Annotated in this window: 55 protein-coding genes (1 of these 55 only partly in view); 24 read left to right on the top strand and 31 right to left on the bottom strand. The window is 48.4% G+C overall.

The annotated features are described in order from the left end of the window. A protein-coding gene (locus ACN0VA_RS04565; RefSeq protein ID WP_417820001.1) for a LysE family translocator crosses the window boundary here: on the top strand, window positions 1–222 show its end. Its footprint begins 396 nt before the window's first position; the window shows 222 of its 618 coding nt (coding positions 397–618); its start codon lies off the left edge, out of view; the stop codon is at window positions 220–222. 5 nt (window positions 223–227) lie between these two features. Beyond that, on the top strand, window positions 228–944 hold the full coding sequence (locus tag ACN0VA_RS04560) for a glycerophosphodiester phosphodiesterase family protein (RefSeq protein ID WP_417820000.1): 717 nt from the start codon (window positions 228–230) through the stop codon (window positions 942–944). Here ACN0VA_RS04560 and ACN0VA_RS04555 read toward each other — a convergent pair. The 10 genes from ACN0VA_RS04555 to ACN0VA_RS04510 form a co-directional block, all read right to left on the bottom strand. Further along, a complete protein-coding gene (locus ACN0VA_RS04555; RefSeq protein ID WP_417819999.1) occupies window positions 917–1417 on the bottom strand; it encodes a DUF6653 family protein in 501 nt (166 codons plus the stop codon). The two genes, ACN0VA_RS04560 and ACN0VA_RS04555, sit on opposite strands and share 28 nt — an antisense overlap. Before the next feature lie 18 nt (window positions 1418–1435). Beyond that, on the bottom strand, window positions 1436–1792 hold the full coding sequence (locus ACN0VA_RS04550; protein WP_417819998.1) for an MmcQ/YjbR family DNA-binding protein: 357 nt from the start codon (window positions 1790–1792) through the stop codon (window positions 1436–1438). A gap of 3 nt (window positions 1793–1795) precedes the next feature. Then, on the bottom strand, window positions 1796–2560 hold the full coding sequence (rlmJ, locus tag ACN0VA_RS04545; protein ID WP_417819997.1) for a 23S rRNA (adenine(2030)-N(6))-methyltransferase RlmJ: 765 nt from the start codon (window positions 2558–2560) through the stop codon (window positions 1796–1798). Continuing rightward, the gene (locus ACN0VA_RS04540; protein ID WP_417819996.1) at window positions 2560–2787 is read right to left on the bottom strand and encodes a hypothetical protein; all 228 of its coding nucleotides are present in this window, start codon (window positions 2785–2787) and stop codon (window positions 2560–2562) included. The genes rlmJ and ACN0VA_RS04540 overlap by 1 nt, the downstream gene beginning before the upstream one ends. Window positions 2788–2906: 119 nt before the next feature. Further along, entirely contained in the window at window positions 2907–3311 is a 405-nt protein-coding gene (gene atpC / locus ACN0VA_RS04535) for an ATP synthase F1 subunit epsilon (RefSeq protein WP_417819995.1), read from the bottom strand. A 33-nt stretch (window positions 3312–3344) separates the two neighbouring features. Then, a complete protein-coding gene (atpD, locus tag ACN0VA_RS04530; protein ID WP_417819994.1) occupies window positions 3345–4772 on the bottom strand; it encodes a F0F1 ATP synthase subunit beta in 1428 nt (475 codons plus the stop codon). A 40-nt stretch (window positions 4773–4812) separates the two neighbouring features. Then, window positions 4813–5706: a F0F1 ATP synthase subunit gamma gene (locus ACN0VA_RS04525; protein WP_417819993.1), complete on the bottom strand. Its 894-nt coding sequence runs from the start codon at window positions 5704–5706 to the stop codon at window positions 4813–4815. Window positions 5707–5740: 34 nt separating this feature from the next. Beyond that, window positions 5741–7273 (bottom strand): F0F1 ATP synthase subunit alpha, encoded by a 1533-nt coding sequence (atpA, locus tag ACN0VA_RS04520; RefSeq protein WP_417819992.1) that lies wholly within the window; start codon window positions 7271–7273, stop codon window positions 5741–5743. Beyond that, window positions 7273–7833, bottom strand: coding sequence for a F0F1 ATP synthase subunit delta (locus ACN0VA_RS04515; RefSeq protein WP_417819991.1), 561 nt, complete (start codon window positions 7831–7833; stop codon window positions 7273–7275). The genes atpA and ACN0VA_RS04515 overlap by 1 nt, the downstream gene beginning before the upstream one ends. A 288-nt stretch (window positions 7834–8121) precedes the next feature. After that, entirely contained in the window at window positions 8122–10335 is a 2214-nt protein-coding gene (locus ACN0VA_RS04510; protein ID WP_417819990.1) for a primosomal protein N', read from the bottom strand. Window positions 10336–10496: 161 nt separating this feature from the next. Between ACN0VA_RS04510 and fsa the strand changes: the two genes are divergently transcribed. The 3 genes from fsa (at window position 10497) to ACN0VA_RS04495 (ending at window position 12956) form a co-directional block, all read left to right on the top strand. Then, window positions 10497–11153, top strand: a complete 657-nt coding sequence (gene fsa, locus ACN0VA_RS04505; RefSeq protein ID WP_417819989.1) for a fructose-6-phosphate aldolase — start codon at window positions 10497–10499, stop codon at window positions 11151–11153. A gap of 125 nt (window positions 11154–11278) precedes the next feature. Continuing rightward, window positions 11279–11977, top strand: a complete 699-nt coding sequence (locus ACN0VA_RS04500) for a DUF484 family protein (RefSeq protein WP_417819988.1) — start codon at window positions 11279–11281, stop codon at window positions 11975–11977. Between the two features lies 1 nt (window position 11978). Next, a complete protein-coding gene (locus ACN0VA_RS04495; RefSeq protein ID WP_417819987.1) occupies window positions 11979–12956 on the top strand; it encodes a tyrosine recombinase XerC in 978 nt (325 codons plus the stop codon). Here the strand turns inward: ACN0VA_RS04495 and ACN0VA_RS04490 are convergent. The 4 genes from ACN0VA_RS04490 to ACN0VA_RS04475 are packed head-to-tail and all read right to left on the bottom strand — an operon-like array spanning window position 12953 to window position 16487. After that, complete coding sequence (locus tag ACN0VA_RS04490) at window positions 12953–13120, bottom strand: hypothetical protein (RefSeq protein ID WP_417819986.1); 168 nt, start codon at window positions 13118–13120, stop codon at window positions 12953–12955. The genes ACN0VA_RS04495 and ACN0VA_RS04490 overlap by 4 nt on opposite strands. Before the next feature lie 11 nt (window positions 13121–13131). After that, the gene (locus ACN0VA_RS04485; protein ID WP_417819985.1) at window positions 13132–13923 is read right to left on the bottom strand and encodes a metallophosphoesterase; all 792 of its coding nucleotides are present in this window, start codon (window positions 13921–13923) and stop codon (window positions 13132–13134) included. Between the two features lie 12 nt (window positions 13924–13935). Then, the gene (locus ACN0VA_RS04480) at window positions 13936–16077 is read right to left on the bottom strand and encodes an exonuclease domain-containing protein (protein ID WP_417819984.1); all 2142 of its coding nucleotides are present in this window, start codon (window positions 16075–16077) and stop codon (window positions 13936–13938) included. A 38-nt stretch (window positions 16078–16115) separates the two neighbouring features. Continuing rightward, window positions 16116–16487, bottom strand: coding sequence for a response regulator transcription factor (locus ACN0VA_RS04475; protein WP_188666436.1), 372 nt, complete (start codon window positions 16485–16487; stop codon window positions 16116–16118). 156 nt (window positions 16488–16643) lie between these two features. Here ACN0VA_RS04475 and ettA point away from each other — a divergent pair, with 156 nt between their 5' ends. Continuing rightward, the gene (gene ettA, locus ACN0VA_RS04470) at window positions 16644–18323 is read left to right on the top strand and encodes an energy-dependent translational throttle protein EttA (protein WP_417819983.1); all 1680 of its coding nucleotides are present in this window, start codon (window positions 16644–16646) and stop codon (window positions 18321–18323) included. A 69-nt stretch (window positions 18324–18392) separates the two neighbouring features. Here the strand turns inward: ettA and ACN0VA_RS04465 are convergent, their stop codons facing one another. The 4 genes from ACN0VA_RS04465 to ACN0VA_RS04450 form a co-directional block, all read right to left on the bottom strand. Next, window positions 18393–19322, bottom strand: coding sequence for an NADP-dependent oxidoreductase (locus ACN0VA_RS04465; RefSeq protein ID WP_417819982.1), 930 nt, complete (start codon window positions 19320–19322; stop codon window positions 18393–18395). A 250-nt stretch (window positions 19323–19572) separates the two neighbouring features. Further along, the gene (locus tag ACN0VA_RS04460) at window positions 19573–20292 is read right to left on the bottom strand and encodes a hypothetical protein (RefSeq protein ID WP_417819981.1); all 720 of its coding nucleotides are present in this window, start codon (window positions 20290–20292) and stop codon (window positions 19573–19575) included. Window positions 20293–20703: 411 nt separating this feature from the next. Beyond that, window positions 20704–21210 (bottom strand): DUF4405 domain-containing protein, encoded by a 507-nt coding sequence (locus ACN0VA_RS04455; protein WP_417819980.1) that lies wholly within the window; start codon window positions 21208–21210, stop codon window positions 20704–20706. A gap of 113 nt (window positions 21211–21323) precedes the next feature. Continuing rightward, on the bottom strand, window positions 21324–22214 hold the full coding sequence (locus ACN0VA_RS04450) for a LysR family transcriptional regulator (RefSeq protein ID WP_417819979.1): 891 nt from the start codon (window positions 22212–22214) through the stop codon (window positions 21324–21326). A gap of 93 nt (window positions 22215–22307) precedes the next feature. Here ACN0VA_RS04450 and ACN0VA_RS04445 point away from each other — a divergent pair, with 93 nt between their 5' ends. Further along, window positions 22308–22931, top strand: a complete 624-nt coding sequence (locus tag ACN0VA_RS04445; protein ID WP_417819978.1) for a class I SAM-dependent methyltransferase — start codon at window positions 22308–22310, stop codon at window positions 22929–22931. Between the two features lie 5 nt (window positions 22932–22936). Here the strand turns inward: ACN0VA_RS04445 and ACN0VA_RS04440 are convergent, their stop codons facing one another. Next, a complete protein-coding gene (locus ACN0VA_RS04440; protein ID WP_417819977.1) occupies window positions 22937–23611 on the bottom strand; it encodes a LysE family translocator in 675 nt (224 codons plus the stop codon). A gap of 124 nt (window positions 23612–23735) precedes the next feature. On the opposite strand from ACN0VA_RS04440, the gene ACN0VA_RS04435 reads away from it, so the two are divergent. After that, on the top strand, window positions 23736–24464 hold the full coding sequence (locus ACN0VA_RS04435; protein ID WP_417819976.1) for a ZIP family metal transporter: 729 nt from the start codon (window positions 23736–23738) through the stop codon (window positions 24462–24464). Between the two features lie 42 nt (window positions 24465–24506). Here the strand turns inward: ACN0VA_RS04435 and ACN0VA_RS04430 are convergent, their stop codons facing one another. Further along, window positions 24507–25010, bottom strand: coding sequence for a peroxiredoxin (locus ACN0VA_RS04430; RefSeq protein ID WP_417819975.1), 504 nt, complete (start codon window positions 25008–25010; stop codon window positions 24507–24509). Between the two features lie 98 nt (window positions 25011–25108). Continuing rightward, on the bottom strand, window positions 25109–25636 hold the full coding sequence (locus ACN0VA_RS04425; protein ID WP_417819974.1) for a cell wall hydrolase: 528 nt from the start codon (window positions 25634–25636) through the stop codon (window positions 25109–25111). Between the two features lie 381 nt (window positions 25637–26017). Here ACN0VA_RS04425 and ACN0VA_RS04420 point away from each other — a divergent pair, with 381 nt between their 5' ends. Then, window positions 26018–26674, top strand: coding sequence for an RluA family pseudouridine synthase (locus tag ACN0VA_RS04420; protein WP_417819973.1), 657 nt, complete (start codon window positions 26018–26020; stop codon window positions 26672–26674). Between the two features lie 17 nt (window positions 26675–26691). Here ACN0VA_RS04420 and ACN0VA_RS04415 read toward each other — a convergent pair whose 3' ends face one another. Then, complete coding sequence (locus tag ACN0VA_RS04415; protein WP_417819972.1) at window positions 26692–27342, bottom strand: MlaC/ttg2D family ABC transporter substrate-binding protein; 651 nt, start codon at window positions 27340–27342, stop codon at window positions 26692–26694. 12 nt (window positions 27343–27354) lie between these two features. Continuing rightward, a complete protein-coding gene (locus ACN0VA_RS04410) occupies window positions 27355–28161 on the bottom strand; it encodes a VacJ family lipoprotein (protein ID WP_417819971.1) in 807 nt (268 codons plus the stop codon). Between the two features lie 305 nt (window positions 28162–28466). Between ACN0VA_RS04410 and ACN0VA_RS04405 the strand changes: the two genes are divergently transcribed. From ACN0VA_RS04405 to metH, 4 genes are read left to right on the top strand one after another with little or no spacing between them, the layout of a single operon-like run. Next, window positions 28467–29393, top strand: coding sequence for an ArsR/SmtB family transcription factor (locus ACN0VA_RS04405; protein ID WP_417819970.1), 927 nt, complete (start codon window positions 28467–28469; stop codon window positions 29391–29393). A 34-nt stretch (window positions 29394–29427) separates the two neighbouring features. Next, window positions 29428–30345 (top strand): methylenetetrahydrofolate reductase, encoded by a 918-nt coding sequence (gene metF, locus ACN0VA_RS04400; protein WP_417819969.1) that lies wholly within the window; start codon window positions 29428–29430, stop codon window positions 30343–30345. Further along, a complete protein-coding gene (locus tag ACN0VA_RS04395; RefSeq protein ID WP_417819968.1) occupies window positions 30345–31412 on the top strand; it encodes a homocysteine S-methyltransferase family protein in 1068 nt (355 codons plus the stop codon). Before metF ends, ACN0VA_RS04395 begins: the two co-directional genes overlap by 1 nt. 36 nt (window positions 31413–31448) lie before the next feature. Beyond that, entirely contained in the window at window positions 31449–34085 is a 2637-nt protein-coding gene (gene metH / locus ACN0VA_RS04390) for a methionine synthase (RefSeq protein WP_417819967.1), read from the top strand. 104 nt (window positions 34086–34189) lie between these two features. On the opposite strand, the gene ACN0VA_RS04385 is transcribed toward metH, so the two are convergent. Further along, complete coding sequence (locus tag ACN0VA_RS04385) at window positions 34190–35770, bottom strand: hypothetical protein (protein ID WP_417819966.1); 1581 nt, start codon at window positions 35768–35770, stop codon at window positions 34190–34192. A gap of 100 nt (window positions 35771–35870) precedes the next feature. Here ACN0VA_RS04385 and ACN0VA_RS04380 point away from each other — a divergent pair, with 100 nt between their 5' ends. The 8 genes from ACN0VA_RS04380 (at window position 35871) to ACN0VA_RS04345 (ending at window position 45323) form a co-directional block, all read left to right on the top strand. Beyond that, complete coding sequence (locus ACN0VA_RS04380; protein WP_417819965.1) at window positions 35871–36347, top strand: thioesterase family protein; 477 nt, start codon at window positions 35871–35873, stop codon at window positions 36345–36347. Window positions 36348–36438: 91 nt separating this feature from the next. Continuing rightward, window positions 36439–37485, top strand: coding sequence for a GGDEF domain-containing protein (locus ACN0VA_RS04375; RefSeq protein ID WP_417819964.1), 1047 nt, complete (start codon window positions 36439–36441; stop codon window positions 37483–37485). A 111-nt stretch (window positions 37486–37596) separates the two neighbouring features. Next, window positions 37597–37908, top strand: coding sequence for an STAS domain-containing protein (locus ACN0VA_RS04370; protein ID WP_417819963.1), 312 nt, complete (start codon window positions 37597–37599; stop codon window positions 37906–37908). A gap of 98 nt (window positions 37909–38006) precedes the next feature. Continuing rightward, window positions 38007–39143, top strand: coding sequence for an ABC transporter substrate-binding protein (locus ACN0VA_RS04365; RefSeq protein WP_417819962.1), 1137 nt, complete (start codon window positions 38007–38009; stop codon window positions 39141–39143). Window positions 39144–39201: 58 nt separating this feature from the next. Beyond that, window positions 39202–40977 (top strand): chloride channel protein, encoded by a 1776-nt coding sequence (locus ACN0VA_RS04360; protein ID WP_417819961.1) that lies wholly within the window; start codon window positions 39202–39204, stop codon window positions 40975–40977. A 64-nt stretch (window positions 40978–41041) separates the two neighbouring features. After that, entirely contained in the window at window positions 41042–43345 is a 2304-nt protein-coding gene (locus ACN0VA_RS04355) for an ATP-dependent helicase (RefSeq protein WP_417819960.1), read from the top strand. Then, window positions 43345–44358, top strand: a complete 1014-nt coding sequence (locus ACN0VA_RS04350) for a lipid A deacylase LpxR family protein (RefSeq protein WP_417819959.1) — start codon at window positions 43345–43347, stop codon at window positions 44356–44358. Before ACN0VA_RS04355 ends, ACN0VA_RS04350 begins: the two co-directional genes overlap by 1 nt. A gap of 89 nt (window positions 44359–44447) precedes the next feature. Continuing rightward, window positions 44448–45323: a 50S ribosomal protein L11 methyltransferase gene (locus ACN0VA_RS04345; RefSeq protein WP_417819958.1), complete on the top strand. Its 876-nt coding sequence runs from the start codon at window positions 44448–44450 to the stop codon at window positions 45321–45323. Here ACN0VA_RS04345 and ACN0VA_RS04340 read toward each other — a convergent pair whose 3' ends face one another. Next, window positions 45324–47390 carry a HAMP domain-containing methyl-accepting chemotaxis protein gene (locus ACN0VA_RS04340; RefSeq protein ID WP_417819957.1) on the bottom strand — a complete coding sequence of 689 codons (2067 nt, stop codon included), beginning with the start codon at window positions 47388–47390 and terminating at the stop codon, window positions 45324–45326. It lies immediately after the preceding gene. Window positions 47391–47638: 248 nt separating this feature from the next. On the opposite strand from ACN0VA_RS04340, the gene ACN0VA_RS04335 reads away from it, so the two are divergent. Both ACN0VA_RS04335 and ACN0VA_RS04330 read left to right on the top strand, forming a co-directional pair. Further along, entirely contained in the window at window positions 47639–49336 is a 1698-nt protein-coding gene (locus tag ACN0VA_RS04335) for a hypothetical protein (protein ID WP_417819956.1), read from the top strand. A gap of 214 nt (window positions 49337–49550) precedes the next feature. Further along, window positions 49551–50480, top strand: coding sequence for an exopolyphosphatase (locus ACN0VA_RS04330; RefSeq protein ID WP_417819955.1), 930 nt, complete (start codon window positions 49551–49553; stop codon window positions 50478–50480). Window positions 50481–50551: 71 nt separating this feature from the next. On the opposite strand, the gene ACN0VA_RS04325 is transcribed toward ACN0VA_RS04330, so the two are convergent. From ACN0VA_RS04325 to ACN0VA_RS04315, 3 genes are read right to left on the bottom strand one after another with little or no spacing between them, the layout of a single operon-like run. After that, entirely contained in the window at window positions 50552–51028 is a 477-nt protein-coding gene (locus ACN0VA_RS04325; RefSeq protein WP_417819954.1) for a hemerythrin domain-containing protein, read from the bottom strand. Next, complete coding sequence (locus tag ACN0VA_RS04320; RefSeq protein ID WP_417819953.1) at window positions 51025–52284, bottom strand: hypothetical protein; 1260 nt, start codon at window positions 52282–52284, stop codon at window positions 51025–51027. The genes ACN0VA_RS04325 and ACN0VA_RS04320 overlap by 4 nt, the downstream gene beginning before the upstream one ends. Beyond that, window positions 52281–52604, bottom strand: coding sequence for a DUF2249 domain-containing protein (locus tag ACN0VA_RS04315; RefSeq protein ID WP_417819952.1), 324 nt, complete (start codon window positions 52602–52604; stop codon window positions 52281–52283). The genes ACN0VA_RS04320 and ACN0VA_RS04315 overlap by 4 nt, the downstream gene beginning before the upstream one ends. A 260-nt stretch (window positions 52605–52864) precedes the next feature. On the opposite strand from ACN0VA_RS04315, the gene ACN0VA_RS04310 reads away from it, so the two are divergent. After that, window positions 52865–53827, top strand: a complete 963-nt coding sequence (locus ACN0VA_RS04310; protein WP_417819951.1) for a diguanylate cyclase domain-containing protein — start codon at window positions 52865–52867, stop codon at window positions 53825–53827. On the opposite strand, the gene ACN0VA_RS04305 is transcribed toward ACN0VA_RS04310, so the two are convergent. The 3 genes from ACN0VA_RS04305 to ACN0VA_RS04295 form a co-directional block, all read right to left on the bottom strand. After that, window positions 53824–54654: a lysophospholipid acyltransferase family protein gene (locus ACN0VA_RS04305; RefSeq protein ID WP_417819950.1), complete on the bottom strand. Its 831-nt coding sequence runs from the start codon at window positions 54652–54654 to the stop codon at window positions 53824–53826. The two genes, ACN0VA_RS04310 and ACN0VA_RS04305, sit on opposite strands and share 4 nt — an antisense overlap. Then, window positions 54651–55454 (bottom strand): GNAT family N-acetyltransferase, encoded by an 804-nt coding sequence (locus tag ACN0VA_RS04300; protein ID WP_417819949.1) that lies wholly within the window; start codon window positions 55452–55454, stop codon window positions 54651–54653. Before ACN0VA_RS04300 ends, ACN0VA_RS04305 begins: the two co-directional genes overlap by 4 nt. Before the next feature lie 123 nt (window positions 55455–55577). Further along, window positions 55578–57542, bottom strand: a complete 1965-nt coding sequence (locus ACN0VA_RS04295; RefSeq protein WP_417819948.1) for an alkaline phosphatase family protein — start codon at window positions 57540–57542, stop codon at window positions 55578–55580. Window positions 57543–57671 lie beyond the last annotated feature (129 nt).

Raw genomic sequence — 57671 nt, 5'->3', positions numbered from 1 at the left:
TTTTTACCGACTTTTATTGATATGGAAGCCTTGAGTCTGCAAGAAGCCATGTGGGCGGCTGTCCTCGTTCCTGCGACATTTGCCAGTATCAATTTCTGTTGGGCATTAAGCGCATCCAAGGCGCGCCGTGTTTTTAAATCCGCAACCCCTATGCGTTTGTTGAATTTTATGTCCGGTGGCCTTTTGGTCGGGGCCGGTGTTGTCATGTTAAGTGAAGACTAAACACCATGCAGATGGCAAACGTGATTGGTCACCGCGGATGTGCGGCACATGCACCGGAAAATTCACTGGCAGGCATTCGTGATGCCGCGCGGGTGGGGTGTCGTTGGATTGAAGCGGATGCAACCTTGTTGGCGGATGGGACGGTTGTTCTTTTCCATGATGACAGTCTGGACCGTTGTACAAATGCATCCGGCTTTATTCGCGAGCAGGATTGGGAACAAGCGATCCAGTTGGATGTGGGGCAATGGTTTGGCGATGGTCGTTTTGTTGGGGAACGGATGCCGCTTCTGCGTGATGCGTTGGCTTGTTGTCGGGCGTTGAAGTTAGGCTTCAATATCGAATTGAAGACCCATCGCGGCGAAGGGGAACAATTGGGCCAAGCGGTTGGCGAGATTGTGGGTGAAGAGACGTGCGACATCCTTGTTTCCAGTTTTGATCAGGCGGCCTTGCTTGGTTTCCGACAGAGAAATCCACATTGCCCGTTGGCGATCATATATGACGAACTTCCACAGGATTGGGAACAACAGGCAAATGACTTGAATGTTGTTTCCATTCATCTGTGGGAACGCACTTTGACAAAAGAAGCCATTGAGGCTGTCAAGCAGTCAGGACGTGACCTGTACGTGTTTACCGTTAATGACCGCCGGGTCGCAAAACGGTTGTGGGCAATGGGGGTTGATGGTGTGTTTAGCGATTATCCGGATACGGTTTTGTCATCTTGATTTTGTAAGGTCATATCTTGGTACAGCCAGACCATACGATCAAAAAACCATGTTTTCGCGCCCATTGTTAGGCCAATGCCACATAGCGTAATCCAGAAGTGAAAGAGCCAGAGGCCTACCCCTGTTAAACAGAACCCAATAGCGGATAAGGATGTTAATAAATGTGCCGCGTACACATGGTGGTGGGGGATGGGATATGTTTTTCGTTTGAGGAAGATTTGTTCGCCAAACACGCCTTTAGAGGCCCAGTTGTTTATGTCTTTTGGTGCGTTGAATAAACGTGGGTTTAACCAAATCCAAAAGATACATAAGATAAAGGGAATAAGGGCGTACCAGCCTATCCAAATCCGACTCCAAATGGAGAGTGCGAGTAAAGGCAGTGTGGTGAAACGGGAATAAACACTTATCGGGTTGGCGTGTTTTGCCCAAGTTTCGGTATCCATATGCATTAAGTTTTCGGCAATTTTATACATAGGCGTTGCCTCTCGTGATCATAATCCCAATTCGTGTCGCAGGGACTTGGTCAGTTTTTCTGCAATAATTGCATAGGCATCGGTGATATGCTGTATGAGATACTCATCTGTCATGGCGTTTGGGGATTGAATTTGAATCCATTTGGCGCGGGCAAGATAAGGGGCGGGAACAATGCCGTCTTTCTGGGTCAAAACCTCATAGGCAAAATCATTGACCTTAAAACTGATCTTTTGAAATTCCCCTTCACCGACACGCGGGGCAATGGCAAATATTTTGCCGCCGATTTTCCAAACATCAGCACCGCCCCATTGAATAACATGGGTTGCCCCCTTTAGGGCGGCGCAGTGTTGATTGAATTGTTCTCGAGTGATCATGTGTTAAAACAGTAAGCTTTTCATCTCTGTTGCGGCTTCTATAAAGGCGCTGTCAAAGGGTGCTGGCGGGTTTATCAGCGCAAGGCCCGTGCCGTACATACCGCGTTCTTTACGTGGACCAACGAGTTCATAAAAGGTTGCGTCTTTCAAACCTTTTTTCAGTTCTTCATGGCGATCTTCCGGCAGAAGAGGATACCAAACCATTTTCACGCCACCCGGCCAGCGTTTATGGGCCTGATTAACCAAACGGGCGATGCTAGCGTATTCTTCTTTAACTTCGTAAGAGGGATCAACCAATAACAGACCGTCTGCATTGCGTGGGGGGAGATAGTCGATTAAACGATCCATTGCATTGCTATGGATCAGGCGTTGGCGTTTATCACTGGACAGATTTTCTTTGAGAATTTCAAATTCGCCGGGGTGGAGTTCAAAGAACAAGCCACGATGATTGGCCGCCATCATCTGTGCGGTTAAGGCAGGGGAGCCAGGATAAATGTTTTCGTCAAAGGTTGCCACTTGGGCAACATAATCCTTCAAGGCCTGAGAATGGAGGTCTTGTCCTTTTAGACGGGCAATGCCGTCTTTCCATTCACCTGTCTTTTCGGATTGTTCCGAGGTCAGGTTATAGAGGCCACGCCCACTGTGACTATCAATAAAGGTCACGAGTTTTGGAAGTGTGCCTAAATATTTAAGCAACAGTACGAGGGCCGTATGTTTATGGACATCGGCGATATTGCCGGCATGATAGCCGTGCTGGTAGCTGAGCATTATTTAAGAGCTTCGACTTCTGCGGCCAGTTTCTGCAGGTGATTGAGACGCCCGAGACTTTCGCAATTTAGCTCTTTGCGTACGGCCTCTAACTCGTCCAGATGTTTGTTCACACTGCGTAAACGATTACTGGCGGCGGATTTCTTGCCATTTTCCAGATCGTCTTTGGCCTGATTGATTTTAGCGCGGAATTCCACGAACGTAGGGTAGGTAATTGTTTGTGACATAAAACCCTCCTTCCTTTTACATCATTAAAAATGATGGCAAGTTAGAAAGAGCCTGTCAAAGAAAAAGGGCGCATGGCAAAACCATACGCCCTGTTTTCATGTTTCTTGAGAGTGCTTAATTAAGCACCACAAGCTGCGAGCATTGCTTCAGCAGCGCGTAATTCACGCTCCGCATCTTTTTTGGCAATGTCGTTGTCTGCGGCTTGCAAGGCATCGTTTGCCTTTTGCAAGCGGGCTTCAGCGTGATCACGGTTGAGTTCATCAAGCACAATCGCTTCTTCAGCCAAAACAGCACAGCGTGTTCCAGAAACTTCAGCAAAACCGCCTTCGACAAAAATACGTTTTGCAATTTTGTCGTTTTCATAGATGTCGATGATGCCGGGACGAACCGTCGTCAGCATCGGGGTGTGTCCGGGCAGAACACCGAAGTCACCTTCGCCGCCCGGAACCACAACCATTTCTACATCTTCAGACAGAAGCAGCTTGGCCGGGGAAACGAGTTCGAACTGGACAGTGTCAGTCATTGTATTGTCTCCTGGCTAGTGGTTTCTGAATGATTACGCAGCTTCTGCAGCCATTTTCTTGGCTTTCTCGAGGGCTTCCTCGATACCGCCAACCATGTAGAATGCAGCTTCCGGCAGGTGGTCGTATTCACCGGCCACGATGCCTTCAAACGCTTTCACTGTGTCGTCAAGTTTAACGTATTTACCCGGTGAACCTGTGAACACTTCCGCGACGTGGAAGGGTTGAGACAGGAAGCGCTGGATTTTACGTGCACGTGCAACCAACATTTTATCTTCTTCAGACAATTCGTCCATACCAAGGATGGCGATGATGTCTTGCAAAGATTTGTATGTTTGCAGTACGCGCTGAACTTCACGAGCCACTTTATAGTGAACGTCACCAACGACGCGCGGCTCAAGTACACGAGATGTGGAATCGAGCGGATCCACAGCCGGGTAAATGCCGAGCTCGGCGATTGAACGGTTCAAAACGGTTGTTGCATCCAAGTGAGCAAATGATGTAGCCGGCGCCGGGTCAGTCAAGTCATCGGCAGGTACGTAAATTGCTTGTACAGATGTAATGGAACCTTTTTTCGTGGACGTAATACGTTCCTGAAGGTTACCCATCTCGGTTGCAAGTGTCGGCTGATAACCTACCGCTGACGGGATACGACCCAACAGGGCGGACACTTCTGAACCAGCTTGTGTGAAACGGAAGATGTTATCAACGAAGAACAGAACGTCTTGGCCTTCTTCGTCACGGAAGTATTCCGCCAAAGTCAGACCTGTCAGGGCAACACGAGCACGTGCACCCGGTGGTTCGTTCATCTGACCGTAAACCAGTGCCGCTTTAGACTCGTCAGAGTCCAGCTTGATAACACCGGATTCAATCATTTCGTGGTAAAGGTCGTTCCCTTCACGTGTACGTTCACCAACACCGGCGAATACGGAGAAACCACCGTGGCCTTTTGCGATGTTGTTGATCAATTCCATGATAAGAACGGTTTTACCTACACCGGCACCACCGAACAGACCAATTTTACCACCCTTCGCATACGGTGCGAGAAGGTCGATAACTTTGATGCCTGTTTCCAGAACTTCAGTCTCGGTAGACTGTTCTGAGAATGTCGGCGCTTCACGGTGGATCGGCAGTGTGCCTTTGGATGTTTTCAGATCGCCGCGTTCATCGATGGCTTCACCGATAACGTTGATGATACGACCCAGTGTTTCCGGCCCAACAGGAACGGAAATCGGCGCACCTGTATCGATAACTTCCTGACCGCGAACCAAGCCGTCGGTCGTATCCATCGCGATACAACGAACTGTGTTTTCACCCAAGTGCTGGGAAACTTCCAGCACCAAACGTTTGCCCTGGTTTTGAAGTTCCAGAGCGGACATGATTTCCGGCAAAGTTTCGCCGAACTGAACGTCGACAACGGCGCCCAGTACCTGTGTAACTTTACCTACATTTTTTTTGCTCATCGCAAAAAGCTCCTACTTCGCAAATATTTGCGTCTAACGGTTACAGCGCTTCTGCGCCGGAAATGATTTCGATCAGCTCACTTGTAATAGCGGCTTGACGTGCACGGTTGTAAGTCAGGGTCAGATTATCGATCATATCCCCGGCGTTACGTGTTGCGTTGTCCATGGCTGCCATACGGGCACCTTGTTCGGAAGCAAAGCTTTCCAACATGGCGCGGAAAATCTGTACCGAAAGGTTACGCGGCAGAAGTTCTTCCAGAATGTCTTCTTCAGAAGGTTCGTATTCATACAAAGCCTTCAGTTCGTCATCCTGTTCTTCCTCGTTGGTTTCAACTTCATCCAACTGGAAAGGAATAACCTGCAGCGGCGTGACTTCTTGTGTGATGGCGGATACAAACTTGTTGTATACGACCGTACAAACATCGATTTCACCTTCTTCAAACATCGTACGGATGCGAAGTGCGATGGCATCGGCGTCTGAATATTGCGCACCGTTCTTTGTCAGATCTTCCATCGTTTCAAGGATTGTGTCCCCGAACTGACGGCGAACCTGATCACGACCTTTGCGCCCCAGACACAAGACTTTTACAGATTTGCCAGCTTGTTTAAGCTGGGCAATCTTATTCCGGGCAAAACGGCCAATGTTTGCGTTGAAACCACCGCACAGACCACGGTCAGAAGACACCAGCACGATGAGGTGCTTTTCGTCCTTGCCGTTACCTGCAAGCAGTTCCGGAGCGCCTTGGACACCGTCGAAGCTCTTTGCAAGAGCTCCGACCATAGCTTCCATACGCTCGGCATAGGGGCGGGCGGATTCTGCAGACATTTGTGCCTTACGCAGTTTCGCAGCCGCCACCATCTTCATGGCCGAAGTGATCTTCTGTGTCGATTTGACACTGTCGATCCTGATCTTTAGGTCCTTGAGGTTGGGCATATGCCTAATTCCTCTTCTTCAACGATGAAAACGATTAAGCGAAAGACTTAGTGAAGTCGTCTAGGTACTTCTTCAGTTTTTCGGTGGTCTCATCGCTGAGGGCCTTCTCACTACGGATTGTTGTGAGGATATCAGCACCGTTTGCGCGAACGTCGTTCAACATGGCAGCTTCGTAACGGTTAACGTCCGTTGCTTTGATGCCATCCAGATAGCCGTTCACACCAGCGAAGATGGATACAACTTGCTCTTCAACCGGAAGCGGAGAGAATTGCGGTTGTTTCAGCAATTCTGTCAGGCGTTCACCACGAGCCAGCAGTTTTTGCGTAGACGCATCCAAATCAGATGCGAACTGAGCAAAGGCTGCCATTTCACGATACTGAGCCAATTCCAGTTTAACGGAACCCGCAACCTGTTTCATGGCTTTGATCTGTGCAGAAGACCCTACACGAGATACAGAAAGACCAACGTTAACAGCCGGACGGATACCTTTATAGAACAGTTCTGTTTCCAAGAAGATCTGACCGTCTGTAATGGAAATTACGTTTGTCGGAATAAACGCGGAAACGTCACCACCTTGTGTTTCAATAACCGGCAAAGCGGTCAAAGAACCAGCGCCCATCGCGTCAGACATTTTACAAGCACGTTCCAGCAGACGGGAGTGCAAGTAGAATACGTCACCCGGATAAGCTTCACGGCCCGGCGGGCGACGAAGCAGCAGGGACATTTGACGATAAGCAACGGCCTGTTTGGACAAGTCATCGTAGCCGATCAGTGCATGCATACCGTTGTCACGGAAGTACTCACCCATCGCAGCGCCACAGTAAGGTGCCAAGAACTGCATCGGAGCCGGTTCAGAAGCTGTCGCAGCAACGATGATGGAATATTCCAGCGCGCCGTTTTCTTCGAGAACTTTAACCAACTGTGCAACAGTAGAACGTTTCTGACCAACCGCAACATAGACGCAGTACAGCTTTTCGCTTTCGTCTTTGGCGTTGTCGTTTACGTTTTTCTGGTTCAACATGGTGTCCAGAATGATGGCTGTTTTACCAGTCTGACGGTCACCAATGACCAATTCACGCTGACCACGACCAACCGGGATCAAGCTGTCAACAGCTTTCAAACCAGTTTGTACGGGTTCGTGTACAGACTTACGCGGGATGATGCCCGGCGCTTTTACTTCCATCAACTGATTGGTAACGTCTTTCAACGGGCCTTTGCCGTCGATCGGGTTGCCCAGACCGTCAACAACACGACCCAAAAGGCCACGACCAACCGGCACTTCAACGATGGCGCCAGTACGTTTAACTGTATCGCCTTCTTTGATAGCGCGGTCATCACCGAAAATAACGATACCGACGTTGTCGGTTTCCAAGTTCAGTGCCATACCTTTCAAGCCACCTGGGAATTCAACCATTTCCCCGGCTTGAACGTTATCCAAACCATGTACGCGGGCGATACCGTCACCCACAGACAAGACTTGACCAACCTCAGCTACGTCAGCCTCGGTTCCGAAATTAGCGATCTGTTCTTTGAGGATCGCAGAAATTTCCGCGGCGCGGATTTCCATCACCCAACCCCTTTCATGGCGAGTTGAAGATGCTGCAACTTGGTGCGCAAGGAACTATCTACCATGCGCGAGCCGACCTTGACGATTAAACCGCCAAGGAGTGCAGAGTCCACCTTCTGTTCAACAGCGACATCACTGCCAATTGCTTCTTTAAGAGAAGCGGTCAACGAATCAACTTGCTTTTGCGTTAGCTTTTTAGCGGAAGTAACCTGTGCGGAAACTTCGCCTTTATGCGCGGCAAGAAGCGATTGGAACGCAAGGATCATGCCTTCCAGTTCAAAGAGGCGACGATTTTGTGCCACCACCCCGATAAATCGTTTCGTGAGATCTGAAATTTGTGCCTTGTCCATGACAGCAGTCATGGCGCGGCCTTGTTCTTCGCGTGCAATCACGGGACTTAGAACAAGTTTGGTTAGATCTTCACTTTCGCTCAGCATTACGCTGAGGTCAGAAAGATCCTGAGCCACTTGATCGACCGCACCGTTATCAACCGCTAACTCAAATAGAGCATTGGCATAACGACCGGCAAGTCCGCTTGCACCTTGTGCTTTAGAAGCCACCTGGGACAGCCCTCGACATCTGGTCCACCCGAAGGGACATGGTACCCACGTCCCCCAACGACAAAATCACCCTGTTCGCGCAGCACACAGCTTTGCGACAGAGTGGCGATGTCATAACACACCGTTGATGGTAGATGCAAGCGGGCATCTCGCACTTGCCCAAATTATTCGAAACATGCGGAAAATAAGGCTGATTCGCGGGTGTGGTCATACCAAAATCGTTAAGAAATTGACTTCTGAAGCAAGAGAATCGGGCATCCATTTCGAATTCTTCAGGTTGAAAGATTCTTACAAAAAACTGTAAGGATCAATATCGACCTGTACGCGAACAGCATTGGTAATGTTCGTTCGCCCCAGCCAATCTTTCACGATCGCCTGAATGGGGATGTTTTTATCTGTTTTCAGAAGCAGGCGACGGCGATGGCGCCCCCGGATCATGGATAAGGGGGCCGGTGCGGGGCCAAGCGCGAGAAGGCCGGGGCCATGCGGAGCGTTACGTCCCAGTGCATTGGCCACATCATCGACCAGAACTTCATCTTCGCCGGACACAATCAGGGCACACAGTCGCCCAAAGGGCGGCATGCCTGCCCCGCGTCGGGCTTCGGCTTCGGTTTGTAGAAAGCGATCACGCAAACCGGACTTCAGGGCCTTCATCACCGGATGATCAGGCATGAAGGTCTGCAACATGACAGTTCCCGGTTTATCACCGCGTCCGGCACGCCCGGCAACCTGATATAAAAGTTGATATGTACGTTCGCTGGCGCGCAGGTCACCGCCGGATAATCCTAAATCCGCATCGACCACACCGACAAGGGTGAGCATGGGAAAATGATAGCCTTTGGCGACCATTTGGGTCCCGATCAGCAAATCGACATCGTGGTTTTCAATTTTTGCGACCAGTTCAGCGGCTTGCGCGGGGGAAGTCACCGTGTCACTGGCGGCAACAATGGTGCGCAGTTCAGGGAAGGTTTCTTCGACTTCTTCGGCGAGACGTTCCACGCCGGGACCGCAGGCTGCGAAATTGTTTTCGCTTTCACAAGATGGACAGGTGCGCGGGGGGCGGGTGAAATATCCACAATGGTGGCATTGCAACTTTCCGGCCTTGCGATGTTCGACCAGCCAGCTTGTGCAATTGGGGCATTGCAAGCGATGTCCGCAGGACCGGCACAGGGTCAAAGGCGCATAGCCCCGCCTGTTGAGATACAACATCACCTGTTCGCCGCGTGCCACCGTTTCTTTAATCGCGGTGATTAAACTGGGGGAAAGCCATTTCTGGCGTTCGGGTTTATCCAGTCGTAAATCTACCGTGATGACGCAAGGCAGCGGGACATCGGCATGGCGTGCGGGCATATGCAAATTATCATAGCGCCCTTCCCAGCTGTTGACCGCTGTTTCCAGTGAGGGGGTGGCAGAGGCCAAGACAACGGGTAAATGCCCCATCTGCGCACGCACAACCGCCATGTCGCGTCCATTATAAATAACGCCTTCTTCCTGTTTGAAAGAGGCATCATGTTCTTCATCGACAACAATAAGGCCGAGATCACGAAAAGGCAGGAATAAAGCAGAGCGGGCACCGATCACGACTTTCGCCTGTCCGCGTACAACCGCGCGCCATGTTTGTTTGCGCCGGGCTTGCCCGATATCGGAATGCCAAACCGCGGGTTCTGTCCCGAAACGTGTTTTAAAACGATTAAGCCATTGTGAGGACAGGGCGATTTCAGGCAAAAGAACAAGCACTTGCTTATTACAAGAAAGCGCCTTGGCGACCGCTTCGAAATAGACTTCGGTTTTCCCCGAACCGGGGACCCCATCCAGCAAGGTGACGCTGAAGCCGTTTTTTGTGCCGGCATTTTGTGTTTTTGCCACCAGATCGTTGGCGGCTTTTTCCTGTTGTTCGGCCAGTTTATAACCGTCGCGTTGCCAATCCGGTTCCCCAAAAGGCGAAGGATCATGGATTTGAACCGGCTCTAAAAGACCCAGATCAACCAATCCTTTGACAACACTGGTTCCGACACCGGCTTCGCGGGCGATGTCGCTGGCAGCCATCGGGATCATGCCTTCCATAAAATCCAGTACGCTTTGACGGGCCTTGGTGATTTTTAAGTTATCCGGGAGTGGGGAAGACTTCTTTATATAAGCGACTTTTGGCGCCGGGTCTTTCAACGCACCGGGAACCGACATGACCATTTTCAGGATCGAACCAGCCGGCTGTAAAGTATAGCGCGCCACCCAATCGACAAATTTACGCGAAGCTTCCGGGATCGGTGGTTGGTTTAAGACGTCCTGAACACATTTCAGTTTTTCAAAGGGAAGATCATTTTCTGGTGGATCTATGGCCCAGACAACACCGATACGTTCGCGCGACCCAAGCGGCACGACGACAAAATCGCCTTCATTCACCGTCATGGCAGGCGGTAGGGCATAATCGTACACCCCGCTCAAGGGCAGGGGAAGCAGGACGCTGATGCGTCTTTCCTGATCGGCAAATAAGGACACGCCCACTTGATTTTGTCCGCGAAAGGGACACTCCTCTTTTTATGTTTCTCAGCACAAGGTTTGAAACTTTATATCATTCTGTGTTTTTATGTCATAAAGTCTTTACCAAATCCGCCTAAAACGGAACAACAGATAGTGTCTTATATTGTTAAGCAAGGAAGAGCCAGATGAAGTTTTTTGTCGATACCGCCGATGTAACGGAAATTAAAGAGCTTGCCGATGTCGGTCTGTTGGATGGCGTGACCACCAATCCCTCGCTGATTGCCAAATCGGGCCGCAAGTTTCTGGATGTGGTGGGTGAGATTTGTGACATTGTAGATGGCCCTGTCAGTGCTGAAGTGACCGCACCGGATTTTGATACCATGATGAAAGAAGCGGCTGTCTTGCGCAAAATTGCCGATAATGTGGCGATTAAGGTCCCGATGACCCGTGACGGGATTAAAACCTGTAAACATTTGGCAGATGACGGTTGTAAGGTAAACGTGACGCTGGTCTTTTCTGCGGCACAAGCCTTGCTGGCGGCCAAGGCCGGGGCGGCGTTCGTTTCTCCGTTTATCGGACGCTTGGATGATTTGGGTCAGGACGGTATGAGCCTGATTGAAGATATTGTTGAGATTTACGCCAATTACCCGGATTTCCAAACCGAAGTTCTGGCGGCTTCTATTCGTGGACCGCTACATGTGGTACAGGCCGCACAAGCTGGTGCTGACGTTGCAACGGTTCCTGCAAAAGCCCTGTGGCAATTGTTCAATCATCCGCTGACAGACAAGGGTTTGGAAGCATTCGAAGCTGATTGGGCCAAGACAGGCCAAAGTATTCTGTAAAATCAGGGTGTTGTTTTTTTTCTTCACGGCCTATCTTTCTATCAGTATAGGCCGTGAAGAAGTGATTCAAATTTACCTTTCTATGCTTTACACTGATAGCGACACATTTTGCGAAGGCTGGTCCCATGACGACAAACAGCAGGGATAAACATGTTTGCAATGATTTGGGCGATAACGATATCATTGCCTATCTCAAGAAACATCCCGATTTTTTTGTGCAAAACCCCAACATTCTTGAAGTGATGGAGCTTCCTGCGCGTTACAGCGGGGAACAAATTGTCGATTTGCAGCATGAAGCCTTAAAACGTTTGCGCGCCAAGCAAGATGTGCTGGTTGATAATTCGCGCACCAACATGTCGATCCAAACGGCCACCCATGAAGCCGTTCTGGCAATGATGGAAGCCCGTTCGCTGGATGAGTTTATCGGTATTGTACAAGATGAATTGCCGGTCTTGCTGGATATTGATATGGCGGCGGTTGCGTTGGAAGGCGCCGTGGAGGCAATCGATATGTCTGCCGATGGCATGCCGGTTTTACTGCCTAGCGGGGAAGTTCAAAACAGGCTGGGCGATAGTGATGTACGATTGATTGCCAGTGTTGAAGGCGGTGATCATTTGTTTGGTGCAGCGCGTGATCTTGTGCGATCCGTTGCTTTGGCACGTCTTTATCCCAGTGAAGTCATGCCAACAGGCCTTTTGATTTTAGGCGCCCGCGATGAGAATATGTTTCATCCCCATCAGGGAACCGAGTTGATTACTTTTATGGCGCGGGTTGCCGAAATTCTGGTGGAAAAATGGCTCGAACAAGGCGAATTGGACGACTGATTTGGCAACAAATGCAGACAGCCTGAACCGGATACAGTTTGACTGTGAGCCAGCCTTGAAAGAGGCAATTGCCGTCTGGCGACGTTGGCTGGAAAGTGAACGTCGTGCCTCCAAGCACACGCTGGATGCTTATTTGCGCGATTTGTCTGCTTTTTTTATCTTTTCGCAAAATCTGCTGGGGTATCCGGCGGGGTTGGAAGATTTACGCAGTTTCAGTGCCGCTGATTTTCGCGGGTTTTTGGCAGACCGGACTGAGGCCGGAATTGCGCGCAGTTCCATCAATCGGCAAATGTCGACGCTGCGTAATTTCTTTAAGTTTTTAAATCAGCAAGGCATTTTGGAAAATCCGGCATTGGCGGCGGTTCGAACGCCCAAACAAAAACAGGCGGTTCCCAAGGCCTTATCCCAACAAGAAGCCGTTGTGTCGTTGGATGCGATTGCACAATTGAGCCAAGGCGATTGGCATGACAAACGCGGCCTGTCGTGGGTTGCAAAACGTGATGCGGCGGTTCTAACCCTGCTTTATGGCTGCGGCTTGCGCATTGGGGAGGCATTGAGCTTGAAACGCAAAGAAGCCCCCAACACAGATGTCATGCGCATTACCGGGAAGGGCAACAAGGAACGTATGGTCCCGGTTCTGCCGCTGGTGATCGCGGCGGTCAATGCCTATCTGGAAGATTGCCCGTTTGATTTAAAACAAAACGGACCTTTGTTTGTCGGGGCACGGGGCAAGGCGCTGGACCCCGGTGTCATACAACGCCAAATTCGAAAATTGCGCCCGCTGTTAAACTTGCCAGAAACGGCGACACCCCATGCTTTGCGCCACAGTTTTGCAACGCATTTGTTGGCAGGCGGCGGGGATTTGCGCACCATACAGGAATTACTGGGACATGCTTCACTGTCCACAACGCAACGTTATACGGCCGTGGATGAAGTCAAGTTGAATACGGAATATAAAAAAGCTCATCCTCGCGCTTAAGGCTTATCCTTGTTGGTCGCATCCCCGAAGAAAAATTGCTTGCCGAAAATCAGCATGATAAAGACCGCGCCGAGTTCTGCAGCGAAGGCCAGCATAAGGTCTTGCGTAAAAAAGAAGGTGGCGAGGAAGACAATCGCCATAAGAATCCAGGCAAGATATCTCATTTTAAATTTCCTTATTGATCGGTTGTGACCTGAAAGACGGTCATTTCTGAATTGAAAAAAAGTGCACCGGATAAAACACCATAAAGGCAAGCCCCTGTATCCAGTCCAATGCGATGGGGTTCGAGAACAGGGCCGGGCAGCACGGTATGTCCATGCACAATAAAGGTGCCATCCTCAAAAGGGCCTGTATGTTCCAAAAAATCATCGCGTATCCATGCCCAGTGTTTCGGATGTGTGGATAATTTTGTTGCATTGAAATTATTTTCTATGGAAATGGCCGGGTCGATCCCGGCATGGACACATAGAATATTTCCGCTTTTATAATGACTGACAAAGTTATTGAGCTGTTCAATACGTTGTGCCCCCAAGGCTTTGACCAAGGCTTTACGATGTTCATAAATCGGGGTTTGCGCAATCGGAGGGATTTTAATATTCAGGTTTTCCAATGTGGAAAGACCGCCGTTTCCCCGCCATAAAGCCCACTGCATACGATAATTGGCCATATCGGCGTTTAGCACCCGTAACAAAAGCTGCTCGTGATTGCCCATAAGGGAGATGATGTTCCAATCGTTGATCCCTTCGCGGATCAAGTCGAGAACTTCGATCGCAGCATCCCCGCGATCAATAATATCGCCAAGCAAAACCAAATCGACCCGTTTGCAGGCGGGCGGGATCACTTTTTCGATGGTTGGCAGGATGCGCACCAATAGATCGAAACGTCCATGAATATCCCCGATGGCCACAAGGGCGACATCTTTTTCCGCAATGGCGGGAACCGGACAGGCGTTGCGAATGATTTCCAAGGGGAAGGCTCCTTAGAATTGAGCTTGTTGAGCGCGCACTTCAACGATTTTATGACTGGCGCGAAGCGCATCATTAAGCGTGATAATTCCGCGTGCCTTTAACATCGGGATCATGCGCAGGAAAATCCCGGCGGTGACAAGGGTATCGCCAATGGCGGTATGGCGTCCTTCGATTTCAATCCCAAAACGATGGGCGATGTCGTCAAGGGAATGTTCCGTCTTATGGTCATGCAGCAACACTGAAAGCAACAAGGTATCCAGAACAGGATGATCAAAATTCAATCGGCATTCATCCTGTTTAAGATGTAGAAATTTCATATCAAAAGCCGCGTTGTGGGCAACCAAAACCGTCTCTTTTGCAAATTCAAAAAATTGCGGCAGGACGATTTGTGCAGGTGGTTTATCTTTAACCATATCGTCTGTAATGCCGTGGAATTTGATGGATGATTTGGGAATTTTGCGATTGGGGTTAACCAGACGGGCAAAAGATTCCCCGGTTAAAATTCGCCCATTGAGGATACGTACGCCTGCCAATGCGATAATTTCGTCACCACCGGACGGTTTAAGCCCCGTCGTTTCTGTGTCAAAAACGACATAAGAGAGATCACTTAAAGGGCGTTCTCCCCATTCTCCAAGTGGTTTATCGGATGGATTGAGCAGCGAGAAATCATAAAATTCCGGTCGGGCGGGCAAATCTTCGCTGGTCTTATCCGCCATAGGGCGTTGCGCCGCCATCATGGGCAGGCGCAACCGGGACCAACCGTCTTCCATTCTTTCGCTCCACATCTCGCAACGATGGTGTTCCAGAATGTCGCGCAGGCTCATACCGCCGATGGATTCCTGCAAGTTGATGTCCAGCCAGCTATCAATCTCGGCTGAGGATAGCTCTTTGCCTGACCAGATCACATCGATATGAATGCGCCCGTCGCGTTGCACCGATTGCAGGTCAAAATCCTGTGCCCCGGTGAGTTTGTGGATGTTGTGAACGATCTGATCCAGTGCCAGCACAAGGGAATGGCTATCCCCGCGCAGCCAGCAGGGAATGCCGGTCATCATTGCAGTGATGTTTTTTTCATCTTTCAGGCGCAAGGAGACAAGGCTGAGTAAATTTGCAGAATAAATGTCGGCCATCGGCCAATGCCCAGTGGCGAGACCGTGATAATCACTTGCCAGATGATCGATCCGTTCGGACAGTTTCTGACTTTCTTCCAGCAGGACATTTTGGAAACGTGCGCGCATTGATTGCGGCATTTCGTCGTTTTTTGTCACCATTTCCGCAGCGGCCCGCAGGTTGGCAATGGGTTGACGCAGGCCTTCGGTGGCTTCGCGCAACAGATGGTCCCGTTTCCCCAATGCCCCCAATTCTTCGGTAATGTCGTGAAAGGTCAGGACATAGCTGACAGGTATGTTTTCTTCATCACCTAACAACAGGGTCATGCGGGCTTCCAGCGTAAATCGCCCGTCGCGTGTTGCACAGACGAAAGAAGTGCTTAAACCTTCCGGGTGTTTTTCGTGGCGATGTTCTGCCAAACGATTGCGCAGACGTCGAAGCGAATGCAGTAAGGGCGGGTTGTCGATGACGCTGAATAAAGAACGCCCCAATCCGATATCCCCGCTGACATGCAATAGGGAAAGGGCGCGTTGATTATAAAGCAAGACCTGATTGTTGAGGTTGCAAATAATAACCCCTTCGTACAAATCCTTTAAAACGGCTTCCAGTGTTTTCTTTTGGTCAACGGTTTGGGCGGTCGCCTCCTTGATCGCTTGATCGACTTCAAGACGTTGACGGCGGTACTGGCGGGCAAGATCGCGCACCGTTTCCGGCAAATGGTCTAGATAACGCCCCGATGAAACTTCGACGCGATGGTTTTTATTGCTGTGTAGGATGGTTTGAATGTCGCGGATAAGCCCCTGAATGGGGGATGCAACGTTCAGGTCGAACAGGGCCCCGATGGCGATGATGGATAAACCGATGCCAATCGTTGCCCCCAGTCCGAACAGCAGCAGGCTGTCGGCTGGGTCGTTATGGGTCTGGATATGGTCAAAGGCAAAATAAAAACTGGCAACGATTATGGACAGGCAGAAGAATCCCAAAAGGGCGAAAAACAGCAACGTGCGGACACGTAAGCTTAATTTTGAAATGCGCCTGAGCATGGATCCCCTCCTTTGCCACGACCACAACAGCGCCTGTTTTACGCGTCGCCTAACAGTTCCTTGACCCGTTTGGTCAATTCGCTGGTGGAAAACGGCTTGGTCACATAATCGGTTGCCCCAAGGGCGAGGCCTTTTTCTTTTTCCACTTCCCGTCCCTTTGCGGTCAGCATGATAATGGGGATGGCGGCCCATTCTTCGGATCGGCGCAAGGTTTGACACACATCATAACCGTCGCGTCCAGGGATCATGAGGTCCAGTAAGATCAGGTCCGGTGTTTTTTCAACAACGGCTTCCAGTGCTTCGTTTCCATCGCGTGCGATACGGACTTCGTATCCGGCTTGGGTCATAAGAAATTCAAGTGACAAAACAATATTGGGTTCGTCATCCACGACAAGGACCGATTTGGTCATTTTAACTCCCTGAATATAGACTGTTTCTTTTTTTAGAGGTCTTATAATCCTTTTTTCTGCATAATAACACGTTTTTATAGGCATGACATAGCCTCGCAGTCCTGCTAAAAGACTATCCAAATCATCTTTCATTTTACATTTGGATATTAAGGTACGATGGCATCTTATCAGTACGTATATGTTATGAAGGGCCTTTCCAAGGTCTATCCGGGCGGCAAAAAAGTTGTAGAGGATGTATTCCTTTCCTTCCTGCCGGGTGCAAAAATCGGTGTTCTGGGTCACAACGGCACAGGTAAATCGACCCTGATGCGCATTATGGCGGGTCTCGACACGGAATATAACGGCGAAGCATGGGCCGCCGATGGGGCAAAAGTCGGCTATCTGCCGCAGGAACCACAACTGGACCCGACCAAGACCGTCGCGGAAAACGTCATGGAGGCCTTGGGTCAAACCAAGCGCGATCTGGATCGTTTCAACGAAATCAGCGCCAAGTTCATGGAACCCATGACCGATGACGAGATGAACGAACTGCTGGCGGAACAAGGCGAATTGCAGGAACGCATTGATGCCTCAAACGGTTGGGAAATCGAACGCACCATCGAAATTGCGATGGACGCGCTGCGTTGCCCGCCGGGTGACTGGTCCGTTGATAAACTGTCCGGTGGTGAAAAACGCCGTGTGGCTTTGTGTAAACTGCTGCTGGAAAAACCCGATCTGCTGCTGCTTGACGAACCGACAAACCATTTGGATGCAGAATCGGTTGCCTGGTTGGAACGTTTCCTTGAAACCTACGAAGGCACTGTCGTCGCTGTTACCCATGACCGTTACTTCCTGGATAATGTCGCAGGCTGGATTCTGGAACTGGACCGGGGCCGCGCTATTCCTTACGAGGGTAACTATACCCAATGGCTGGAACAGAAGAAAAAACGTCTGGAACAGGAATCCAAAGAAGAAGCGGCACGCCAAAAGACTTTGGATCACGAGATGGAGTGGATCAAACAATCCCCGAAAGCCCGTCAGGCCAAATCCAAAGCCCGTATCAAATCTTACGAAGAGCTGCTTAACAAAGATATCAAAGAGCAGATCAATAACGCACAAATCGTCATTCCGGCTGGTCCGCGTCTGGGTGATGTCGTTATTAAAGCCGAAGGTGTCGCCAAGGGCTTTGACGATAAACTGCTTTATGAAAACCTCGAGTTTAACCTGCCTGCCGGTGGGATTGTCGGGATTATCGGGCCGAACGGTGCGGGTAAAACCACGTTGTTCCGTATGATCACGGGTCAGGAAACACCGGACGCGGGGACATTTACGGTTGGGCAAACGGTCAAGCTTGGTTATATCGATCAAAGTCGCGACAGTCTGGCAGATGACAAAACGGTCTGGGAAGAAATTTCAGACGGTCTGGATGTGATTGAACTGGGCAAAGGTTCCATGCAAAGCCGGGCTTATGTCTCACGCTTTAACTTTAAAGGCGGGGATCAACAGAAAAAAGTCGGTCAGCTTTCCGGTGGGGAACGTAACCGCGTCCATTTGGCGAAAATGCTGAAAGAAGAAGCCAACGTTCTGCTGCTTGACGAACCGACAAACGATCTGGATGTCGATACCTTGCGCGCATTGGAAGATGCTCTTGAAAACTTCGCTGGTTGTGCCGTGGTAATCTCGCACGATCGCTGGTTCCTTGATCGTATCGCCACCCATATCCTTGCGTTTGAAGGCAACTCCGAAGTCGTCTGGTTTGAAGGCAACTACGAAGACTACGAAGCCGATCGCAAGCGCCGCCTCGGCGCTGATGCCGATCAACCGCACCGCTTGAAATTCAAGCCGCTGACGCGTTGATTTTGTACGCCTAAAAAAAGGGGGGAAGCCTTTAAGCTTCCCCCTTTTTTATATATATGGGAATAAGTGTTAGTCGACTTGTATGATGATCTTTCCACGGACACGTCCGGACTGACTGAGCGCAAAAGCTTGATCAACCTGATCGAGAGGAAAGATTTTCTCAATGTGGTTGTGGATTTTTTCTTCGTCGATCCACTGGGCAATTTGGGTTAATTGCGCGGCATCGGGTTCGATAAAAAGAAACTCACCCTTGACGTTGTATTCCTTTGCCTTGTCTGGAGATGGCGGAGAGACGACAGAAACAAGAACACCGCCTTCTTTCATGGTTTGCCATGATTTATCTTGTGTTTCGCCGCCGACCGTATCGAAAACGACGTCGACATCGCTTACAATTTCTTCAAAATTTTCATTGCGATAATCGATGAATGTATCGACACCAAGTTCAAGCAAGAAGGCTTTGTTTTTCTCCGAAGCGGTTCCAATGACGTGGGCACCGACTATTTTTGCCATTTGAACGGCAAGGCTACCGACACCGCCCGCTGCGGCATGGATTAAAACCTTTTGTCCGGCTTTCAGATTTGAGATTTGGAATAAGGCTTGATAGGCCGTCAATCCGGCCAATGGGATACCGGCAGCGTGCAAATGGTCCATTTTGCGTGGCTTTTTCGCAAGTTCACGGCCTTTAATGGCGACAAATTCAGCAAAGGTTCCGTTGCGGGCAATATTGGGGCGTGAGTAGACTTCATCCCCGATTTGAAAATCGCTGACCTCCGGGCCTACGGCTTCGACAACACCGGACACATCCCAACCTAATGTCAAAGGTAACTGATGAGGGAGAATGGTTTGGAGATAACCCGCCTGTATTTTCCAATCGACAGGATTGACACTGGCAGCTTTTACCTTGACCAAAACATCATCCGGTGCAATTTTCGGTGTGGGTATATCTTCGTATTTTAAAGTATTTTCACTGCCATATGCATGAATACGAACGGCTTTCATCTCTCTCTTCCTTTATTATATCTATAGGTCTTACATTGCTTACCTATTTGTGCGGGGATGCAGGATTGTCAAGTTGAAAGCCGTCCAGAAACGGCGCTAGAAATTTAAGCAACTGATGCGTGACTTAAAAACTTTTGACGCAAAAAGGCGGCTCTCAAAGCCGCCTTTTTGTGTTTGAGAAGGCTTAGAGCCCGGTCGTGCAGCCTTAACTTAGTGCATTCGAGACTGCCCCGGAATTTGTAGGCTTTCTCTAGGCGGTTGTCTCCACCATGTTGCCCATTTCCTCTCCCCATAGTTTGGCGATGGAACCTTTAAGGTCATCGTTATTGTTTATGAGGTCTGCAATATCCTGTTCACGATTTTTCAGGCTGGGGTCTTGACGGGCTTTCATGATATCGTTGAAGGCAACTTCAAAGGTGCCGTTGTTATTGGTGATGTTCAGTTGCTGGATCATGTTTAGATGCATGCCGTTTTCCTGCATCAGACTTTGCAGTTTGTCTTCAACAGCTTCAACTTCCAGTGTTTCTTCATAATCGTTAATAGCTCTGGTGAGGTACTTTTCAAGGTCTGCATAACCATTCCCCCCTTGCGTTTGATAATCTTCACCAAACGTGCGTACACTGAATTGACTTTGGTTCGAATAGTTCATACTCAGCCCAATAAAATTAACGTCACTATCGTTAACTTTTGGTGCTGTATAGGGTTGTGAAGAGTGGTTGGTTGTTTCTGTCGACTGGGGTTTTAGATAATTCGATAGGCTTTCTTTAATAAAGTCCGGCATATCGCCAGCTTTAATTCGTATAAGATTGGCATCATTCGCCAAGTTACGTGTCATCAGCTTTTTGGTGCCAGCCTGCTCTTCAAGGTCTTCAAAACGGCTTTGTGCCTGACCAAGAGTAACATTTGCATTGCGCACATCATTTAGGAGTGCACGATATTGCGCCAGAGTGCTATTGTTCTGGATTTCCATGGGATAGCCTCTTTTTCTTAAAGGTATGTTAATACTTCTTTAAGAGAAAGCAAAATCGAGGCCAGTTTGCGTAGGTTTGGTTTCTGCACGTTTAAGTGATGAATGGAAATGTTACAGGATTTTAGGCGGTAATATTTGCCCAGATTGTAGACCATAATTTACCCATTTATATAGGTACTGATGTCATTTAACCATAGCGAGAAAATTTTCGATTGGGGGGGGGTAACCTCGAAATTATATTACATGATGGCATAAGAAGTTTGTGTCACCTATGGAGCATTAAATACAAGCCGCTGACGCGTTAACACCCGATAAACTCGTCCCTCGCGAAAGCAAGGAACCAGCCTTGGACCAAAAAAATATCCCGGATAAGAATTGCGCTTATCCGGGATGTTCTTTTGGTGCTTTTTCTTACTTCTGAGCAGGCAATAAATCAGCGACCAAAGAGGGGCCTAAGGGTTTGCCGGAGGATTGGGCGATGTCGCGCAAGGTCTGTGTGGAACTGGTGATTTTATAGCCTTTGGCGCTAAGTTGTTGGCTCAGTGCTTCGGGGGTGAGTTTAAACAAGGGCGCGACTTGGGCCACGGTCCCGTTTTGCAAGGCACCGACGGCAGCACGCATCGGGTTTTTGCCGCCACCGCTGCTTGTCAGAGCCGGATAGGCGAAGGCGAGGCTGGCGACAAGAGAAAGAAGCAACGGGATATAGATGGTTTTTCTTTTGAAATACCCCATGAAACCGGGCCAGTTGCGCCAGATATGAAACCCAACCGGGATCAATAACACCATAGAAAGCCATTCGTGCATGGCATGAAAGGCGCTTGAATATAAATGGAAAAACAGGAAAACACCTGAAATCGTAGAAACAAGGAAAAGGCCAACCGTTAGGGTGGTCCCATGTGTTTTAAGAAATTTGATCATTTTTCCTACCCCAATAAGGAAAGCGTTTGAATGAAAACAGTCTAATCTGTTGATGTTACCCCTTTATTTCAGAAAACAGCCTTGCTTGTAACGCAATGTAACGAGGCCTTTTTTTAAGAGGTACGAAAGCTTTCTGCGACACTTTCAAACACGGCCCTGATCCGGCGGTTTGTTTTAAGTTCGCGATGTGTGACCAGCCAGACAGGAACGGGAACGCCGGGCAGTTCTGGCAATATTCGGTGAATGCCGGGGGTGCGTGCGGCGACTTCCTGTACCATGATGCCGATCCCTAATCCCTGTTTGACCATTTCCCAGGCGACCAGACCGTTTTCCGATCTTATGGGGAAGTTTCGTTCACTTACCGGGCAGCCAATGGAATGAAAATAATCCAGCAGGCGGTTGGTTTGGTCAAAACCGATCAGCGCGGCTTCTTTTAAATCATCAGGACTTTGCGGGCAGGGAAAATTTTCAAGGTAACGATCACTGACGTACAGATATCCGCTGGTTTCATACAACAACTGGGCATACAGGTCTGGCTGTGTGGGACGGGCATGGCGAATGGCGATATCGGCCTCGCGTCGTTTTAAATCGCTTAAGGCGTTGGAGGCGACAATATCCAGTTGAATACCGGGATAACGTTGGCGGATTTTTGCCAGAAGATCAGGCAGAAAATAAACGGCCCAAACGTTGGTTGCCGACAAACAGACCCGTCCTTCGATGCTTTGTGATTGCCCCGATGCGGTCAACGATATTTGGGCGGCGGCCTCCCCCATTGCCTGTACATGTTGTAACAGGTCAACCCCGGTCTGGGTCAGTTCCAATGTGCGGCCCATGCGTTCAAATAACGTGATGCCAAGGTGGTCTTCCAATGCGGTGACTTGGCGTCCAACTGTGGGCTGGGTCACGCCCAAGGCTTTGCTGGCAGCGGTGAAGGAGCCTTCCTGCGCGGCAACGAGAAAGGCGCGAATTTGGTTCCAGTCAAAGGTAATTGATTTCCATTCCATGCATATATGCATACTATAACTAAATATTTATGCAATTCACATTTGTTTGAGATCGCGTAAGCTGCGACGAAATATTTAATTGAGGTCGAAGATATGACAAAACAAAGCCACTTTTGGGACCGTGTTGCGCATAAATATGCCAAACGCAAAGTGACCAATGAAGATGCCTATCAAAAAAAGTTGCAGCAGACACGGGGGTATCTGAACAAGGATGTCGAGATGCTGGAGCTCGCCTGTGGAACAGGGACAACGGCGATTCATCTGGCCCCCGATGTTTGTCATATTCGGGCGGTGGATATTTCTTTAAATATGTTGGAAATCGCACGGGAAAAAGCTGAAAAGGCAGGTGTTGATAATATCAGCTTTGACTGTAGTGATTTGGATGAAATGGCGGTGGAGAACCAGACGTATGATGTCATCCTTGCCCATAATATTTTGCATTTGCTGGAGGAAAAAGCCGTCGCCATTCACCGTATTTTCAAGATGTTGAAACCGGGGGGCATTTTTATCAGCTCCACCGCCTGTTTGGGGCAAGGCTTTCTGTGGTTGAAAGTCATTGTCGGGGTGGGAAGCTTTTTTGGTTTTCTGCCCGCTGTAAAGTTTTTTCGTGTCGATGAGTTGAAAAAGGATTTTACGGACGCCGGTTTTCAAATTGAAGAGGACTGGCAACCTAGCAAATCACAAGCCTTGTTTATCATTGCACGAAAGCCGCAATAGGGAGGTTAGCCGCAATTTGCGCTGACGGCACACTCCAGTTCATCCAGTGCGCTTTGCCCGATCTTGAAACCGGCAAAACCGAAGAAGGCAGCCATCGCGCGTTCAATCCATATTTTAGACTTTATGTAGGCGGAAACCATCCGTTTGTTGGAAAATAAGAATGCATACCCTGTGAAGACAAAGATGCCCATTACACTGCAAAGAAGTACGATTTGAGAGGCAAAACCAGCCTCGGCCTGAGGTGGCATACCCAACGTAATAATCGCCCCCCAAACCAGTACGGCCTTGGGGTTGGTCAGGTGAAGGGCGAGACCTTGTAAAAAGAAGGCAGACAAGGAACGGTCTTGTTGGTGACTTGGTTTGATCTCAAGCGTGCTCTTGTTGAACGAGGCGCGTAACGCTTTGTAAGATAGCCAAAAAAGATAAAGTCCCCCGGCAATTTTCAACAGGATGAAAATTTGTGCATAGGTTGTCATCAGGCCACCCAGGCCAAAAGCAGCAAATATTCCCCAAATGAAAGACCCCACTGTTATACCACAGGCGAGAGCCAAGCCTTTTTGGCGACCATCGCGCATGGAAGTCAGCATAATGGATAAGGTCGCAGGCCCTGGGCTTGCCGACCCGATCAGATAGGTTGACAGCGCAAGGTATAGGTAGGGAAGGTAAGGGCTGCTAAACATGTTTTGTTCCAACAATCTCATTTGAAACTAAAAGCTAGCACAGCCAACGAATGAGACCAAGTCTGTCTTCTCATTAAACGAAAATCCCTTTATACTCAGTTGATTATAATGCGAGGAGCAAGATATGGCATTTCTGGATCAATATCCGGCTTGGGTTACGGCTCTTCTTTTCTCGACTTTGGCTGGTGCGACGATTCCGCTTGGGGCTTATTTGGCGAAGGTTGAACACATCAGCCCCAACTGGCTGGAAAAAGAATTTCGCCACTTTGTTATTGCGTTTGGCGGCGGGGCTTTATTTGCTGCGGTATCGTTGGTGCTGGTGCCGGAAGGTACCAAAGGATTGGATGTTTTTTGGGGCATTGGCTTGTTTCTGGCGGGTGGGTTTTTCTTTTATTTTCTCGATCGCCTTATTCAGACACATGGGGGAAGCTATTCGCAATTAATCGCGATGGTATCCGATTTTATGCCCGAGGCAATGGCCTTGGGGGCCATGCTGAATGATCAGAATGATGCGGCCTTGTTACTGACATTACTGATTGCCTTACAGAACTTACCCGAAGGCTTTAACGCCTATCGCGAAATCTTATGTAGAGGATCTCATAAATCAAAACGTATTTTGTTTTGGTTCTGTGCCCTTGTTGTGGTGGGACCGATTTCAGCCTTTTTAGGGGCGGAATTTCTGAGTGGAAAAGCCATTTTTATTGATGCGGTGATGATGTTCGCATCAGGGGGTATCCTTTATCTTGTGTTTCAAGATATCGCCCCGCAGGCTCATTTGAAGAAAAGCTGGATGCCGCCTTTGGGGGCGGTTTGTGGATATGCCCTTGGACTGTTGGGTCATATGGTCTTGTAAGAAAAAGGCGACCCCGAAAGGTCGCCTGCTTTGCATACCGTCTTAGCCGAGTTGGCTGAGAAGCGTATCCCCGCCGGAGACTTCAAACTTGCCGGGGCCTTCAATATTCAATTGGGTGACGATACCGTCTTCGACCAGAAGAGAGAACCGTTGTAAACGAACGCCCATGTTGCGCTCGGTAAGGTCCAGTTCAAGGCCAAGCGCTTTGGCCCATTTGGCACTGCCATCGCCGAGGAAACGAATTTTACCAATTGCATTTTGATCTTTGCCCCATGCGGCCATAACGAAACCGTCATTGGTTGCGACGCACCAGACCTCATCGACGCCTTTGGCTTTTAACGCATCAAGGTTATTAAGATAACTGGGGACGTGCTCGGCGGAACAGGTTGGTGTATAGGCACCGGGAACGGCAAAGATGGCAATTTTTTTGCCAGCGGTTGCAGCTTGTACATCAACGTCATTGGGGCCAAGGGGACAGGCATCACCAAATTCGGTTGATTCCGCGAGTGTTCCTGCCGGGATAGGGTCGCCAACTTTAATTGTCATAGGGAAATGTCTCCTGCAAAATGAATGTCGAGGGTATCTGTGGGATATAGCCCTGAATGGGATCCGTGCAATAGGGCGACATTCATTTTGCCGAAACTTTAATTGAGCGAGGCGACCTGCTGGGCTTCTTCATTATAAAAGATGTGACGACCGAATTTGGCGCTGCGATTTAACTTATCGGCCCAAACGGGTTTCACATAATCAGCGTGATACCAAAGGGCATTATGAGTCGGATCACTGTAGATACCCGCAAGATACAGGCGGGCCAATTGTTGGGCACTGCGCCATGCGACTTCTTCATGTGGTGTGTCGCGCTTGCCATCACACCACCATGAAAACTGGCAACGGTGAAGACGGTAGCTGCGTCGTTGCTGGACGACATCGCAAATGGTATCGGGAAATTTCGAATGAGCCACCCGGTTCATCGTGACACCGGCAACGGCCAACTGGCCTTCCAGTGGTTCGGAACGCGCTTCCCAATAGATGTTGAGCGCGAGACAACGCATCTCTTCTTTTTCCACCAAGAGACGGTGAGAGGTAATGCTGTTGTATTGACGGGCAAACTCGGCCGCCGAAGGGGGCGTATAGGCCGTGTTTTCCACTTTTTTGAGGGTATGTTCCTGCAATGGTATAAAACCGGTTGCACCAAAAAAGAGGGCTAAGCTGACAAAACTTATAGTTATCAATCGCCTCAAAGATTTGGGCAAATACGAATTGTGCGTACGCATGTTTCAATCCAATAAAGTTCAAAACGGGTCCGACAATTCGGCGGCTATATCTTGGATAACCGCTTCTCGTTAAGTCTTCGGGTTGTTCCCAGACAACCAGTGGGGGGTCGGACTTAAACATCACTTTGTCCCTGCAAAGTGCGCCCCCGATATATGAATAACTGCATATGAAGTCAAGCCGGTTGTGCGTTGCAAAAATAACACAGTTTAATGTAATGTATTTAAATGACTTTTTTACGGTTACTTGACTTGTCAATATGAAAGTTGCCATAAGGCGTTATGACAAACGTGTTTGAATATGTGCCACCACAAGGTGAGATTCCAATACTATATGTGGATGAACACATCGTGGTCTTAAATAAACCTAGTGGTTTGCTGTCTGTGCCGGGGCGTGATCCGGCACATCGGGACAGTTTGCAAACCCGTGTGCAGGAACGTTTTGCACAAGCCACGACGGTGCATCGTTTGGATATGGATACCTCCGGGATTGTGATTATGGCGCTGCACAAAGAAGCGCACCGTCACCTTTCCCGCCAGTTTGAAAATAAGGACTGTACCAAGACATATGTTTGTCTGGTGGATGGCTTGGTGGAAGCAGATTATGGTCGCGTGGATTTACCTTTGCGGTGTGATTGGCCGAACCGACCTTTGCAGATTGTTGACCATGAATTGGGGAAGAAAGCCCTGACCCATTGGAAGGTGTTGGAACGTTTGGTGGATCGAACGCGTTTGGAACTACACCCGGTGACCGGGCGCTCTCATCAACTGCGCGTTCATTGCCTGTCGATAGGACATCCGATTCTCGGGGATCGTTTTTATGCAGATAAACAGGTGATCGCCAAAGAAAAACGCCTGTGTTTGCATGCACAGGCGCTTAAAATATTTCATCCGGTTTCGCAAGATGAGCTGTTTTTTGAGTGTCCGTCAGAATTTTAGACTTTTAAAACAGGGTGTTATTGAGTGTCTTGCGCTACGTTGCTGACCAGTTGAGAGGTTTTATTACGCAAGGCATCGATCAATCCATTAACCTCACCGCCATTGCGTTTGATGACAGATGCAAATTCAGAACGTTGTGCTTGGCTCATACTGACACCTGCAATGAGGACATCAACGACCTTAAGCGCACCGTCTTTATTTTGCTTCACCCGCCAATCCACAAGGATCGGTTCTGATGTTTGCGGGCGCTGGATTTCAGAACGTACAATGGCATCTTTGTCATTACGTGTGACGGACTGGACGACCTTTAATGTAATTTCGTCACCTGCGTAATCTTTAAATCGGCTGGAATATGTCACGATAATGAAGTCCTCAAAGAGTTTGAGGTATTCTTCTTTCTCTTCAGGTTTTGCTTTGCGCCAGTAGCGCCCCAAAACCCATTTGCCAATGGCACGGACATCAAAACCATCATTCAGGATGGTGCGAAATTCCTGTTGTAAGATTGTCTCATCCTGAGAAGATCGTACAGAGGTTACTGCTTTGTCGGCCATGGTTTGAATGAAACCTTCAGCCTCTTTTCCAAAGTCTTTGGCGCTGGCGTAAGTTGAAGAAAAAACAATTACACCAGCGACGAACAGCGCAGAAAATGCACGGCGGGTCAGTAACATATCAATTATCCCTTAGCGAGCTTCGGTAAGTTCTTCGTCACCCGGTGCCGGAGCATTGAAATCGAATGAAAGACTCGGTGCAGGAGTTGCTTTCGGGTCTTCATTATTCAGGATCTCGGCATTTCGGCGCTGCAGATAGAAGCTACGCATAGCGCTGTATGGGTCCAATGAATTTCGTTTGATATCTTCAATTGCATCATAATAGTGCGCGCGCGTATCGACAGCACCAAGCACGGCACGTGTAATCGGAATGCCATCACGGTCTGTATTTTGTGCCCACATATTCACCGGGTCGGTAAAGTAATCGACAACACGACCAACGACATCACGCGGGTTTGATGGACCAAAAACAGGCAAGACAATGTAAGGACCGCCTTCAAAGCCCCAAGTGCCAAGGGTCTGCCCAAAATCTTCGCTGTGTTTTTTGTAACCCATATCAGTGGCGGGATCACCAAAACCCAGAACGCCAACAGTTGAGTTAATGGCAAAGCGGCTGACCGTTGTACCCGCACGATCTGTCTCACCTTGCAAAAGGTCGTTTAACAGGATGACAGGCGTGCTGAGGTTGGCAAGCATGTTATGGATGCCTTCCTGAATAGGAGGCGGCAGCATTGCACGATAAAGAGTTGCTGCAGGACGCAGGAACCAAACATCAAGAAGCTCATTAAAACTGTAGACAACGCGGTTGACCCCTTCGATCGGGTCATTTGCTTCATCTACAGGTTGAGGGTTGGCGGCGCAACCGGACAACAGGACGACGACGGCGGCGATTCCACTAAGTTTTTTTATTAGACTTTTCTGCGTCACTGGCTTGGTCATGTAAAACACCGGTTTTCTTTTACTATCCCCTAAATATTGAATATCAAGCATTTACCTGAAAGGAGACTTGCTTATTCAATATTCAAACTAAACTTTTTGGAAGAACGGCGTCTGAAACAAGCGCATGTAATTCCAACCATTGAATTAACATAGGGTAACTCAAAATACCAGTACTGGAAATGGTTAAAAAACTATCAATTTTCCGTGAGTGTCACATTTTTACAACAGGGGACGATTTTGTGCTTGCAACAATATAAAGATATCTTTATATCTTGAATAAAGTTGATGTTTTTTAAGGAACGCGTATGGATCAGATTTTAAATGCATTGAAAGCTTTGGGGGAGCCGACCCGAATGCGAGTCATGGCATTGTGTGCGCAAGGAGATCTGACAGTTTCTGAGCTAGTTCATATTCTCGGGCAAAGTCAACCAAGGGTTTCGCGTCACTTGAAGTTGCTATGCGAGGCTGGCTTGTTGCAGCGTTTGCGTGAAGGGAGTTGGGTTTTTCATCGTTTGGCAGCGGAACCGGACCACATGCCCTTTGTTAAAAAACTAGTGGATTTGATTCCGCAAGACGATGAAATTTTGTTGCGCGACCGCGAACGTTTACAAGAAGTCAAACGGGAACGGGCCGAAAAGGCATCACAGTATTTTAGCCGTAACGCGATGAGATGGGCGGAAATTCGTGCTCTTCATGTTGATGATGGCGAAGTTGAGAAAGCTTTGCTTAAGTTGGCAAAACCAAAAGGGAATGAAGATTTTCTCGATATCGGAACGGGAACGGGGCAGATTCTGCAGGTTTTTGGCAATCATATCCGGCAAGGTTGGGGAATCGATCTGTCATCGGATATGTTGTCGATTGCGCGTGCCAATCTGGAGGCCAACGGCAATCATAATTGCGCGGTCCGCCAAGGCGATATGTATCAAGTGCCCTTTAGTGCGGACAGTTTTGATCTCATCACAATCCATCAGGTTTTGCACTATGCAGATGAACCGGTGCGCGCGGTGGCTGAGGCAACACGTGTTTTAAGACGGGGTGGGAAATTGGCAATTGCGGATTTTGCCCCGCATGAAGAAGAAACCTTGCGGGTGGATCATCAACACCGCCGTCTGGGGTTTTCTGAAAAAGAATTGGCTGATATTTGTCGGGAATGTGGTCTGGAAATCAAAGAAGTCCAGCATCTGCCCGGTGATCCTTTAACGGTGACCCTTTGGGTTGCTGAAAAATTGTGACGACACCTGAATTCAGGTAATGGAGTATAATAAAGTGAGTATCACAGAAGAAAAACAAGCTGTCCTGCGTGGCCTGCCCGTTGCAGCACCACTGCCCAATGACGTCAGTGTATCGTTTGAATTTTTCCCGCCGAAAACAGAAAAGATGGAAGAAACCTTATGGGCCTCTTTAAAACGGCTGGAACCGTTGGACCCGAAATTTGTATCCGTCACTTACGGTGCAGGTGGGACAACGCGTGAGCGTACACACAATACGGTGGTTTCCATTCAAAAAGACACCACGATGGCAGCGGCCGCTCATTTAACCTGTGTCGGGTCTTCCAAGGCGGAAATCGACGAAATCGCGGACCGTTATTGGGAAGAAGGTATTCGCCATATCGTTGCGTTGCGCGGTGATCCGGCAGAAGGCGATACGGCCTATCAACCGCACCCCGATGGCTATGCCTATGCCGTTGATCTGGTCGAAGGTTTGAAAAAACGTCACGATTTTGAAATCAGCGTGGCTGGATACCCTGAAACGCACCCGGACGCGCCCAGTGCCCAGTTTGATATTGATTATCTGAAAAAGAAAGTTGATGCGGGTGCCAACCGCGTCATCACACAATATTTTTTCGAAGCGGAAACATTTCTGCGCTATCGTGACAAGGCGGCTGCTGCGGGTGTGAATGTGCCGATCGTGCCGGGAATTTTGCCGGTTACAAACTTTAAACAGGTTTTGAAATTTTCGAACGCCTGTAACACGCGGGTTCCAGACTGGATGGCGGACCTGTTCACCGGACTGGACGAAGAACCGGAAACCCGCAAACTCGTGGCGGCAACGGTGGCGTCTGAATTATGCCGTGTGTTGCATGCCAACGGCGTGAAAGATTTTCATTTTTACACACTCAACCGCGCAGACCTGACTTATGCATTCTGTCATATTCTTGGTGTTCGCCCGAAAGGAAATAAATAATGACAACACGTGAAGAACGTCTGGCTTATCTGGAAGCCGAGTCGAAAAAACGCATTATCATCCTCGACGGTGCGATGGGAACGATGATCCAACGTTATGGTTTGGTGGAAGCCGATTACCGTGGGGACCGTTTTGCTGACTGGAAACAAGATGTTAAGGGGAACAATGATCTGTTGTCCCTGACCAAGCCGGAAGTGATCAAAGAAATTCATACCCAGTACCTTGAAGCCGGGGCCGATATTTTGGGAACGAATACATTCTCATCGACAACGATTGCCCAAGCCGATTATGCGATGGAAGATCTGGCTTACGAAATGAATGTGGAAAGTGCGAAAATCGCACGCGAAGCGGCCGATGAAATGACATTGAAAACACCGGATCGTCCGCGTCTTGTTGCCGGCGCGATGGGGCCGACCAACCGAACGTGTTCTATCAGTCCGGATGTGAACGATCCTGGATATCGCAATGTGACGTTTGATGCCTTGCGCGTGGCTTATAAATCCGCGGCGAAAGGTTTATTGGAAGGCGGGGCAGACGTTTTGATCGTGGAAACGATTTTTGATACCTTGAATGCCAAGGCGGCCTTGTTTGCCATTGAAGAACTGTTTGATGAACAGGGTTGGAAAGTTCCGGTGATGATTTCCGGCACATTGACGGATGCATCCGGGCGCACCCTGTCCGGTCAAACAGCAGAAGCGTTTTGGAATTCTGTACGCCATGTCAATCCGTTCTCGGTTGGTCTGAACTGTGCGTTGGGGGCTGATTTGATGCGCCCACATATTGCGGACCTGTCCCATATTGCCAATGTGCGTGTGTCAACCTATCCGAACGCAGGCCTGCCCAACGAAATGGGCGGTTATGACGAAACACCCGAAGATATGGGCAAAGCGTTGAGAGAGTGGGCAGAAAGCGGTTTGATCAATATCGTCGGCGGTTGCTGCGGGACGTCACCGGATCATATTAAGATCATCGCTGATGCCGTTGCCGGAATTGCACCGCGCAAGCTGCCGGAACTGGAAACAAAAATGCGCTTGTCCGGTCTTGAACCGTTCAATATCGCGTCTTGATGTACAACCGATAGATAGAAAACAGAGATTAAAGTTATGACAACTCAACAAGCGACTTTTATCAATATCGGGGAACGTACAAACGTCGCCGGTTCGGCTAAATTCAAGCGACTGATTATTGAAGAACAATATGACGAAGCGTTGAGCGTTGCCCTGCAACAGGTGGAAAACGGCGCAAATATCATTGATATCAACATGGATGATGCCATGTTGGATTCTGAAAAGGCAATGGTGCGTTTTTTAAACCTGATTGCCGCAGAACCGGACATTGCACGTGTACCTGTTATGATCGACAGTTCCAAATGGTCTGTGATCGAAGCGGGGCTGCAATGTGTGCAGGGCAAGGCGGTTGTAAACTCGATCAGTCTGAAAGAAGGCAAAGAACAATTTGTCGCCCAAGCAACCAAGATCAAGCGATATGGCGCAGCCGTTGTGGTGATGGCCTTTGATGAAAAAGGTCAGGCCGACACCAAGGAACGTAAGATCGAGATTTGCAAAAATTCTTACGATATTCTGGTTAATGAAGTTGGCTTCCCACCGGAAGATATCATCTTCGATCCGAATATTTTTGCTGTGGCCACCGGGATTGAAGAACACAACAATTACGCGGTTGATTTTATCGAAGCCACACGTGTTATTCGCCAAGAATGTCCGCATTGTCATATTTCTGGCGGCTTGTCTAACGTGTCGTTCTCGTTTAGGGGGAATAATCCGGTACGTGAGGCGATGCATTCGGTCTTTTTATATTATGCGGTTCAGGCCGGTATGGATATGGGGATCGTCAATCCTGCCCAGTTGGAAGTCTATGACGAAATTCCGGCTGAACTGCGCGAACGCGTTGAAGATGTGATCTTGAACCGCCGTGAGGATGCTACCGATCGCTTGCTGGAAATTGCCGACAAATATAAAGAAAAAGGTGGATCAAAGGCGGCAACGATTGATTTGTCTTGGCGCGAAAAACCGGTGGCGGAGCGTTTGTCTTTCGCACTGGTGAAAGGGATCGATCAGTTTATCGTGGAAGATACCGAAGAAGCCCGGCAAATGTTTGATAAACCGATTGAGGTCATTGAAGGACCATTGATGGACGGCATGAACGTGGTCGGTGATTTGTTTGGCGCTGGTAAAATGTTCCTGCCCCAAGTTGTCAAATCCGCCCGTGTAATGAAAAAGGCTGTGGCTTACCTGATGCCCTTCATCGAAGAAGGCAAAGAAGCCGGTTCTGAAAGTGCAGGCAAGGTGTTGTTGGCCACTGTGAAAGGTGATGTTCACGATATTGGTAAAAATATCGTGGGTGTGGTTTTGCAGTGTAATAACTTCGAAGTGATTGATCTGGGCGTTATGGTCCCGACCGAGACGATCTTGCAGGCCGCCAATGAAAACAATGTGGACATTATCGGTTTGTCCGGTTTGATTACACCGTCTCTGGAAGAAATGGTCAATGTTGCCAGCGAGATGAAGCGATTGAATATGAATATTCCGCTTCTGGTCGGTGGGGCAACCACATCCAAGGTTCATACGGCGGTAAAAATCGATCCGGCTTATGAGCAGCCGACGGTGCATGTATTGGATGCGTCGCGGGCTGTGGGTGTTTGTTCAAATCTGTTGTCTGACAGCAAACGCGAGGCCTTTGTGGCAGGGATCAATGCAGATTATGAAAAGACCCGCGTTGCGCGTGCCAAAAAGCAGAACAAAGGCAACCGCATGAGTTTGGAAGAAGCCCGTGCAGCAAAACATCCGATTGACTGGTCTGCTTTTCAGGCGGTCAAACCGTCTTTCCTGGGGACCAAGACGTTTGATGATTATCCGCTGGATGATCTTGTGGAACGGATTGACTGGACACCTTTCTTCCGTACATGGGAATTGGCGGGGACGTACCCGAAAATTCTGCAAGATGAAACAGTTGGGGAAACTGCGCGTAGCCTGTTTAAAGATGCGCAGGATATGTTGAAAAAAATTGTCGAAGAAAAATGGCTGACGGCAAACGCGGTGATCGGATTCTGGCCGGCAAACTCAACAGCCGATGATAGTATTTGCCTGTTCAAGGATGAAGAGCGCAAAGACGAATTGGCACGTTTCCATATGGTGCGCCAACAAATTCCGAAAGCACAAGGTCGTTTTGATCATTGTCTTGCTGATTATATCGCCCCGACAGGGGAGGATTATATGGGTGGATTTGCGGTGACAACCGGGCATGGCATTGAAACGAAACTGGCAGAATTTGAAGCCGCACATGACGATTACAACAGCATCTTGTTGAAAGCCTTGGCAGACCGTCTGGCAGAAGCGTTTGCGGAACGGATGCATGAACGTGTGCGCAAAGAATTCTGGGGATATGCAGCCGATGAAAATCTGGACAATGACGCCCTGATTAAAGAAAGCTATCAAGGCATTCGTCCGGCACCGGGTTATCCTGCTTGCCCGGAACATTCCGAAAAAGAAACCCTGTTTGATTTGTTGGATGCGACACAACAAGCCGGGATTGAGTTGACACACGGATATGCGATGACACCGACGGCAGCGGTCAGCGGATTCTATTTTGCCCACCCGGAAGCCAAATATTTTGGCGTTGGTCGTGTGGAAAAAGATCAGGCTGAAGATTACGCCCGCCGCAAAGGAATTTCCTTAAACGAGGCAGAAAAACTTCTGTCTCCGGTTTTGGGATATGATCGCTGATTGATCAAATAACGAAATATCTGTTGAGAAGGAGCCTCCGTCTACGCGGGGGCTTTTTCTTTTTTGACCATTAGGAAGGTGAACAATATTTCCTTGCCTTGGCTTTACCCGCACCGATCGGCAGACAATCCGGGGAAGTCTTTGCCTGAAAAACGGCAGCGATTGGCCCCGGTGCGTTTGCCGATGGCGCGGCAGAAATCCAGTTGGCTGGGTTTCTTCAATTGAATGCCGTTGATCTTGTTTTGATCATCAAAGGCAAAGTCGATTTGCCAGAGGTTGGGATCATTTTCCAATTGGGCGAGGGTGGCGCGGTGGTTTCCGCGTTGTCCTTGTCCCTGACTATAACACCCATAGGCCTTGACGGGTAACATCATCAAATATTCAGCAGCGTTGTTTTTATCCAAAGCCGGGGCGACAACGTCTTGCGTGTTACTGACAAGCTGGTCGGGTTCGGTTGAAAAAAGAAGGCGGGCTTCATCACGTACCAAGACTTTATCCGTCATCATATCGGCAATCTGATCAAGTGCACTGTCCTTTGTGTTTTTGACCAAACGGGCCACATGGGACAGGGAACGGTTCATATGTGTGACGGTTTGGCTGTTTGGACGTGTGGATTGGATTTGCGGCAGTGTTCGCCCCATGTTTGTGAGCAAGGTGTTGATATCTTCGCCGCTGCATTGTGTATTATAGTCTATATCAGTTGCGAATAAGGCATGAGATTGCATCATCCCCCACAAGACAATTGCGCTGTCTTTTAAGGAAAGGCCTAAACGTTCCTGCAAGGCACCGTTAATGGCATCACAGCTGGGGCGCAAGGCGTCACCGGGGACACTCCAAAAACTGTTTTCCAGATCGCCCAATGCCTGACGGGCCGTTTGCCCGGCGATGGTGTAGGTCATAAGCTCGTTATAAGAGGGGAGCTGGTTTTTATGTTGACTGAGGAGGCTTTCTTTTCCTTCAACGGCTAAGGTTGTCGTGAAGGCGATCTCTCCTGTCTTTGACATAAAACTTAACGCGCTGGCGTAATTTTCAAGATAGGAAATGTCTGTTTTGCTCAGACCTTTCAGGGATGTTTCTTCAACGAGGGCAATGCGTTGAGCAAATGCATCCGGCAGTGCGGACAGAACATGGGCCTGTTCTTTGGAATAAACGGTGTGTTGTGAAAGATAGCTATCGAGTTGTTTTTGAGCATCCTGTCCTAGGTTTTCCAGCTTATCTTTGAGGAGAACGATTTCCAGCGTGGCATTAAGCGGGGCACGTTGTTCCACAAAATAAGGGGTAATGGGGCCTTTTGCGATAAAGGTTTGTTGCCATGTCGTTTGATTCTTTTCGAAAATGTACAGCGGCACATCGGGCATGGTCAGGTTGGGACCATTGTGTAATTTGGCTAGGATAACGACGGTTTGTGTTTTGTCAGATGTAATGGGTTTTAAAAAGACATCAGGTTGCGCAGGGGACGTTTCTGTTTGTGCGACAATGCGCAGATAATCGCTTTGAATGGGAAGCGGGGAGGCTTCCACATTGGCACTCAGGATTCGCTCCTGTGCTGTCTTTTGCGCTTTTTCTATGTCAAAAACGACTTCGGGAGGTGGTGGTGTTTTCTTTTTTGTCTCTTCTTTACATCCCGCCAAGGATAAAATGGCAACCCCGATCAAGCATAGTGTTGTGATGAGTTTCTTATCCATTTTACGACCCCTTGCTCCCTTGATATAAACTGCGATAGCCAACGCAATAAAGAGGACAGCCTAGCACGACTTTGTGCGACTGTTTAGAGGGGAGATGAAAATGAATGAGATTTTACAACGACAAACACGCGTAAAGGCGGAATGGATTGATTATAACGGACATATGAATGTTGCCTATTATGTACTGGTTTTTGATCATTCAACGGATGCGCTTCTTGAAACGTTCGAGCTGGGGGAAGCTTATCGTCAAAGAGAAAATAAGTCATTTTTTGTTGTGGAGTCTCATGTCACTTATGAAAATGAAGTGAAAAAAGATGATTTGTTAGTGGTCAAATCAAAGCTGTTGGGGTATGACACGAAGCGCCTGCAAATTTTTCACGAAATGTTTCTGGGGGAGACCGGTGAAAAATGTGCCACCAACGAAATAATGGTGCTGCATGTGGATATGGGGACACGCAAAACAACCGAGATTGCGGAGCGTTTCAAACCCCTTCTACAAACAGGTGTCGATGGGTCGCTTGCAAATGGGTTTCCTGATAAGTGCGGACGGGCCATCACAAAGCTGCTGAAGAAATGATAAGTGGCCGGGGGAATTTTTCTTTCGACATAAAGGAAAGATCACTATACTAAAGTATAAGGTTCTCATCGACCGTGACGGAGAATAGACGTTGGAATATACGGAGAATACAGACCAGGCGCTGGGCTTTGCAAAACAGGCTTTAGACAAGATGAACGAAATTGGTGTGCCCGCGAATCCACACAATTTTACGATCTGGTTTCATTATTTTAGCGGCACCTATCCCGACCTGAAACGTACGCTTGATATTTTGTTGGGGAACCAGCAGGCGTTTACGGAAACGCGCAATTCCGAGATTTTTCAAAAATTCTTCACATTGGATCAAGAAAGCGCGACCCTGCATGATGCGACAACACGTATGGAAAGCGAGTTGGCGCGCGTGATGTCCACGCTGGACGGTGCGGATGAAGACTTATCCAGTTTGCATGTGTCTTTGCGTGATTTCAGCGATCAGATTTCAAAAACAGACGATAAGTCTGAAATCTTGGCGCTGACCAACAGGATGAATACGCACGTCGCCCAAATTCTTGAAGGACGTTCCGCTGTTGAAGATGAGTTGAAAAATTCTCTTCGCGAAATCAGCGAACTCAAAGACGATCTTGAACGTATGCGCCGCGAAGCCCTGACTGATGGTTTGACCGGGATTGCAAACCGAAAATTATTTGATCTGGAACTGCGTAAATCATCCATGAACGCGATGGCGAATGGCGAAGAACTGGCTTTGTTAATGCTGGATGTGGATCATTTTGATCGTTTTAATGAACATTATGGACACCAAGTTGGCGATCAGGTCTTAAAACTGGTGGCTGTGACGATCAGTGAGTGTATCAAGGGTCAGGATACCGCCGCGCGTTACGGTGGGGATGAGTTTAGCGTTATTTTGCCGCGAACCAATCTGGAAAACGCCCAACGTCTTGCGGAACATATTTGTAAACGTGTCAGCTCCAAAAACGTTGTGAACCGTTCGACAGGGGAGCGACTCGGAAAAATCACCATGTCGGTCGGGGTCGCATTGTTTGAATATGGCGAACCTGTAAGTCAACTTTTGGTGAGGGCTGACCGTACACTGCAAGAGGCTATGAAGAACGGTTACAATCAGGTGTTGACGCAGGTTGATTTAGTTAAACTGGCGAATTAAATATTGAATTTATTTATTAATCTTATTTGACTAGGTGGTCATAAAAGCTTTATAGCCCCCTAAAACCGGAGTACCCTTACGCAATAAAATTACAATTGGGTGGGTCGTGCGATGATTTTAAGTTGTTTGCGACAGGGGGCAAATGTTGCCCTTTGTATTCAGGGGAATTTTACTTTTTTTGAAAACCCGGATTTATCTCCTTTAGCGATTGAAATTGAACGTGGCGGATTTGATCGTGTGATTATGGATCTGCAATCCTGTCATTTAATTGATTCAACGGGATTGGGCCTGATCATGCAAGTCCACGAGCTTTTGGAAGAGAACAATCTTCTTTTGGAAATTAAAAATGCAGAAGGCCAAGTCGCACATATGATCCATGTAGCCGGGTTTAGTGGCCTCCTGTCGGATCAATCTGCGGCATGAGTTTTCTGTTTTAGAGAGGTTCTATATTGGAATGTATTGTATTTATTGATACTAAAACCATGCACGTACAGACCATAACAGAAAAAAAGTAGCTGAGCATGTCACTCTATCATCGAATAATTTTAATAAGCATAGTCGTTTTACCCATAATCTGCGGGACACAGGCCGTTGCACAAGGGGTATTCCGTGTTGCTTTTATAAATCCAGGGGCGACGGATGATCCGTTTTTCAGTTCATTAACATATATGATGCAGGATGCTGCATCGGATTTGAATATTGATCTGGAAGTGATAGATGCGAGCGCGAGTCATATCGAAGTCCGCCGCCGTGGCAATGAAGTGTTGGAACGCGGTAATCCCCCCGATTATTTGCTGTTGATCAATGACCATGATGTGTTGGATGGCGTTATAAAACGAGCCGATATGCTGGGTGTGAAGACCTTTTTGTTTAATGAGGGATTTAGTTCGAGACGATTAAAGGACATCGGAACACCACGTCACCCAATCAAGAATTGGCTTGGGCAACTTTTGCCAAATGATCGAAAAGCAGGGTATTTGCTTGCCAAAGATTTAATTGAACATGCCAAGCGTAAAGCGTCGCATGCAACAATCGATATGGTCGCTTTGAATGGAGCATACAGGGCAAATTCGTCGGAGCTCCGTCTTTTGGGTTTGCAAGATGCACTTGCAGAATATGACAATGTTAAATTGAGGCAAATTGTCCATACGCGTTGGGATGAGAAAAAAGCCTATGACGCAACGCGTGGCCTGCTGGAACGTTATCCCGAAACATCTGTGATTTGGTCGGCAAGCGACCTTATCGCTTGTGGCGCTTTGCGTGCAGTCAAGGAAGTCGGACTGAAGCCTGAAAAAGATATTTTGATTGGCGGAATTGATTGGTCTGACTTTGCGCTTGAGGCTGTCGGCAAAGGTGATTTTCAGGCCAGCGTCGGTTGGCATGTCATGGATGGCGCATGGTCTTTGGTTATGCTTTATGATTATCATCATGGGCATGATTTTCCTGTATCAAGCCATTCTGATTATTTTATTATGAATAAAGACAATATCGGACGTTTTGATCGCTATTTGGGATCAAAAGAAAAGTGGGCAGATATTGATTTTAAGGCGTTCACCAAGACGCATAGCCTTCAGGGTCAATCTTATGATTTTTCCTTGGATGCGGTTTTGAGACATTTATCAGAATCCTCGGTTTTATCCAAGGTTACCACTCATTAACTCTTCATGTGCATGATAGAGTTGAAAACAGCGTAACGTTGGAAAAGGTTTATCGTCGGTGGCACAAGGACGCAACAGGCCCAGTCCGTTTATTTTGCTTACACGCAAGGTGGTCAATAATGACCAACTTGTGATGACGCTTTTGGCTGTTGTTGTCGGGGCCTGTGTTGGCGGCCTTGCAATTTTATTTGTTGAAAAAATTGATTTCTTCCAATCCATCTTTCTCGGTATCAGCGGGGCGTGGATTGCAGATCATATTGCCCAGATGCCGCCTTGGAAGGTGATCCTGACCCCGACACTTGGCGGGCTGCTGGTCGGTTTTATTGTTTATCGATTTCTTGGGAATAGCCGAACCAAAGGTCCGGCAGATGTGATTGCCGCCTGTGAAGTCGGCGGGGCGCAAATGTCGTTGAAAGAAGGATTGTGGGCCGCACTGAGTAGTGGCTTATCCATCTCATCGGGGGCCTCGGTCGGGCGTGAGGGACCGGTGGTGCATTTGGGTGGATCGTTTGCCGCCTGGGTCGGGGGGAAGTTGCAACTGTCACGTTCCAACGCCCGTATTTTATTGGGCTGTGGTGTGGCGGCGGCTGTCTCTGCCTCTTTTAATGCTCCGATTGCGGGGGCGTTGTTTGCACAAGAAGTTATTTTAAGCCATTACGCCCTAAAAGCATTTGCGCCAGTGGTGATTGCCAGTATTTCCGGGACGGTGATTGCCCATCAGGTTGTGGGCAATGTGACGGCTTTCCAAATTCAAGCTCATCATTTTGGATCTTATCTTGAATTTCCGGCGTTTGCGGGCTTGGGGATTGTCAGCGGGTTTGTCGGGGTATTATTTGTCTGGTTGATCCTGAAAACTCAAAAAAAAGTACAAAAAATTCCGCTGCCTGTGTGGGCACACCCGGCAATCGGTGGGTTCTGCGTTGGGGTGATTGCCCTCTGGTACCCTGAGGTTCTCGGTGTGGGATATGAGGCTACTGACAATGCCTTAAAAGGGTCTTATGGCTTTGCGTTATTGCTAGGCCTTTTCATTTTTAAATTTGTGGCGACGGTTTTGTCTTTGGGCTTTGGCTTTGCCGGTGGTGTGTTTAGTCCTTCGTTGGTGATCGGGGCGATGCTGGGCGGAACCTACGGCATCATTGTTGGGGAGCTATATCCCGATTTATGGTCGGGCGTGAGTGCCTATTCCTTGATTGGTATGGCCTCTATGGCGGCTGCGGTGTTGGGTGCACCGATTTCCACAACATTGATCGTGTTTGAATTGACCGGAAATTATTCTCTTACGATTGCGGTGATGTGTGCCTGTGTTTTGGCAACTTTGGTCAATGATCAATTGCATCGTCAATCCTTCTTTTTGGAACAGCTTAAGGAACGCGGTATTGATTTGGGCAATACCTTCAGTACGCAAATTTTGAAAGATTTAAAGGTTTCCGACATTTTACGCCGCGAAGGTGAGTATGTCGCTATGGACGCCAGCTTGAAGGAAGTTCGCAAACGATTTTTACGGGCACCGGGCGGGGTCTTGTATGTGATTGCACATGATAGAAGTCTCTATGGTGCGATTACGTGGGAGCATATGCCCGAAGATGTTTTTGACGCGAACCTGAATGATCTGATTGTGGCGGCTGATATTGCAGACACACGTCCCCCTGTTTTACAAACCGGTGATACGCTGGAGGTTGCCAAAGCGGTCTTGGAAGAAATTAATGTATCTCAAATCGCAGTGGTTTCCCCTGAATTGGGACGGGCCTATATGGGCTGCATTGATGAACGCGAACTCATGGCGGCCTATAACGCAGCCTTGTTGAAAAAACGCAAGCAGGAGCAGGGCGGCTAGCGGGACTAAAATAAATTATTGTTCCCTCTTTGTTTCTTTTTGTGTCGATGCTATAACCGCATCTATGAACGATCCATTTGATTTCAGCGATGACTATCTGGAACCCGCGCAACCGGCACCGGTGCAGGGCCCGCCGTCCTATGTCGAAACCTTAAATCCCGAACAACGCATGGCGGTCGAAGAAACCGACGGGCCAGTGCTTGTATTGGCCGGCGCAGGCACGGGGAAAACGCGCGTGTTGACCACCCGTCTGGCCTATATCATGGATCAAGGTTTGGCCTATGCCGGTGAAATTATGGCGGTGACCTTTACCAACAAGGCGGCGGCGGAGATGAAAGAACGGGTCGCGGCCTTGTTGGGGCGCCCGGTCGAAGGTTGGTGGTTGGGCACGTTTCACGCCTTGGCTGCACGCATGGTGCGCGCCCATGCCGAAGTTGTCGGGCTGACATCCAATTTCACGATCATTGATACGGATGATCAAATCCGCTTGCTTAAGCAGATTATGGAAGCGGAGTTCATTGACGAAAAGAAAAACCCGGCGCGTAATTTGATGGGGGTTATTCAACGTTGGAAAGATCGTGGTCTGAGCCCTGAAAAAGTCTCCCCGGGGGAGGGGGCAGCCTACGCCGATGGGGCAGCCGTTCGCATTTATAAAATATATCAGGAACGCTTGGGTCTAAATAATGCGTGTGATTTTGGTGATTTACTGTTGCATGTTTTGACAATTTTTGCCGAACAGCCGCAAATTCTAGAACAATATCAACGCCGTTTCCGTTACGTTTTGGTGGATGAATATCAGGATACCAACGTGTCGCAATATCTTTGGTTACGGTTGTTGGCCAAGCAGCATCGCAATATCTGCTGTGTCGGTGATGATGATCAGTCGATCTATTCCTGGCGGGGGGCAGAGGTTGCCAATATCCTGAAATTTGAGAAAGATTTTCCCGGCGCCAAGGTTATTCGACTGGAACGCAATTATCGTTCGACCGAACATATTCTGGGGGCGGCGTCCGGGCTGATTTCCTATAACGAGGACCGTTTGGGCAAGACCTTGCAACCTCAAAGCAAGGATGAAGCAATCAAGGTGCGGGTGGAAAGCCTGTGGGATGGCGAAAGCGAAGCCCGTTTTGTTGGCGATGAAATAGAAGCCTTGCAAGCCAAGGGTGAAAGCCTGAATGAAATGGCGATTTTGGTGCGTGCCGGTTTTCAGACCCGCGAATTTGAAGAACGCATGATTACATTGGGCCTGCCTTATAAGGTTGTCGGCGGTTTGCGTTTTTATGAGCGTGAAGAAATCCGCGATGCCATTGCTTATTTGCGGGTGGTCAACCAACCCAATGACAGTTTGGCCTTGGAACGCATTATCAATAAACCCTCGCGTGGATTTGGGCCGAAAACCAAAGGGCTGCAAACGCTGTTGGAATATGCCCGCAAAAGCCAGATATCACTTTATAGCGCGGCGATGACATTGGTGGATACCGATGAATTATCGCCAAAGGCGCGGACTTCGTTGCGTGATTTGCTGGCCCAGTTTGAATTGTGGCGATCCTTGAAAGACGGACTGGATGTGGACGATCTGGTTGGGCAAATTCTGGACGAGTCCGGTTATATGGACTGGCGTATTGCTGAAACCAAAAAACAAAAAGATATGAAGGCACAAGGCCGGGTCGATAACTTGAAAGAACTGGTGTCGGGCCTGAAGGAATTTGAAAGCCTGAATGAGTTTCTGGAACATGTTTCCTTGGTGATGGAGGTTCAGGACAGGGCCGATGATGCCAAGGTGACCATTATGACCTTGCATGCCGCCAAGGGGTTGGAATTTGATAATGTGTTCCTGCCCGGTTGGGAAGAAGGCACCTTCCCCAATCAACGGGCACTCGATGAGTCTGGCAATAGCGCACTGGAAGAAGAACGCCGTTTGGGTTATGTCGGGATTACACGTGCGCGCAAACGTTCCATTATTTCTTATGCGCTGCGTCGTCGGGTGTTTGGGCAATATAACGATATGCTTCCGTCCCGTTTTGTGTCGGAATTACCCGAACCCCATATTGAGACAGGCGGGGAAACCGGAACCCCCAGCGGCGATTATGGCGGCGGAAATTATGGATATTCTAAATTTGGCGGTAGTCCTCAACGTTTTACCTATCGTGGGAAATCAGAAAATCGCCCGGAAAAACTGGTAACAATTGATGCCTTTGATGTCACCGTCTCAGAGGCACCCGATGGTGGATTTCGCAAAGGTGACCATGTGCGACACGGAAAATTCGGGTCAGGGGTTGTGCTGAATGTAGATGGGAATAAATTAGATATTGCTTTTGCCAGTGGCGGGCGGAAAAAAGTGATTGATAGTTTTGTGGAGAAAATCTAATGCGCCGTTATGGGCTATGTGTGTTGAGTGCACTGGTTTTTGGGGCATTTTCTCCTGATCATGCCCATGCGGATATGTTGGATGACTGGGACGGCTGGACGTTTAACATGACGTTGGAAAACGATATGTTTGGTTCGGATACCGATCGGCATTACACCCACGGGACACGTTTTTCATTGGCGGCACCGGAAGGTGACGTTGCCGATTGGTTGCGCGATGCTGCGGGGTATTTTCCTTTCTTTTCTGATGAAGGAACGTTGCGTGCCAGTTATGCCCTTGGGCAGAATATGTATTCGCCGGCTGATATTACCCTGACAGACCCTGCCGATATGGATCGGCCCTATGGTGGTTGGCTTTATGGCAGCTTCGGTCTTGTTTCCGATATGGAAGAACGGGTCGATACGTTTGAACTTACCCTGGGGATGGTCGGTCCGGCATCCTTGGCGGAACCCACACAAAAATTTGTCCACCGTGTTGTCGGAAGTCCGCAGCCGATGGGGTGGGATCATCAATTAAAAAATGAACCCGGTCTTGTGGTCACCTATGAACGCAAATGGCGTCGTTTTATAAATGTGGAAACCGGGCTTTTTGATATGGATCTGGATACCAGCCCTTATGCGGGTGTTTCTCTTGGGAATATCTTTACCCATGCAGAAGCCGGAACCGTGTTTCGATTTGGGCAGGATTTGGAAAAAGACCGGGGTGGTCCGCCGCGTATTCGTCCCAGTTTACCGGGAAGTGATTATTATACCTCAACGGACGGGTTTGTCTGGTATTTGTTTGCCGGTGGCGGGGCACGTGCGGTTGCCCGCAATATCTTTTTAGACGGCAATACATTGGCCGATTCTTACGGTGTGGATAAAAAGCCGTTTGTTTTTGATGTTCAGGCAGGCCTCGCCATGCGCTATCACGACTTGCGGGTTGCTTTTACGCAGATCATCCGCACCAAAGAATTTAAAAAACAACAGTCACCGGATCGGTACGGTGCAATAACGGTATCTTATCAGTTTTAGGCTGGCCTTTATCGAAACAAAGATGGCATTTGTGTCGTTATATGCTATGAGAGGCGGAGATATTCAGCCTTGATTAAGTGGAAATGCATATGACGAATACATTGTGGCGTGTTGATCTGGAAGTTAGCCCCGAGTTGGCCGATGCTTACGAATTCGCACTGGAAGCTTTTTGCGGTGCCGTCACCCAGTATCTGGATGATGATGAACTGGCCCAGCGTATTGAAGCCTATGCAGAAGAAGAACCGGATGAAACAGCCTTGAAAGCAGCTATTGCCGCTGTGGCGGAACGATCCGGGGTGTCTGCACCAACCGTGACGATTACGGCTGTTGAAAATAAAGATTGGCTGGCGGAATATGCGCGAAACTATCCACCCCTTCAAATTGGGCGCTACTTTATTTACGGCTCGCATTTTGATGGCAAATTACCTGCAGGAAAAATCGCTTTGAAAGTCGAGGCTGCGACAGCTTTTGGCACAGGGGAACATGCCTCCACAAACGGGTGCTTACAGGCCTTGGACCGATTGTCCCGGCGTTATAATTTCAAACGCCCGCTGGATATGGGCTGTGGTTCGGCCATTTTGGCAATGGCGATTGCAAAAACGTGGGGGGCATCGGTTGTCGCCAGCGATATTGATGCGCAATCGGTTGATGTCGCGCGTTATAATGCGGAAGTAAATGGGGTGGGCGGTTCTGTGCTTGCCGTATGTGCCAATGGATATAACTCCCCATCGGTGACACGGAATGGGCCTTATGATCTGATTATGGCCAATATTCTGGCGCGTCCTTTGTCAGCAATGGCAAAAGATCTTGCGAAAAATCTGAAACCCGGTGGCTTTGCGGTCTTGGCGGGTTTCTTGGATCGTGATGCAAACTGGGTGTTTGCGGCGCACCGCTGTCATGGTCTGCGTCTGGTTGAACGTATTAAGGTCAACGGTTGGCAAACGCTGGTTTTGCGCAAAAGATAATTAGGCCGCTTTTAAGGCCGATAGGAAGTTTTCGACCTCTGTTTTTAATCGATTGGCTTGGGAGGACACATCTTCCACCGATTGCAAGACTTTGCCTGCCACACTATTGGTGCGGGTTGCGGCATTTTCAACCTGTAAAATACTATCGGAAATGACCGCGCTGTTTTGCGCAACATCATCGACATTGGCGGAGATATCTTGCGTAGCTTGTGATTGCTGGGTGACGGTATCGCGCACATCACCAGCCTGATGCCCCACACTTGAAATCGTTTCGCAAACATCCTGAATAGCGGTGACCGATTGTTGGGTGGTTTCGCGCATGCGGGTAATATGTTCGGTAATTTCCTGTGTGGCACGCGCTGTTTGATTGGCAAGATTTTTGACTTCCCCGGCAACAACGGCAAACCCTTTACCAGCCTCGCCTGCACGGGCTGCTTCGATCGTGGCGTTCAGGGCCAAAAGATTGGTTTGCGCAGCAATATCTTCAATTATACTGACGACCTCGCCAATGCGCGCTGAGGCTTCAGACATCCAGTTGACGGTTTGAGAAGCATTTTCGCCTTTTTCAATTGCGGACTGAATGGCACTGACAGAAGATTTTGCGTTCTCGCTGATTTGGTAAAAGGACTGGGATAAAGCACCGGTCGCGTTTGCGACATGTTCGACATTGCTTTGAGTTTGTTGGGATGCATCTGCGGCTGAACGGGTTTGTTCTAAAGTTTGCAAGGCGACATCCTGCATGGATTGCGCGGACCCTTTCATCGTATCGGCAGATCGTGCGGTATCGGCAAGGACGTTGCGAATTGTTGCGTCAAAATCTTGACTGAGCTTGTCGATACGCAATGCCCGTTCTTCGCGGCGTTTTTGTTCTAAATTCCCGGCGGCTTCCAGACGCAGACGTTCTTCACTGTTTTCTTTAAAGATACTCAGTGCTTGTGCCATCAAACCGATTTCATCTAGGCGGTCTTGGCCGGGGATAAGGGTATCGTTGTCCCCTTCTGCCAGTCGGCTCATGGCTTTGGTCATGTCTGTCACAGGTGTGACGATGGTTCGAACGGACAGGATAATCATGGCAATGGCAACGACAATGGCAAGAATTGCTAAAAGATAGGCGGTGCCCGTCAACGCCCTTGTTGCATCCTGCGCATTTATGCCCGCCTGTTCCATTGTTTGACGGGTCAGGGGAACAAGGCCTGTTTTTGAATCGGTCAATTGAGATAAAATACTGCTGGCCAGTGGAATAACATCGTTGACCAATAATTTACGAGAACGGTTCCAGTCTTCACCGGAACGGATTTTGATTAATTCGGCAAACAAAGGGGTCACGGTGTCCGCGGCTTTATTGAACGCTTCAAGATTACTCCGCTGGCTTTCACTTAGAATGTCGGCGTTGGTGTTGAGTTCATCCTTTTTGCTTAAGGCCCAACTCCAGACCGCCTGATATTGATCGGAATAATGTTTTTCACCAGTCAGAAGATAGGCACGGATCGCGCCGCTGACGACAGCAAGGCCGCCTCTGATATCACCCATATGGGCCAGCATGCGTTTTCTTTCTTCTGTGGCAGGTAGGTTGACCTCTTCAATGTAAACTTGTGAAATAGAAGACAGCATGGCATCTGTCAGAGGGGTTACTTTATCGTTGAGTAATTGTGTTGCCGGCAAATCTTCGTTGCTATGGGCGACGGTCTCGACCTTGTCTTGTATCTCTTTGAATCGGATAAGATCGGCCTTCAATTTTTGCCATTTCCCCTGATCTTTGAGAAACGCATCCATTTGTTTGATTTCAGAGAGAATCGTAGCCCACAATTGTGCACGTTGCGTTTTGAAAGCTTCATCATGGGTTAAAACCCATCCGCGTAGTGTGGCCATACTTGCATTAATATTGGATGCCAATTGTGCACCGCTAAAGGCAATAGGCGCACTTTTCGCAACGATGTTTTCAACGGCACGATCAACCTGATTGCTTTTGAAGATCGTTACCGACAGGCTGATTAACATCAAGACGGACAAGGTCGCGAAAGCAAAGCTGAGGCGCGTTTTTAAAGATTTTTTGGGTAGGGAAACCATGAGGGGCTCTCTCTCTAAGATCAAGCAGAAATTGTACAAGTCTTCGTGGGTCTATTTTGTAAAAAAAATGAAGAATAGCTAATCAAGTACGATCACATTTTCGTGTGTGGCGTGGTGTAGAGGGGTAGTTATTTACAGTGTCAGTTGCATTTTCCGATGGAAACTTTTGATTTATATGCATAGGATAAAGGGAGGGAAGCTCCGCCTAGAAAATGCGGAGATAACGAGAAAGAAATTCGAATAAGAAAATGGCAGGACATACAAAATACGAGATACGTCTAAGCGATCAGGATCGCTGGTTTGTTGAAAAAGTCTTTCAAGATCAGAAAATGGCGGAAAGGCTCTATACAGATTATGCTGAAGACGATAATAGCGAATATGACGGGGTTCAACTGGTGCGCGTATGGACCCGCGCCGATAAGATGGAAGTCGAAAAGGTCGTTAAGGAACAGCGACTAACCCGACGAAACATCCCTGTACGCTTGGCAAATATTGACGAAGCCGCCCCTTGTGCACATCGTGATGATTATCTTGGGCTGAATGCACGTATCACCATGAGCCGATTGTTGCGCAATTTGTTTGACCGTGAAGGCACGATTGCGTCTGAGCTTTTATATAACCATGACAAAGCAAAACGATTTATGGCGGGTGATCTGGTATCGCCGGCAATTGATCGGGTGTCTACGTTGCAGGCGCGCGACAGCGGACTGGATTCTCGCAAACGCCGCGATGATATCTTTGTCGAAATTCAGGCCATCATGGATGATGTGGAGAAAATCTGCAAAACCAAGGCTTATAAATCTTTTGAAAGTAAAGATTTAAATAAAGTCGTAGAGACAGCGAATGCTATTGGAAAGCCAATGGCGTTGCCTGCGGTGATGTGTAAGGTTTTGGTGCAATATCGCAGTGTTGAGGCAAAGCTCCAGCAAGTGTTGGAGTGGCTGGAAAGCGATCAGGGCGAAGAACTGGAATACGAACTGGATGGCCTGATTGCAGAAATCATGTCTTCGGCAACTTTGATACAGGATATGCTTGGCCCACAGCGAAATCTCGCGTGCGCCTTGTCAACTTTGCTGGATTGGGTGGATGGCAAAGCTGTCAAGGGGACAGGGGCGTGTGCGGAAGCTGTGGAAGCCTTCTGCCGTTTGTTCAGTCAAGACAGATTGATGCAAACACGCGACATTCTGTTTGATTTTATTATCCGCCAATTGGCAGGCAAGCAACCGCTGTCGCGTAATGATCCGGCGATGGAAGAAAAAGAATTTTTACGTCTTTTCTCACGCCTGACACTGCCTTGTGGCATGACGGGCGGGGCTGAAATGGCGGAAGCTTTGTCCCGACGCTATGGTCGGAGCCTAAAACAAGGTGGTGAGAGCGGTGAGCGTATGTCGATTAAATGGTTGATCGAAATGCTCCCGGATGGGGCAAGCTGCTTGCCTTATTTAATTGCATTACGGGATGCGCCGCTTGGGAATGCCCACCCGGATGTCGTAAAACAAAGCATGTCTCAATTATGCAATATGGCGCGTACGGTTGGCGATTTTTGTGCAGATGACCTTTCTGCAAAAGAAAAGCTGGTTTGTTTGAAAGACCTTCATGTGTTGGTGGAAGAATCGACATTGGACGAAAGCGAACAAAAGATGATTTTGTCGACTTTGGACCGTCTGGTGGAAAAATATCTGATGGATACCAAACTCATTGATAAGCTGGATAATCCGCAAGCGGCTTTACGAGATCGTGCGATCCGCATGGTGCAGTTTTGTGGCTCTGGCGTATTATGGGAACATGGGCATGCGATGGCGCTAGCGCGCAAACGCGTGGTGGACCACCTGAAGGGAAAGAGTTTTATTGAAAAGTTTACGGAAGGCGAAAACGACCCGGTCCAAAAAGAGATTATGATCCGGGATTTTTACCGGATGATGGCAGAGGCAGGTTTTAAAAGTTAAGCCAAATGTAGGCGCAATTGTTGAGTTGCTAATTTATCAGGCTTTTTTTTAGTGTTATGCATTGCGCTCTTGCGCGCTCTCTGGCAAATTTGGCGTTATAGGTTTTAGAGCCAAATTATTCTAATATTGTGTACAAATACAATTTTAGAACTTAAACTATTGGCAGCATGGCGAGAATTTCGCATAAGAATGAATATGATTAGGAGCTGAAAACATGACTGATCAAAAGTATCGCCTCGTCACGCGAGCTGACTTTGACGGTGTAGTTTCAGGTACGTTGCTTCTCGAACTTGGAATGGTCGATGACATTGTATTTGCCGAACCGAAAGAGATTCAGGATGGGCAATTTACAGTTAGTGAAAACGACATTCTGACCAATCTTCCTTATGTGGAAAAAGCGCACTTAAGCCTTGATCACCATTTTAGTGAAGTGGAACGTGTCGGTGGACATGACAATTTGGTCATTGATGCGAACGCACCATCTGCAGCGCGCGTGGTCTATAACCATTTTGGTGGCGCACAGGCTTTTCCGAAAATCAGTACAGATATGCTGGCGGCTGTTGATAAGGCGGATGCAGCACAATATAACGAAGAAGATATTCTGGCACCGGGCCCTTGGGTCCTGCTGAACTTTATTCTGGATCCCCGTACCGGTCTTGACCGTGTAGGAAAATTTGCCGTTTCGCACGAGCAGTTTATGAAAGATATGATGGTTTATTGCCGTCATCATCCGGTTGAAGAAATTTTAAAAATTCCTGACGTTGAAGAACGTTTGCATCTGTATTCCCTGCATGAAGAAAAATTTGAAAATCAGATCAAGAGAAGTACCGAGGTTCACAATAACCTTGTGGTCTTTGATCTACGCAAGGAAACGGAAAGCTATGCGGGCAACCGTTTTACAATTTATGCTCTGTATCCCCAATGCAATATCTCCATTCAAGTCATTCCGGAAATTGAACCCGGCAAATGTTTGCTGGCCTGCGGGAAGTCTATTTTGGATCGGAGTTCACAAACCAATGTGGGCAGCCTGATGCTTAAATATGGCGGCGGTGGACATAAACAAGTGGGCACGTGCCGCGTTGAAAACGATCAGGTTGATCAGGTCTTGTCGGAATTGGTTGCACAAATTACCGCAGACGGCTGATTGCGGACATTTGATGAATAATAAAAAACACCCTGCAAGAAAATTTTGCAGGGTGTTTTTTTGTCAAAAGATTAAGAACCCTTTTTATAAAGCTCAATAAGCGGGGCTTCTTGTTCAGGTGTGAATAAGGAATTGATTGCGTTGATCAAGCCCATTTCTTCCTTTTGAATATGGAATGTTTCGTGACCGATAAAGTCGAAACTGAGTTCCTGAAAACTTTGCCAGCTTTGATCATCAAAACCATTTTCAATGGCTTTTTGTGCCATTGCCGATAATTCTTGAGCAATCGGGCGGATCATTTGATGTTCCCCAGCCAACATATTGGCCATGAAATCAGCCCCGTTCATGCGTAATATCGGGAAAAGGTGTTCTTCTTCAAACGCATAATGTTCCGTAATATCGCTTTGCGCCACATCAATTAAATCGGTAAGCAGACCTTTGATCTGTTCAATATCGTTCGGTTTGTTTTTACCACGCCAGCCGTCTAGCTCATCCAGTACGGTCAGGGTACGTTGGTGTTCTTCATGTAAGATTTGCGAGAGTCTCATTTTTTCATTTTCTCCAAACTCAGACGTTTGCGTTTTATGGCAATAATTAAAAAGGTTAAAAAGGATAGCCCTGAAGCAAGGCCGATTAAGCTACCAAATTGTAATAAAAAAGCGTTATCCATTATGACGGCCAACCCGGTGACCCCCACTGCAGCGATATGCAAAGGACCGATGATGCGAGTTAGGTTTTCCGCGGCCAGCTTACTCGGCAATTCCGGCATGCCTGTCTGACGGGCGATTTGCATCGACAGCAGGAAGGGAACAATGCGTTGTAAAATGCCGATAATAAAGGATACCAACCATCCAAGTACGGCGACGAGAATGCTGAGTTCCGTTATGTTGGCCTTATTGTCTGTCCATTGTGCCCCGATCACCAAAAGAAGGCTGAGTGGCAACATGATCCAACTGAAGCGAATGATGGTCCATTCCGGTCCTAAACGGGTGCGAATGCGCCCTTTTAAGATCGTAAACATTTCATAGATATGGATCAGCGCTGATATAAGCGCGACGATCGGTGCAATTTTAAAGAAGCCGCCAACCCACAAGAGTAAAGACGTTAAGGCGACCAACAGCCCCAATATCGCAAGTTGATCATTGGTTTTATCACTGACGCTGAGCATGGGGACCATGATCCGGCTGAAACCGAAAACAATGAGCCCCATAAAGCCATAGAGGGCGAGCCCAGCATGAACCAAACGCGGATTTGGCATATTAAATGAAATCAGGCCAGCCCAGTTCAAAATCATGGCCGCCCCAAGCGCGGCGGCCAGTAACAGACACAATGCACCGACCAAAACATGGTTGCGAACAAGCTTAAGGCTGGACGATCTTATCAGGAGACGGGTGAGCATGAGCGCATAAAGAAGGGCGCTGAGACACAGGAGCGCTGCACCCCAGGAGGCGATAAGAGGGCGGTAATGGGCAAATCCCCCCAATGTAATGCCGATCCCGCTGAGCAAAAGAACAAGAAGCAAGATCACGCCGACCGGCTTGTTCATGGCCGCACCACTGGCCACAGGGAGCATTTGCATGGATGCACCGAAGGCCGTGGTCAGAACAACACCGATGGTGAAGGTATGCAGGGCTGCCAAAACGGGGCCAAACCCACCTTGGAAACTAGCGATATTTTCGGCCTGAAAGAACAGAAGTATCCAGCCAAGCGGCAAGCAGGCCAGCGAGACAAAGAAAAAGGAAAGGGGGATCCATTCCGGCAGCAGACGTTGTTCCGCACCGAAAGGTACGCCAGCGCCCATCATGGTTTTTGGCCTTCACGATATATTCTTAAACGAATGCCTTGATCGTTCTGTTCCACAACGTCCCAAACCCATGCTTCTTCTTGTAAGTGAGAGAAAAGATGCATCGGCATTTTAGGGTAATATCCTTCGAAATATTGACCGGGGCTTAAGCGGTCTAGAATTTTCAATGTGGCGACCAAAGGCGTTGGTGCAGATTGATGGCGAAGATCAATCTGAACACAATTTGATGTAATTTTGATCAGGTCTGATAGTTCCGGCAAGTTCCAGTCTTTAGGGATTTTGCCGTCGCAAGGACCGTTTTCGTTGTGTAGGCTCATCATGGAAAACATATGCCCGACTTGATTTATATTCTCATTGATCCCGGTCAATCATAAGGCGCGTATGGCGTATGATGACTGAAAGGGACGAACAAAATTTATAGCTAAAAAGGGTTGAAGTTCATTTTTTAATGTAATCAATAGATGTGCTGTTTGATTGAATTTCTTGTGGTGATCACGTACGATGTGAAAATAAAAAAGAAATCAGGGTGCGATCAGTAGACAAGATCACAAAAGCACTTTCTTTTGACAGGGGAAATAAATTGAAAAAGCATTCTAGCGAACATCAGTTCGCTATTCGTCTAATGGAGCATCTAGTTGTTCCAACTTTTGTGTTGGATCCACAAGGTAAGGTACTCATTTGGAATAAAGCGTGTGAACGCCTTACAAACGTTATGGCATGCGAGGTGATTGGAACCCGGGATCATTGGCGGGCTTTTTATGAAGAACCCCGTGTATGTCTTGCCGATCTGGTGCGCGAAGGACGCATGGATGCGATTGAACAACACTATAGCGCAGCGAGCTTTAAGAAAGATGTATATGACGGTGTGCGTGCTGAAAACTGGTGCGTTATGCCTTGTGCGGAAAAACGTTTATATCTGGCGATTAATTGCGGTCCCATATTTGATGATGACGGTAATATGATCGCCATTGTGGAAACGTTACGCGATATGACGGAACAAAAACGTGCAGAGCAAGCATTGCAAAGTCTGGCTCATAAAGATGGTTTGACCGGATTGGCGAATCGTCGTTCTTTCGATATTTCACTGGAAGCGGATATTTTGCACGCGCGCCGGGAAAATGAACCCCTGTCACTTTTGCTGTGTGATGTGGATCATTTCAAAGGATATAACGATGGATACGGTCATCAACAAGGTGATGAGTGTCTAAAGCGGATCGCTGAAACGATAGGGAAACAGGCCTATCGGGCAAGTGATCTCGCCGCCCGATATGGCGGAGAGGAATTTGCAATGATCATCCCGAACTCTGATAGCGAAGGGGCCAAACGGGTAGGGGAACGTATCCGTCAGTCGATTTATGATCTGAATTTGGAACATAAATATAATCCGGGCGGACAACGGGTGACAATCAGCGTGGGCGGGATTTCCTTGGTGCCTGATGAAAAATGTGAAGCTGCACAGATTATCGAACGCGCAGATCAGGCACTTTATCGGGCAAAACAACAAGGACGTAATCAAGTCTGTGTCGATACCGCCAGTGATTAGGTGAAGGCGATTTCCTTGTGTTCCAGTGATACCTCGGGACATTCGGGTGGTGGCGTCACCAAATTAGAAAGGCCGTTAGATGTTCGGTTCTGCGCCCATTGTGCGAGTGCTTTGCGGTCTTTAAAATCAGCCGCCAAGGCCGGGGCATGAAAAATAACATCGACTTCAACACCCCCCAGACAAAAGACATCCCATAAATGTGGGGCCAATGTCATATCGCCATACCAGGCAAAATAATCCCGCTCGGTATTGTTTAAAGGTTGGTGGTGGCGTGTCCGGCAAAAGGCAAGTGTGACGGGTTGGACCAGACATGTTTCGCGCAAGTCGTTTTCCATCACCATTTCGAACAAGGCGCTTTTATAAGGCAAAACTTTGTTGCCGGGCGAACTGGTGCCTTCGGGGAAGATCATCAAGCGCTCACCACTTAAAATCCGTTGTTTGAGTTTGACTTTTTGTTTACGTGCTTTCGAAGGCTTGCGTTCAATAAAGGCGGTTTGCGCAATTTGTGCCAGAAACCCGAACAAGGGCCAGTCGGCAACTTCGGCCTTGGCGACAAAGGTCACATCCAGACAGGAGGCTATAATCGGGATATCCAGGTAAGAAACATGGTTTCCAGCCAGCAATACTCTTTTATTTTGAGACGGTTTACCATAGCAGGTGACTTTCATACCGATAAGCGCACAGACCCCACGATGCCAAAGTTGCACCATTGGGCGGCGAACATGGCGCCCAAGGCAAAAGATCAGCAAGTAGGGAGGGACCAACAAAAGGGTCCACCCCAAAAAGGCAATCGTGCGTATTATGCCGCGCAAAAAAGATTTTTTCATGTGTTGGCCTGATTGGATACACTTGCCGCGTCTTGCAGGTAGTGACGTTGGTAACGACCCGTCACATTGTCCGTTTCGACCAACAGACATACATCGACTGTATTGAATTGATGATCAATAACCCCACCATTGCCGATCACGCCGCCGACACGCAGGTAACCTTTAATGAGCGGGGGCATTTCACGCAAAGCTTGGCGGCTGTCGATTTGTTTTTTCTTGAGCAGTTTTAAATCTACATAACGGCTATCCAATGCCTTGGGTGACCATTCATCAGGTGCACTGTGATGGTGGTGCAGATATGATAACGCCGATGCCATTGCTTTGGTATCTGTGCCGGGAAAGCTTGCGCATCCGAACATCAGTGAAATTTTATAATCGGTAATGTATTCCGCAATGCCACGCCATAAAAGCTGCATAACGGCTTTACCGCGATAATCGGGATCGACACAAGAACGTCCCAACTCAACAATTTCACCTTGATAATTTTCAAGGCGGGAGAGATCGAATTCATCAGCCGAATAGAAACCTTCATGGCGTTGGGCAACGCTGCGGCGAAGTAGGCGATAGGTGCCGACAACACATTCTTCGCCAGCGGCTTCTTTGGTTTTATCAATAACCAGCAAATGATCACAATAATCGTCAAAACGATCAAAATCACGTTTCGCTGCGGCAACTTCAGGATCGGGAACAGCGCCCATACCGTCAAAAAAGACGCGGTAGCGCAGGCGTTGAGCGGCTTCCAAATCGTCGGCGTTGCGCGCAAGTCGGACATCAAGGTTCGTTTCTGTCTGGTTCGTCATTGTTTTCTTCACTGCTCGTTGAACACTGCCCGTCAGGGTAGGTTAAAGATTGGTTCAGCAGTGTTTCACTGGCGTGAAGCTTTCGTGACTTTCAGATTTAGGATTTATGACGTCCGCGCCGATTTATTGCCAACGGGAATGATTTTCCATGCGATCAAATCCGACAAACTGTCCATCGGCCAGAAGTTGACGAAAACGACAAGGGCGCCCGTCTTTGTCCAGTTCGACCAGACCTACCCCGGCGGCATCCAGCAAGCGACGCCCATCGGCATGTCCTTCGGGTTTACGTGGGATAATGCGCATACGTTTGCGCTTGGTAAACCAGTTTAAGGGGGAGCGGGGAGAATAAAGCCAACGATTGATGATATCCAGAACATCCAGCAACTTTTTAGGAAACTCGTTCTTAAAACCACTGCTGGTGACTTGCCAGATATCCGGGCCCCCTTTTCGTCCGCGCAGTTCTACATCATAGACAAAGGAATAATGAACATCGCCGGATAAAATAACAAAGGTGTGTGGTGTTTTTGTATGCATGAAAACATTGAGAATGGAATTAGCCGTTCCCGGGTGTGCCATCCAGTTTTCGGCGTCCACCAGTAAAGGTTTCCCAAACCAAGTGAAAATACGCTGGATCGTTTCAATCAATTTGACCCCATAGATTGGCGCGGGCGAAACCAGCAAAACACTGTCTTTGCCATAAAGTTGTTCTTGTAGATCCCCAACGGCTTCCCAATCCAGCAGCCCAGATGGTTTGACCATAGAACTTTCCGAACGCCAACGCCGTGTGCGTGTATCAATGACAATCAGGGGCGGTTCTGTTTTCCACTGATATTCCCATCCTTCAAATTTTAAAAGATGGTCAATGAAGTTGATATGGTCTTCGTCTCCCGGGGCATCCAATGCGGTGTGCAGATCTTTTATAAAGCGTGTGTCAAATTTATCCGGGTTGTTTCCCCATCCCTGACAGATGAAATAAGCCGACAGACTGTTGCCGATCATGCGTTTGGAAAAGGGGTGATTGTAAACCGCCTCTTCCCATTGACGGTTCAGGTTCCAGTCATCGGTGACATCATGGTCATCAAAGATCATAGCAACAGGTAAATGGGCCATCAGACGGCGCACCTGTGGCAAACCTTCGACAAAGCGGTCGAGAATTTTCTTTTCATCCGCAAATAATTTTTGATTTTCAACGGATAGACCAGCGGGACAATCCATCTGTGCAACGCGCCAGAGAACAGGCGACCAGACCATCAGATACATCAGCAGGTTTTCATGCAGGGTCATTAGATGGTTGTGCGCGGTATCGGTGGTGAAAACCGGTTTGCGTACACCACCGAACAGAATATCCAACAGATCACGATTGGCTTCGACCTGTGGTAAAATAGCTGTTCGATCATAATAACTGCTTCTGTGCTGATAAAGTTCATCAGACGTTTCTATTGGGGGGACACTTAGGCCTTCGAACGTTTCTGCAGGCAGGTCCAGTTGATCAATGACGCTATGAATGGCGCGTAACATGGGGCCGGCTACGTCATCGGCATAGATTTGATCCCCTGACATGATCAGGGCTGATGGCCATGCGGGCAGATTTTCATCTTTATCTGTATTGTTTTCAAGAAGCTTGCCCAGCAGGCTGTCGGCGGCTACCAAGCCATCGCCACTGTCATGGTGGGGCTTACGGCAAGATCCATGCAAAATGCTTCCAACCTTGGACGGTAACAAGAAGCCCAGCTTATTATGGGTGGGATAGAGGAGATCAGGACTGATCTCCGTGATATCTTGCCAAATCTCACTATCTTGTGTTTTCACGCAAAGGGTATAATCAATCCAGCAATCGCGGGGCAAGGCGTCGTTAAAGGACAGATCAATCAACAGGATGTGTAACTTTTTACCGCATTTTAGTTGGTGAATGTTTATGTCTTGGGATGATGGGGAAAATTCGGCAAGTATGTTGTCTTGTTCAAAAAACTGGATTTTCACATCGGCTTCGACGCTGAGTGCGAGCCAAAGGGCCAACCGTTTCGGTTCTGCGCGGCGCAAGATTGGTCCGGCAAGAACAGGTGGTAAAGTCGTTTGGGCTGCGCTCATTGAAAATATCCGAATAAGAAATTGATTTTTATGAGGGTAGGAAGGCTTTTATACCCTGTCAATGACGCATTGTTTGTCTAACGGATTGGATTGATTTATCATCCGCGCACGCAAACGAATTGGAAAAAG

Source organism: Terasakiella sp. (assembly GCF_048267425.1).
In the GTDB taxonomy this organism is placed as follows: domain Bacteria; phylum Pseudomonadota; class Alphaproteobacteria; order Rhodospirillales; family Terasakiellaceae; genus Terasakiella.
The sequence above is the reverse complement of the archived record's forward strand: the minus strand, read 5'-3'. Positions and strand labels throughout refer to the sequence as shown.

What these genes read in the sequence shown, in the direction of transcription:
- metH (WP_417819967.1), top strand. Translation starts at nt 31,449, where the DNA reads ATGACAACTCAACAAGCGACTTTTATCAATATCGGGGAACGTACAAAC.
- atpD (WP_417819994.1), bottom strand. Translation starts at nt 4,772, where the DNA reads ATGAGCAAAAAAAATGTAGGTAAAGTTACACAGGTACTGGGCGCCGTT.
- ACN0VA_RS04355 (WP_417819960.1), top strand. Translation starts at nt 41,042, where the DNA reads ATGAACGATCCATTTGATTTCAGCGATGACTATCTGGAACCCGCGCAA.
- ACN0VA_RS04325 (WP_417819954.1), bottom strand. Translation starts at nt 51,028, where the DNA reads ATGAGACTCTCGCAAATCTTACATGAAGAACACCAACGTACCCTGACC.
- ACN0VA_RS04480 (WP_417819984.1), bottom strand. Translation starts at nt 16,077, where the DNA reads ATGCTCAGGCGCATTTCAAAATTAAGCTTACGTGTCCGCACGTTGCTG.
- ACN0VA_RS04295 (WP_417819948.1), bottom strand. Translation starts at nt 57,542, where the DNA reads ATGAGCGCAGCCCAAACGACTTTACCACCTGTTCTTGCCGGACCAATC.
- ACN0VA_RS04540 (WP_417819996.1), bottom strand. Translation starts at nt 2,787, where the DNA reads ATGTCACAAACAATTACCTACCCTACGTTCGTGGAATTCCGCGCTAAA.
- ACN0VA_RS04340 (WP_417819957.1), bottom strand. Translation starts at nt 47,390, where the DNA reads ATGGTTTCCCTACCCAAAAAATCTTTAAAAACGCGCCTCAGCTTTGCT.
- ACN0VA_RS04335 (WP_417819956.1), top strand. Translation starts at nt 47,639, where the DNA reads ATGGCAGGACATACAAAATACGAGATACGTCTAAGCGATCAGGATCGC.
- ACN0VA_RS04450 (WP_417819979.1), bottom strand. Translation starts at nt 22,214, where the DNA reads ATGGAATGGAAATCAATTACCTTTGACTGGAACCAAATTCGCGCCTTT.
- ACN0VA_RS04345 (WP_417819958.1), top strand. Translation starts at nt 44,448, where the DNA reads ATGACGAATACATTGTGGCGTGTTGATCTGGAAGTTAGCCCCGAGTTG.
- ACN0VA_RS04455 (WP_417819980.1), bottom strand. Translation starts at nt 21,210, where the DNA reads ATGATCAAATTTCTTAAAACACATGGGACCACCCTAACGGTTGGCCTT.
- ACN0VA_RS04435 (WP_417819976.1), top strand. Translation starts at nt 23,736, where the DNA reads ATGGCATTTCTGGATCAATATCCGGCTTGGGTTACGGCTCTTCTTTTC.
- fsa (WP_417819989.1), top strand. Translation starts at nt 10,497, where the DNA reads ATGAAGTTTTTTGTCGATACCGCCGATGTAACGGAAATTAAAGAGCTT.
- ACN0VA_RS04475 (WP_188666436.1), bottom strand. Translation starts at nt 16,487, where the DNA reads ATGACCAAATCGGTCCTTGTCGTGGATGACGAACCCAATATTGTTTTG.
- ACN0VA_RS04440 (WP_417819977.1), bottom strand. Translation starts at nt 23,611, where the DNA reads ATGTTTAGCAGCCCTTACCTTCCCTACCTATACCTTGCGCTGTCAACC.
- ACN0VA_RS04465 (WP_417819982.1), bottom strand. Translation starts at nt 19,322, where the DNA reads ATGAAAGCCGTTCGTATTCATGCATATGGCAGTGAAAATACTTTAAAA.
- ACN0VA_RS04500 (WP_417819988.1), top strand. Translation starts at nt 11,279, where the DNA reads ATGACGACAAACAGCAGGGATAAACATGTTTGCAATGATTTGGGCGAT.
- ACN0VA_RS04385 (WP_417819966.1), bottom strand. Translation starts at nt 35,770, where the DNA reads ATGGATAAGAAACTCATCACAACACTATGCTTGATCGGGGTTGCCATT.
- atpC (WP_417819995.1), bottom strand. Translation starts at nt 3,311, where the DNA reads ATGACTGACACTGTCCAGTTCGAACTCGTTTCCCCGGCCAAGCTGCTT.
- ACN0VA_RS04415 (WP_417819972.1), bottom strand. Translation starts at nt 27,342, where the DNA reads ATGTTACTGACCCGCCGTGCATTTTCTGCGCTGTTCGTCGCTGGTGTA.
- ettA (WP_417819983.1), top strand. Translation starts at nt 16,644, where the DNA reads ATGGCATCTTATCAGTACGTATATGTTATGAAGGGCCTTTCCAAGGTC.
- ACN0VA_RS04560 (WP_417820000.1), top strand. Translation starts at nt 228, where the DNA reads ATGCAGATGGCAAACGTGATTGGTCACCGCGGATGTGCGGCACATGCA.
- ACN0VA_RS04420 (WP_417819973.1), top strand. Translation starts at nt 26,018, where the DNA reads ATGACAAACGTGTTTGAATATGTGCCACCACAAGGTGAGATTCCAATA.
- ACN0VA_RS04380 (WP_417819965.1), top strand. Translation starts at nt 35,871, where the DNA reads ATGAATGAGATTTTACAACGACAAACACGCGTAAAGGCGGAATGGATT.
- rlmJ (WP_417819997.1), bottom strand. Translation starts at nt 2,560, where the DNA reads ATGCTCAGCTACCAGCACGGCTATCATGCCGGCAATATCGCCGATGTC.
- ACN0VA_RS04330 (WP_417819955.1), top strand. Translation starts at nt 49,551, where the DNA reads ATGACTGATCAAAAGTATCGCCTCGTCACGCGAGCTGACTTTGACGGT.
- ACN0VA_RS04555 (WP_417819999.1), bottom strand. Translation starts at nt 1,417, where the DNA reads ATGTATAAAATTGCCGAAAACTTAATGCATATGGATACCGAAACTTGG.
- ACN0VA_RS04350 (WP_417819959.1), top strand. Translation starts at nt 43,345, where the DNA reads ATGCGCCGTTATGGGCTATGTGTGTTGAGTGCACTGGTTTTTGGGGCA.
- ACN0VA_RS04300 (WP_417819949.1), bottom strand. Translation starts at nt 55,454, where the DNA reads ATGACGAACCAGACAGAAACGAACCTTGATGTCCGACTTGCGCGCAAC.
- ACN0VA_RS04395 (WP_417819968.1), top strand. Translation starts at nt 30,345, where the DNA reads ATGACAACACGTGAAGAACGTCTGGCTTATCTGGAAGCCGAGTCGAAA.
- ACN0VA_RS04490 (WP_417819986.1), bottom strand. Translation starts at nt 13,120, where the DNA reads ATGAGATATCTTGCCTGGATTCTTATGGCGATTGTCTTCCTCGCCACC.
- ACN0VA_RS04370 (WP_417819963.1), top strand. Translation starts at nt 37,597, where the DNA reads ATGATTTTAAGTTGTTTGCGACAGGGGGCAAATGTTGCCCTTTGTATT.
- ACN0VA_RS04525 (WP_417819993.1), bottom strand. Translation starts at nt 5,706, where the DNA reads ATGCCCAACCTCAAGGACCTAAAGATCAGGATCGACAGTGTCAAATCG.
- ACN0VA_RS04365 (WP_417819962.1), top strand. Translation starts at nt 38,007, where the DNA reads ATGTCACTCTATCATCGAATAATTTTAATAAGCATAGTCGTTTTACCC.
- atpA (WP_417819992.1), bottom strand. Translation starts at nt 7,273, where the DNA reads ATGGAAATCCGCGCCGCGGAAATTTCTGCGATCCTCAAAGAACAGATC.
- ACN0VA_RS04315 (WP_417819952.1), bottom strand. Translation starts at nt 52,604, where the DNA reads ATGATGAGCCTACACAACGAAAACGGTCCTTGCGACGGCAAAATCCCT.
- ACN0VA_RS04445 (WP_417819978.1), top strand. Translation starts at nt 22,308, where the DNA reads ATGACAAAACAAAGCCACTTTTGGGACCGTGTTGCGCATAAATATGCC.
- ACN0VA_RS04460 (WP_417819981.1), bottom strand. Translation starts at nt 20,292, where the DNA reads ATGGAAATCCAGAACAATAGCACTCTGGCGCAATATCGTGCACTCCTA.
- ACN0VA_RS04430 (WP_417819975.1), bottom strand. Translation starts at nt 25,010, where the DNA reads ATGACAATTAAAGTTGGCGACCCTATCCCGGCAGGAACACTCGCGGAA.
- ACN0VA_RS04550 (WP_417819998.1), bottom strand. Translation starts at nt 1,792, where the DNA reads ATGATCACTCGAGAACAATTCAATCAACACTGCGCCGCCCTAAAGGGG.
- ACN0VA_RS04320 (WP_417819953.1), bottom strand. Translation starts at nt 52,284, where the DNA reads ATGATGGGCGCTGGCGTACCTTTCGGTGCGGAACAACGTCTGCTGCCG.
- ACN0VA_RS04305 (WP_417819950.1), bottom strand. Translation starts at nt 54,654, where the DNA reads ATGAAAAAATCTTTTTTGCGCGGCATAATACGCACGATTGCCTTTTTG.
- ACN0VA_RS04405 (WP_417819970.1), top strand. Translation starts at nt 28,467, where the DNA reads ATGGATCAGATTTTAAATGCATTGAAAGCTTTGGGGGAGCCGACCCGA.
- ACN0VA_RS04410 (WP_417819971.1), bottom strand. Translation starts at nt 28,161, where the DNA reads ATGACCAAGCCAGTGACGCAGAAAAGTCTAATAAAAAAACTTAGTGGA.